General features: G+C 72.9%; 59 protein-coding genes (2 of these 59 only partly in view). 29 read left to right on the top strand and 30 right to left on the bottom strand.

Going from position 1 to position 54,554, the window contains the following annotated elements; all coding sequences use genetic code 11:
- Positions 1-550, bottom strand: partial view of a carbon-nitrogen hydrolase gene (locus AB0F29_RS18030; RefSeq protein ID WP_361873148.1) — the 5' portion only. The gene continues 407 nt to the left of window position 1, outside the view; only the first 550 of its 957 coding nucleotides appear in the window; its start codon is at positions 548-550; its stop codon lies off the left edge, out of view.
- A gap of 175 nt (positions 551-725) precedes the next feature.
- On the opposite strand from AB0F29_RS18030, the gene AB0F29_RS18025 reads away from it, so the two are divergent.
- The 10 genes from AB0F29_RS18025 to AB0F29_RS17980 all read left to right on the top strand — a co-directional run bounded on the left by AB0F29_RS18025 (position 726) and on the right by AB0F29_RS17980 (position 9,785).
- On the top strand, positions 726-1,871 hold the full coding sequence (locus tag AB0F29_RS18025) for a LacI family DNA-binding transcriptional regulator (RefSeq protein WP_361873146.1): 1,146 nt from the start codon (positions 726-728) through the stop codon (positions 1,869-1,871).
- A 300-nt stretch (positions 1,872-2,171) separates the two neighbouring features.
- Positions 2,172-3,431 (top strand): ATP-binding protein, encoded by a 1,260-nt coding sequence (locus AB0F29_RS18020; RefSeq protein WP_361873144.1) that lies wholly within the window; start codon positions 2,172-2,174, stop codon positions 3,429-3,431.
- Positions 3,428-3,832: a roadblock/LC7 domain-containing protein gene (locus tag AB0F29_RS18015; RefSeq protein WP_007452160.1), complete on the top strand. Its 405-nt coding sequence runs from the start codon at positions 3,428-3,430 to the stop codon at positions 3,830-3,832. Before AB0F29_RS18020 ends, AB0F29_RS18015 begins: the two co-directional genes overlap by 4 nt.
- Complete coding sequence (locus AB0F29_RS18010) at positions 3,829-4,203, top strand: DUF742 domain-containing protein (RefSeq protein WP_018960847.1); 375 nt, start codon at positions 3,829-3,831, stop codon at positions 4,201-4,203. Before AB0F29_RS18015 ends, AB0F29_RS18010 begins: the two co-directional genes overlap by 4 nt.
- On the top strand, positions 4,178-4,768 hold the full coding sequence (locus tag AB0F29_RS18005) for an ATP/GTP-binding protein (RefSeq protein WP_361873142.1): 591 nt from the start codon (positions 4,178-4,180) through the stop codon (positions 4,766-4,768). Before AB0F29_RS18010 ends, AB0F29_RS18005 begins: the two co-directional genes overlap by 26 nt.
- A gap of 62 nt (positions 4,769-4,830) precedes the next feature.
- On the top strand, positions 4,831-6,240 hold the full coding sequence (locus AB0F29_RS18000) for a cytochrome P450 (protein ID WP_361873140.1): 1,410 nt from the start codon (positions 4,831-4,833) through the stop codon (positions 6,238-6,240).
- Between the two features lie 270 nt (positions 6,241-6,510).
- The gene (locus AB0F29_RS17995) at positions 6,511-7,638 is read left to right on the top strand and encodes a cytochrome P450 (protein ID WP_361873273.1); all 1,128 of its coding nucleotides are present in this window, start codon (positions 6,511-6,513) and stop codon (positions 7,636-7,638) included.
- Positions 7,635-8,462, top strand: coding sequence for an enoyl-CoA hydratase/isomerase family protein (locus AB0F29_RS17990; RefSeq protein WP_361873138.1), 828 nt, complete (start codon positions 7,635-7,637; stop codon positions 8,460-8,462). Before AB0F29_RS17995 ends, AB0F29_RS17990 begins: the two co-directional genes overlap by 4 nt.
- Positions 8,463-8,486: 24 nt before the next feature.
- Positions 8,487-9,461 (top strand): TerC family protein, encoded by a 975-nt coding sequence (locus AB0F29_RS17985; protein WP_361873136.1) that lies wholly within the window; start codon positions 8,487-8,489, stop codon positions 9,459-9,461.
- 120 nt (positions 9,462-9,581) lie between these two features.
- Entirely contained in the window at positions 9,582-9,785 is a 204-nt protein-coding gene (locus AB0F29_RS17980) for a hypothetical protein (protein WP_361873134.1), read from the top strand.
- Between the two features lie 18 nt (positions 9,786-9,803).
- Here the strand turns inward: AB0F29_RS17980 and AB0F29_RS17975 are convergent, their stop codons facing one another.
- Positions 9,804-10,418: a GNAT family protein gene (locus AB0F29_RS17975; protein ID WP_361873132.1), complete on the bottom strand. Its 615-nt coding sequence runs from the start codon at positions 10,416-10,418 to the stop codon at positions 9,804-9,806.
- Between the two features lie 176 nt (positions 10,419-10,594).
- Between AB0F29_RS17975 and AB0F29_RS17970 the strand changes: the two genes are divergently transcribed.
- The 5 genes from AB0F29_RS17970 (at position 10,595) to AB0F29_RS17950 (ending at position 15,395) form a co-directional block, all read left to right on the top strand.
- Positions 10,595-11,395, top strand: a complete 801-nt coding sequence (locus AB0F29_RS17970) for a VOC family protein (protein WP_361873130.1) — start codon at positions 10,595-10,597, stop codon at positions 11,393-11,395.
- 217 nt (positions 11,396-11,612) lie between these two features.
- Entirely contained in the window at positions 11,613-12,008 is a 396-nt protein-coding gene (locus AB0F29_RS17965; protein WP_361873128.1) for a helix-turn-helix transcriptional regulator, read from the top strand.
- A gap of 38 nt (positions 12,009-12,046) precedes the next feature.
- Positions 12,047-12,871: a molybdate ABC transporter substrate-binding protein gene (modA, locus tag AB0F29_RS17960; protein WP_361873126.1), complete on the top strand. Its 825-nt coding sequence runs from the start codon at positions 12,047-12,049 to the stop codon at positions 12,869-12,871.
- Between the two features lie 100 nt (positions 12,872-12,971).
- Positions 12,972-14,933 (top strand): ABC transporter permease, encoded by a 1,962-nt coding sequence (locus AB0F29_RS17955; RefSeq protein ID WP_361873124.1) that lies wholly within the window; start codon positions 12,972-12,974, stop codon positions 14,931-14,933.
- Positions 14,934-15,029: 96 nt separating this feature from the next.
- Positions 15,030-15,395 carry a PH domain-containing protein gene (locus AB0F29_RS17950; RefSeq protein ID WP_361873122.1) on the top strand — a complete coding sequence of 122 codons (366 nt, stop codon included), beginning with the start codon at positions 15,030-15,032 and terminating at the stop codon, positions 15,393-15,395.
- A 25-nt stretch (positions 15,396-15,420) separates the two neighbouring features.
- On the opposite strand, the gene AB0F29_RS17945 is transcribed toward AB0F29_RS17950, so the two are convergent.
- From AB0F29_RS17945 to AB0F29_RS17935, 3 genes are all read right to left on the bottom strand, one after another.
- The gene (locus AB0F29_RS17945) at positions 15,421-16,191 is read right to left on the bottom strand and encodes a peptidoglycan recognition protein (protein ID WP_361873120.1); all 771 of its coding nucleotides are present in this window, start codon (positions 16,189-16,191) and stop codon (positions 15,421-15,423) included.
- 123 nt (positions 16,192-16,314) lie between these two features.
- Complete coding sequence (locus tag AB0F29_RS17940) at positions 16,315-17,541, bottom strand: cation:proton antiporter (RefSeq protein ID WP_361873118.1); 1,227 nt, start codon at positions 17,539-17,541, stop codon at positions 16,315-16,317.
- Positions 17,542-17,646: 105 nt separating this feature from the next.
- A complete protein-coding gene (locus AB0F29_RS17935) occupies positions 17,647-19,167 on the bottom strand; it encodes an alpha/beta hydrolase (protein WP_361873116.1) in 1,521 nt (506 codons plus the stop codon).
- 282 nt (positions 19,168-19,449) lie between these two features.
- Between AB0F29_RS17935 and AB0F29_RS17930 the strand changes: the two genes are divergently transcribed.
- On the top strand, positions 19,450-20,538 hold the full coding sequence (locus AB0F29_RS17930; protein ID WP_361873114.1) for an acyltransferase family protein: 1,089 nt from the start codon (positions 19,450-19,452) through the stop codon (positions 20,536-20,538).
- Positions 20,539-20,581: 43 nt separating this feature from the next.
- On the opposite strand, the gene AB0F29_RS17925 is transcribed toward AB0F29_RS17930, so the two are convergent.
- From AB0F29_RS17925 to AB0F29_RS17905, 5 genes are all read right to left on the bottom strand, one after another.
- A complete protein-coding gene (locus tag AB0F29_RS17925) occupies positions 20,582-20,782 on the bottom strand; it encodes a hypothetical protein (RefSeq protein WP_361873112.1) in 201 nt (66 codons plus the stop codon).
- 63 nt (positions 20,783-20,845) lie between these two features.
- Complete coding sequence (locus AB0F29_RS17920; RefSeq protein ID WP_219611204.1) at positions 20,846-21,208, bottom strand: SCO5918 family protein; 363 nt, start codon at positions 21,206-21,208, stop codon at positions 20,846-20,848.
- 149 nt (positions 21,209-21,357) lie between these two features.
- A complete protein-coding gene (locus AB0F29_RS17915; protein WP_361873110.1) occupies positions 21,358-22,941 on the bottom strand; it encodes a DEAD/DEAH box helicase in 1,584 nt (527 codons plus the stop codon).
- Between the two features lie 245 nt (positions 22,942-23,186).
- Positions 23,187-23,390, bottom strand: coding sequence for a cold-shock protein (locus AB0F29_RS17910; RefSeq protein ID WP_015609674.1), 204 nt, complete (start codon positions 23,388-23,390; stop codon positions 23,187-23,189).
- A 371-nt stretch (positions 23,391-23,761) separates the two neighbouring features.
- A complete protein-coding gene (locus tag AB0F29_RS17905; protein ID WP_361873108.1) occupies positions 23,762-24,109 on the bottom strand; it encodes a MerR family transcriptional regulator in 348 nt (115 codons plus the stop codon).
- A 393-nt stretch (positions 24,110-24,502) separates the two neighbouring features.
- Here AB0F29_RS17905 and AB0F29_RS17900 point away from each other — a divergent pair, with 393 nt between their 5' ends.
- The 6 genes from AB0F29_RS17900 to AB0F29_RS17875 all read left to right on the top strand — a co-directional run bounded on the left by AB0F29_RS17900 (position 24,503) and on the right by AB0F29_RS17875 (position 29,327).
- A complete protein-coding gene (locus AB0F29_RS17900; protein ID WP_361873106.1) occupies positions 24,503-25,132 on the top strand; it encodes a hypothetical protein in 630 nt (209 codons plus the stop codon).
- A 10-nt stretch (positions 25,133-25,142) separates the two neighbouring features.
- The gene (locus AB0F29_RS17895; protein WP_361873103.1) at positions 25,143-25,730 is read left to right on the top strand and encodes a toxin; all 588 of its coding nucleotides are present in this window, start codon (positions 25,143-25,145) and stop codon (positions 25,728-25,730) included.
- 65 nt (positions 25,731-25,795) lie between these two features.
- Positions 25,796-27,067, top strand: a complete 1,272-nt coding sequence (locus AB0F29_RS17890) for an MAB_1171c family putative transporter (protein ID WP_361873101.1) — start codon at positions 25,796-25,798, stop codon at positions 27,065-27,067.
- Positions 27,064-27,678 carry a hypothetical protein gene (locus AB0F29_RS17885; protein WP_361873099.1) on the top strand — a complete coding sequence of 205 codons (615 nt, stop codon included), beginning with the start codon at positions 27,064-27,066 and terminating at the stop codon, positions 27,676-27,678. Before AB0F29_RS17890 ends, AB0F29_RS17885 begins: the two co-directional genes overlap by 4 nt.
- 418 nt (positions 27,679-28,096) lie before the next feature.
- The gene (locus tag AB0F29_RS17880) at positions 28,097-28,342 is read left to right on the top strand and encodes a hypothetical protein (protein ID WP_018960823.1); all 246 of its coding nucleotides are present in this window, start codon (positions 28,097-28,099) and stop codon (positions 28,340-28,342) included.
- A 127-nt stretch (positions 28,343-28,469) separates the two neighbouring features.
- Positions 28,470-29,327: a GNAT family N-acetyltransferase gene (locus AB0F29_RS17875; RefSeq protein ID WP_361873096.1), complete on the top strand. Its 858-nt coding sequence runs from the start codon at positions 28,470-28,472 to the stop codon at positions 29,325-29,327.
- 268 nt (positions 29,328-29,595) lie between these two features.
- Here AB0F29_RS17875 and AB0F29_RS17870 read toward each other — a convergent pair whose 3' ends face one another.
- Together AB0F29_RS17870 and AB0F29_RS17865 are read right to left on the bottom strand one after the other, a co-directional pair.
- On the bottom strand, positions 29,596-31,335 hold the full coding sequence (locus AB0F29_RS17870) for a SpoIIE family protein phosphatase (protein ID WP_361873093.1): 1,740 nt from the start codon (positions 31,333-31,335) through the stop codon (positions 29,596-29,598).
- A 103-nt stretch (positions 31,336-31,438) separates the two neighbouring features.
- Positions 31,439-32,188 (bottom strand): alpha/beta fold hydrolase, encoded by a 750-nt coding sequence (locus AB0F29_RS17865; RefSeq protein WP_361873090.1) that lies wholly within the window; start codon positions 32,186-32,188, stop codon positions 31,439-31,441.
- A 258-nt stretch (positions 32,189-32,446) separates the two neighbouring features.
- On the opposite strand from AB0F29_RS17865, the gene AB0F29_RS17860 reads away from it, so the two are divergent.
- From AB0F29_RS17860 to AB0F29_RS17845, 4 genes are all read left to right on the top strand, one after another.
- Positions 32,447-32,932 (top strand): peroxiredoxin, encoded by a 486-nt coding sequence (locus AB0F29_RS17860; protein WP_361873087.1) that lies wholly within the window; start codon positions 32,447-32,449, stop codon positions 32,930-32,932.
- Between the two features lie 113 nt (positions 32,933-33,045).
- Positions 33,046-33,555, top strand: a complete 510-nt coding sequence (locus tag AB0F29_RS17855) for a hypothetical protein (protein ID WP_018960813.1) — start codon at positions 33,046-33,048, stop codon at positions 33,553-33,555.
- A 144-nt stretch (positions 33,556-33,699) separates the two neighbouring features.
- Positions 33,700-35,154 carry an SPFH domain-containing protein gene (locus AB0F29_RS17850; RefSeq protein WP_361873082.1) on the top strand — a complete coding sequence of 485 codons (1,455 nt, stop codon included), beginning with the start codon at positions 33,700-33,702 and terminating at the stop codon, positions 35,152-35,154.
- 168 nt (positions 35,155-35,322) lie between these two features.
- Entirely contained in the window at positions 35,323-35,883 is a 561-nt protein-coding gene (locus tag AB0F29_RS17845; protein WP_361873079.1) for a hypothetical protein, read from the top strand.
- A gap of 62 nt (positions 35,884-35,945) precedes the next feature.
- On the opposite strand, the gene AB0F29_RS17840 is transcribed toward AB0F29_RS17845, so the two are convergent.
- Positions 35,946-36,869 (bottom strand): aminoglycoside phosphotransferase family protein, encoded by a 924-nt coding sequence (locus tag AB0F29_RS17840; protein ID WP_361873076.1) that lies wholly within the window; start codon positions 36,867-36,869, stop codon positions 35,946-35,948.
- 113 nt (positions 36,870-36,982) lie between these two features.
- Entirely contained in the window at positions 36,983-37,474 is a 492-nt protein-coding gene (locus AB0F29_RS17835) for an SRPBCC family protein (RefSeq protein ID WP_361873073.1), read from the bottom strand.
- A gap of 60 nt (positions 37,475-37,534) precedes the next feature.
- On the opposite strand from AB0F29_RS17835, the gene AB0F29_RS17830 reads away from it, so the two are divergent.
- Positions 37,535-38,134: a TIGR04222 domain-containing membrane protein gene (locus AB0F29_RS17830; RefSeq protein WP_361873070.1), complete on the top strand. Its 600-nt coding sequence runs from the start codon at positions 37,535-37,537 to the stop codon at positions 38,132-38,134.
- 121 nt (positions 38,135-38,255) lie between these two features.
- Here the strand turns inward: AB0F29_RS17830 and AB0F29_RS17825 are convergent, their stop codons facing one another.
- The 3 genes from AB0F29_RS17825 to cbiE all read right to left on the bottom strand — a co-directional run bounded on the left by AB0F29_RS17825 (position 38,256) and on the right by cbiE (position 40,569).
- Entirely contained in the window at positions 38,256-38,465 is a 210-nt protein-coding gene (locus tag AB0F29_RS17825; protein WP_361873068.1) for an e9imm peptide, read from the bottom strand.
- A gap of 80 nt (positions 38,466-38,545) precedes the next feature.
- The gene (gene cobM, locus AB0F29_RS17820; RefSeq protein WP_361873065.1) at positions 38,546-39,295 is read right to left on the bottom strand and encodes a precorrin-4 C(11)-methyltransferase; all 750 of its coding nucleotides are present in this window, start codon (positions 39,293-39,295) and stop codon (positions 38,546-38,548) included.
- Positions 39,292-40,569, bottom strand: coding sequence for a precorrin-6y C5,15-methyltransferase (decarboxylating) subunit CbiE (cbiE, locus tag AB0F29_RS17815; protein ID WP_361873063.1), 1,278 nt, complete (start codon positions 40,567-40,569; stop codon positions 39,292-39,294). Before cbiE ends, cobM begins: the two co-directional genes overlap by 4 nt.
- A 225-nt stretch (positions 40,570-40,794) precedes the next feature.
- Between cbiE and AB0F29_RS17810 the strand changes: the two genes are divergently transcribed.
- Both AB0F29_RS17810 and AB0F29_RS17805 read left to right on the top strand, forming a co-directional pair.
- Positions 40,795-41,205, top strand: a complete 411-nt coding sequence (locus AB0F29_RS17810; protein ID WP_361873060.1) for a YciI family protein — start codon at positions 40,795-40,797, stop codon at positions 41,203-41,205.
- Between the two features lie 20 nt (positions 41,206-41,225).
- A complete protein-coding gene (locus AB0F29_RS17805; protein WP_361873058.1) occupies positions 41,226-42,479 on the top strand; it encodes a sigma-70 family RNA polymerase sigma factor in 1,254 nt (417 codons plus the stop codon).
- A 113-nt stretch (positions 42,480-42,592) separates the two neighbouring features.
- Here the strand turns inward: AB0F29_RS17805 and AB0F29_RS17800 are convergent, their stop codons facing one another.
- From AB0F29_RS17800 to AB0F29_RS17740, 13 genes are all read right to left on the bottom strand, one after another.
- The gene (locus AB0F29_RS17800) at positions 42,593-43,510 is read right to left on the bottom strand and encodes a hypothetical protein (protein WP_361873055.1); all 918 of its coding nucleotides are present in this window, start codon (positions 43,508-43,510) and stop codon (positions 42,593-42,595) included.
- 524 nt (positions 43,511-44,034) lie between these two features.
- Entirely contained in the window at positions 44,035-44,697 is a 663-nt protein-coding gene (locus tag AB0F29_RS17795) for a phage tail protein (protein ID WP_361873052.1), read from the bottom strand.
- 4 nt (positions 44,698-44,701) lie between these two features.
- The gene (locus AB0F29_RS17790) at positions 44,702-46,684 is read right to left on the bottom strand and encodes a putative baseplate assembly protein (protein WP_361873049.1); all 1,983 of its coding nucleotides are present in this window, start codon (positions 46,682-46,684) and stop codon (positions 44,702-44,704) included.
- A gap of 34 nt (positions 46,685-46,718) precedes the next feature.
- Entirely contained in the window at positions 46,719-47,159 is a 441-nt protein-coding gene (locus AB0F29_RS17785) for a GPW/gp25 family protein (RefSeq protein ID WP_018960801.1), read from the bottom strand.
- Positions 47,160-47,168: 9 nt separating this feature from the next.
- The gene (locus tag AB0F29_RS17780; protein ID WP_361873046.1) at positions 47,169-47,459 is read right to left on the bottom strand and encodes a PAAR domain-containing protein; all 291 of its coding nucleotides are present in this window, start codon (positions 47,457-47,459) and stop codon (positions 47,169-47,171) included.
- Positions 47,460-47,518: 59 nt separating this feature from the next.
- Positions 47,519-49,501 carry a VgrG-related protein gene (locus tag AB0F29_RS17775; protein ID WP_361873043.1) on the bottom strand — a complete coding sequence of 661 codons (1,983 nt, stop codon included), beginning with the start codon at positions 49,499-49,501 and terminating at the stop codon, positions 47,519-47,521.
- On the bottom strand, positions 49,501-50,343 hold the full coding sequence (locus tag AB0F29_RS17770; RefSeq protein WP_361873041.1) for a LysM peptidoglycan-binding domain-containing protein: 843 nt from the start codon (positions 50,341-50,343) through the stop codon (positions 49,501-49,503). Before AB0F29_RS17770 ends, AB0F29_RS17775 begins: the two co-directional genes overlap by 1 nt.
- Before the next feature lie 5 nt (positions 50,344-50,348).
- Complete coding sequence (locus AB0F29_RS17765; RefSeq protein ID WP_018488496.1) at positions 50,349-50,786, bottom strand: phage tail protein; 438 nt, start codon at positions 50,784-50,786, stop codon at positions 50,349-50,351.
- A gap of 67 nt (positions 50,787-50,853) precedes the next feature.
- Positions 50,854-51,282 (bottom strand): hypothetical protein, encoded by a 429-nt coding sequence (locus tag AB0F29_RS17760; RefSeq protein ID WP_361873039.1) that lies wholly within the window; start codon positions 51,280-51,282, stop codon positions 50,854-50,856.
- 1,497 nt (positions 51,283-52,779) lie between these two features.
- Positions 52,780-52,923, bottom strand: a complete 144-nt coding sequence (locus tag AB0F29_RS17755; protein WP_007457431.1) for a DUF6760 family protein — start codon at positions 52,921-52,923, stop codon at positions 52,780-52,782.
- A complete protein-coding gene (locus AB0F29_RS17750; protein ID WP_361873036.1) occupies positions 52,920-53,381 on the bottom strand; it encodes a hypothetical protein in 462 nt (153 codons plus the stop codon). The genes AB0F29_RS17755 and AB0F29_RS17750 overlap by 4 nt, the downstream gene beginning before the upstream one ends.
- The gene (locus AB0F29_RS17745) at positions 53,381-53,824 is read right to left on the bottom strand and encodes a phage tail protein (RefSeq protein WP_018960795.1); all 444 of its coding nucleotides are present in this window, start codon (positions 53,822-53,824) and stop codon (positions 53,381-53,383) included. The genes AB0F29_RS17750 and AB0F29_RS17745 overlap by 1 nt, the downstream gene beginning before the upstream one ends.
- A 62-nt stretch (positions 53,825-53,886) precedes the next feature.
- Positions 53,887-54,554: the 3' portion of a phage tail sheath subtilisin-like domain-containing protein gene (locus tag AB0F29_RS17740; RefSeq protein ID WP_361873033.1), read on the bottom strand. It continues 892 nt past the right edge of the window; 668 of the gene's 1,560 nt are visible here — the last part of the coding sequence; the start codon falls outside the window, past its right edge; it ends in the stop codon at positions 53,887-53,889.

The raw sequence follows: 54,554 nt of genomic DNA, 5'->3' as shown, positions 1-54,554 counted from the left end.
TCGGCAGGCCGAAGCGGGCCTCGTCGACCGTGACCAGCGGGAAGGCGTCGTCGCCCGCCGGCCCGGGGCGGAACCAGTCGTCCTCGTAGTACCCCTCGGTGACCGGGATATGGGTCTTACGGGTGCGCTGGGCGAGGGTTCCGTCGGGGGCGACGAGGATCGCGGTGTTGTAGCCGAGACCGTCGTCCTCACCGGCGGGCGCCGGGGCCTTCTCGTACAGCGAGGCGTGCACGTACACGCCGTGCTCGCGGGCGGCCTCGGCCGCGAAGGTGAAGGTGGGGCCGGTCAGCAGCTCCTCCGGTCCGGTGGGCCCGGGGTGGTCGGCCCGGCGTACGACGGCGAAGTACGGCGACAGCGTCAGCTCCTGGAGGCAGACCACGCGGGCGCCCTCGGCCGCGGCGATCCGGATGCCGTCCAGCAGGGCGGCCCGGTGCTCGGCGGGGTCCCGGTGCCAGCGCTGCTGGACCGCCGCCACGCGCAGGGGCGCGCGCTCGGCGGGGCGGGTCCGGGTCGGGGAAGCGGGCGGGTCGTACGCGGTGATCAGACGCATGGCGGTTCCTGGGGAGGGAGGGACCGGCGGTCCTCGGGGAGAGGGGGCCGACGGGGCGGGCGCGAGGCGGGACGTGGGCGCCGGAACGTTCCGGCACCGATGCGAATCTAACTCTGCCGGAACGTTCCGGCAACCCTCCGTCCCGCCGGTCGGCGAACGTCTAGACTTCACCCCCGTGACCTCCCGGACCGTGACCCTGCTCGATGTCGCCCGCGCCGCCGGGGTCTCCAAGAGCACCGTCTCCGACGCGCTCCAGGGCTCGGGGCGGGTCGCGGAAGCCACCCGGGACCGGGTCCGCGCGGTCGCGGAGCAGCTCGGCTACCGCCCCAACAGCGCCGCCCGGCGGCTGCGCCGCGCCAGCACCGGAGCCGTCGGGCTGCACCTGCCGGCGACCGCGACCCGGCTGGACTACTACATGAACCTCGCCTTCGGGGCGGTCGAGCGCGCCCAGGAGGACGGGCTCGACATGGTGCTGCTCGCCCCCTCGGGCGCGGCGGTCGGGCAGATCGCCTCACGCGTCGACGGCCTGCTGGTGATCGACCCCGAGGCCGGCGACAGCGCGGTGCCGGGGCTGCTCGACGCGGGCGTCCCGGTGGTGACCGGCGAGCGCTACCTCGGCCCGGCCACCGGCCCCAGCGGCGCCGTGGTCTGCGACAACGCCGCCTCGCTGACCGCCCTCCTCGACCATGTCACCGAGCGCGGCGCCCGCCGCCCCGCACTCCTCGCCCCGTCCGGCTCCTCCGCCTGGGCGACCGCCCTGCGCGCGACGGCCGGATCCTGGGGGCGGGCCCACGGGGTGGCCGTGACCCTGCGCACCGTGCCCTTCGCCGCGACCCCGGCCGAGGCCGAGGCGGCCACCCGGGCACTGCTCGCCGCCGACCCCGCCGTGGACGCCGTGATCTGCGCCCCCGACGGCTCCGCCCCCGGCGTCCTGCGCGCGGCGGCGGCCCTCGGCCGGGAGGTCGGGGGGAGCGGCGGAACCCACCCGAGCGGCGCACCCACCGGGACCCACCCGGGCGGCGCACCCGACGGAAACGACCCGGGCGCCCCGCGCGGAGGAGGCCTCCTCGTCGCGTCCTGCGTCGACGGCACCGCGACCCGGGGCGCCGGGCCGCCCGTCACCGCGGTCGACCTGCGCCCCGACGCGTACGGGCGCGCCTGCGCCGAGCTGCTCTGCGACATCCTCGCGGGCCGCGCGGCCCCCGACACCGTCCGCCGCCACGCGTGGTCTCTGGAGATCCGGGCCTCCACGGGGCCACCGGGGTCCCTAGGGTCACCGGGGTCCCTAGAGTCACCGGGGTCACCGGGGTCACCGGGCTGACCAACCTCCCGCGAACGGCGACCGGTTGCCGTCCTCCGCATCTCCGCAATGTGAACGTTGTGAGTCGACCCGCAACTGGCGTGGCGGCCTTGACATTTCACCGCGCGGCCGGTGATAAGATCATCTTACTTCCAGTGGGCTGATGGCGTATGGGGGCATTCCGGGAGGGATGAAATCCTCGGCCCCACCTTCGGAGGGGCACCTCCCGAAGCGGCGCACGGTCGTGGCGAACGAGCCCTGGCTGCGTGCCGCATGACGGGGTGTCAAGCCGTTTCCGCCATGGCACTTGAAGTGAGTCTCATGACATTTCCACAGGGCCCCGTCTTCTGGGCGCTGGTTGTCGTAGCACTGGTCGCCGTGGGTGCCGTTCTGCGGGCTCGCGCGACCAACGTCAAGCTCCGCAGACACCATGCGGAGCTGCGCCAGGAGCGCGACGCGCTCCTGCACCAACGGGACGAACTCCACGTCGTCCACAACGGCCTGCTCCAGCGTCAGTCCACCGAGCTGGCGGAGGTCCGCAAGGACGCCGAGGAGGAGACCAAGGCCGTCCTCAAGGCCGCCGTCCGCACCCTCCAGGGCCTCGCGGACGAACAGCAGGTCGTGATCGAGAAGGCCCAGCGCAAGTACGGCGACGACCCCGGGATCCTCGCCGACCTGATGGCCATGGACCACGCCAACAGCCAGTTCGGCCGGCGCGCCCAGGGCATCGCCGTGCTCTGCGGCGGCTGGCTCGGCCGGCGCGAGACCGTGGCCTCCGTCTTCGACGTGGCCCGCAGCGCCCAGGGACGTATCCGGCACTTCGACCGGGTCCGGGTCAACGGCCAGGTGAACTTCTCCGTGGTCAGCCGGGCCGTCGAACCCGTCGCCGTGGTCCTCGCCGAACTGCTCGCCAACGCCACGAACTACTCCGCCCCCGGCACCCCGGTCGAGATCAACATCCAGGCCGTGCCGACGGGCGTCTGCCTCATCGTCGACGACGCCGGCCTCGGCATGGGCCAGGAGGAGAAGGACCGCGCGGCGGCACTCCTCTCCCCCCAGGCCGCGATCAGCGTCTCCAGCCTGGGCATCCCGCCGCAGTTCGGGTTCGCCGTCTCCGGGATGCTCGCCGCCCGCTACGGCTTCCGGGTCTCGGTGGACTCCGTTTCCCCCTATGGAGGCGTACGCGCGGTGGTCCTCATCCCCGACGAACTGCTCACCACCGAGGCACCGCCCACCGCGGCGCCCGTCGAAGCACCCGAAGCGGCGGCCCTTCCCCACCCGCCGCAGGTGCACCAGGCGCGCCAGGCCGAGCAGTGGCAGACCCCGGCTCCGGCGCCCACCCCGCTCTTCCCGCCCGCCCCGCAGCAGCCCGACACCGCCACCCAGCCGCTGGCCCAGATCACCACCACCGCCGGGGGGCTGCCGAAGCGTCGTCGTAAGAGCCCGGTCTCCGCCGTGCCATCGGCGGAACCCGAGCCCGTGCGCAGCAACGAGGAGACCGCCTCCCGACTCGGCGCGTTCCAGCGCGGCACCCGGTCCGGACGCGACACGACGACGACGGAAGGACCCGAGTTCCAGTGAACCCCGATCTGTCCTGGGTGCTCAACGACCTGCTCCAGGTACCCGGCGCCCGGCACGCGATCCTGGTGTCCGCCGACGGCCTGCTGCTCGCCAACTCCAGCGAGATCGGCCGGGACGACGCGGAGACCGTCGCCGCGGCGATGAGCTCCATGCAGTCCCTCAGCCGGGCCGTCGCCCCCTTCATCGGAACCCGTGAGCCGGGCCGCTGGCGGCAGACGCTCCTGGAGTACGAGGACGGCTGGATCTTCCTGATCGCCGCCGGCACCGGCGCCTACCTGGCCGCCACCGCCGCCGCCGACGTGGACATGGAGGCGATGTCCTTCCGGATGCAGCAGCAGGTCACCGCACTGGGGAAGGCGATGACCACGCCGCCCCGCCAGAACGCGAGCAGCGAGATATGACGGCGCCGGGCGAGGAGCAGCAGGTCAGCAGCGGGTTCGTCCGGTCCTACGTCATCACCGGCGGACGGGGACTGCCCGACGCGGACGACCTCTCGCTGGTCACCCTGGTCACCCTCGCACCCGACCGCCAGCCGCCGCCGAACCCGAGCCCCGAGGTCAAGGCGATCTGGGAGCTGTGTTCCGGCGGCTATCTGTCGGTGGCCGAGGTCGCCGGCCACCTCGGCCTGCCGGTCGGGGTGGCCCGTCTCCTGCTCCAGGATTTAAACCAGCAGGGACATCTGCTGCGCCGGAAGGCGCCGCCGCCTGCCCAGCTCGTTGACAGGAAGATCCTCGAAGAGGTGTTGCATGGACTCCAAGTCCGGTTCGGCTGAGAGCATCTATGTGCCGGACGCGGTGCAGCGCGCGGCGAAGATCCTCGTCGTCGGGCACTTCGCCGTGGGCAAGACGACGCTGATCGGCACACTGTCCGAGATCACGCCGCTGCGCACCGAGGAGCGGATGACCCAGGCCTCGGCCCAGGTCGACGATCTGCGCGGCGCCCCCGACAAGAAGACGACGACGGTCGCCCTGGACTTCGGGCGACTGACGCTCAGCGACGAACTGGTGCTGTACCTGTTCGGCACGCCGGGGCAGCAGCGGTTCGTGGAGCTGTGGGAGGACATGGCGCGCGGCTCGCTGGGGGCGCTGCTCCTGGTCGACCCGGCGCGGCTGGCCGACACGTTCCCCGTCATCGACCTGGTCGAGACGTACGGGCTGGAGTACGCGGTCGCCGTCAACAGCTTCGACCCGTACTCGCAGCACGCCGAGAACGAACTGCGCGAGGCGCTCGACCTGCTGCCGGACACCCCGGTCGTCTTCTGTGACGCCCGGGACCAGAACTCCTCCGCACAGGCCCTGATCACCCTGGTCCGCCACCTTCTCGCGCACGCGGCCTGACCCCCCAGACGTATCCCGAGCCGGGGCCGACCGGGCCCCGCGATCACACCGAGGAAGCCGACATGGACCCGCAGCCGGGAGCCACCCCGTACAGCGCGCCCGCCGGGTGCCCCATGCACCAGCAGCAGACGTCGCTGTACGGACCGGAGTTCGCCGCCGATCCGCACCGCTTCTACGACGCGGCCCGGGCACACGGCCCCGCCGCGCCCATCGAGCTGGCCCCCGGGGTGGAGGCCACGCTGATCGTGCAGCACGAGGCGGCGCTGCGGGTGCTCCAGAACCCGGCGCTGTTCGCCCGGGACTCGCGGCGCTGGGCCGCGCTGCGCGAGGGCGCCGTACCCATGGACAGCCCCGTCCTGCCGATGATGGTGTACCGGCCCAACTGCCTGTTCACCGACGGCGCGGAGCACCTGCGGCTGCGCAAGGCGGTCACCGAGTCGCTGTCACGGCTCAACAGCTCCAGGCTGAGCAGGGACGTCGAGCGGATCGCCGACTATCTGATCGACCAGTTCATCGAGCGCGGCACCGCCGATCTGCTCAACGAGTACGCCAAGCTCCTGCCGCTGCTGCTGTTCAACCAGCTCTTCGGCTGCCCCGGCGACATCGGCGACCGGCTGACCCGCTCGATGTCCGCCATCTTCGACGGCGAGGACGTGCTCCGCGCCAACGCCGAGCTGACCGAGTGCCTGATGGAGCTGGTCGCCATCAAGCGCCGCCAGCCCGGCGAGGACATCACCTCCTGGCTGATCCAGCACCCGGCGGGGCTGCGGGACGAGGAGCTGAAGGACCAGCTGGTGATGCTGATGGGCGCCGGCGTGGAGCCGGAGCGCAATCTGATCGGCAACGCGCTGCTGCTGATGCTCGCGGGCGACCAGCCGGGCGCGCCCGAGCGGCGCGGCTCGGGGCTGCTCGTCGAGGACGCGCTGGACGACGTCCTGTGGAACAACCCGCCGATCGCCAACTACGCGACGCACTACCCGGTGCGGGACATCGAGCTGGACGGGGTCGTGCTCAAGGCGGAGACCCCCGTACTGATCAGCTTCGCCGCCGCGAACAGCGACCCTGGGCTCACCGACGCCCGCCAGACCCTGAGCAAGGGCGCCCACCTGGCCTGGGGCGCGGGCCCGCACGTGTGCCCGGCCAAGTCCCCCGCGACGCTGATCGCGCTGACCGCGATCGAGAAGATCCTCAACACCGTCCCGGACCTCGCGCTGGCCGTGCCCGCCTCGGGTGTGGCGTGGCGGCCCGGTCCGTTCCACCGGGCCCTGGTCGCGCTGCCCGTACGGTTCACCCCGACGGCCGCGCGGCGCGCGGGGACCGGGGCGCAGCCCCCGGCCCCGACCTCCGCCCAGCTGCCCGACCCGTTCCGGAACACCCCCTCCGCGCCCTCCGTGACGCCCCGTCACGCCGGGGAGCCGGCCAAGAAGCAGAAGGGCTGGTGGAGTTCGTTCCTCGATGTGTTCCGCGTATGACCCAGGGGCCGACAATTCGCATATGACAACGGGCATTTAGTGACGATTGCATGTGACGGGGGCAACAAAGAACGATGCTTGGCGCCGATATCCGGAGGGGTAGGTTCAGTGCGGTAACCACGGGCCTAGGTCGAGGAACTCTGCGTGAGCATCACTGGCGGTACAACCAGGACGCCCGACGGACGGCGCGCGGTCATCGGTCTGCTCCGCAGACTCAATTCCCCGGAAGGACAGGCCGAGCCCTACGGAATACTCGCGGAGCTCCGGGCGATGGGTGACGTCGTCCGCGCTCCGTGGAACGGGTATTTCGTCACCGGCTTCGACGCCTGTAGCCAAGTGCTCCGGGGCCGCAACTGGCTCGCCCCGGATCTCGCCTGGCAGCAGCGGCAGGACGACTCCAAGCAGTGGGACGCGATAGCGACCCGGGAGATGACCACCACGCTCGCCCGGCTCAACGCCCCCGAGCACACCTGCCAGCGCCGCTCCCTGGGCAATCTCTTCGACCGCTCCACCATCGAACGCCTCACCCCCGACGTCGAGCGCGACGCCGACCGGCTGCTGGACGAGCTGGCGGAGAAGCTCCGCTGGGGCGAGGCGGACTTCGTCTCCACCGTCAGCGAGCAGCTGCCGGTCATGACCGTCGGCTCCTGGCTGGGCATCCCGCCCGAGGACTACCCGGACATCCTGGAGATCACGCACAACCAGGTGTTCGCCCAGGAACTGCTCCCCACCAAGTCGCAGCTCGCCGTCTCCGAGGAGGCGACCATGCGGCTGCGGGCCTACTTCACCGGCCTGGTCGCCCGGCGCCGGGCGGAACCCCGCCACGACGTGCTGACCGGCTGGATCCACACCTGGGACGCGATGGAGCCGGACCGGGAGCGGGCGGACGAGATCCTCTACCGGCTCACGATGTTCGTCACCATCGCCTCGCTGGAGACCACCGCGACCCTGCTGACCTCGATGACCTCCCTGCTGACCGACCCCGGCCGGTGGGCGTGGCTGCGGAAGTACCCGGAGCACATCGACGCGGCCGTCGACGAGGTCCTGCGCCACGACCCGCCCATCCACATCAACACCCGGATCGCCGCCGAGGACACCGTCCTGGCCGGGGTCCCGATCAAGAAGGACAGCATGATCCACGTCCTGTACGGCGCGGCCAACCACGATCCGCGGCGCAACCCGGACCCGGGCGCCTTCGACATCCTGCGCGGCGGCAGCCACCTCACGTTCGGCGGCGGGGTGCACTACTGCCTGGGCGCGGCGCTGGCCAAGCTGGAGGCGCGGACGCTGCTGGCGCGGATGCTGGATCGTTTCCCCACCCTGCACACCGTCTCGCGGCCGGTGTACGCCCCCCGGATGGTCTTCAGACGGATCACCTCCCTGGGCGTGGCCCTGTGAAGCTCTCGCTCCCCGAATTCCTCACCCCGGCCGGCCGCTCCGAGGACCGCCCGCCGACGGTACGCGCCCGGCGCGAGGGGCCCGTCCTGTACGTGGAGCTGCACGCGCCGGACACCGGCAACGCGGTGACCGAGGCGATGCTCGACGAGCTGCTGGACATCGTCGCCGCCCCGGACCCCGAGGTGCGGGTGCTGGTGCTCAGCGGCGCGGGGGACGACTTCTGCCTGGGCGGGGACCGCACCGAGTTCGCCGAGTGGCTGGCGGAGGACCCCACCGGCCGGGGCATCCGGGTCGCCGGGGAGAAGGCCCGCCGGGTCTGCGAGGCGATCTCCGGCGGCCGGGCGGTGACCATCGCCCGGGTGCAGGGCAAGGCGGTCGGCGCGGGGTTCGCGCTGGCCCTCGCCTGCGATCTGCGGGTCGGCGCGGACACCGCCGCCTTCCGGCTGCCGGAGCTGGCGCTCGGGCTGCCGACCGCCTGGGGCGGGCTGCTGCCCCGGCTGATCCACGAGGTGGGCGCGGCCCGGGTCCGCGAGCTGATCCTCACCGGCCGGGCCTTCGACGCCGCCGAGGCGCACCAGCTGTCGGTGCTCCAGCGGGTGGTGCCCGAGGCGGAGCTGGACGCCGCGGTCGCCGCCTGGGCGAAGCCGGTGGTCCGCCGCCCGGAGGCCGCACTGCGGGTCACCAAGGCGCTGCTGAACTCCTACGCCGCCGCCACCCGGCTGGCCGACCCCTCGTTCCTCGACGCGGAGCTGATGGCCTCGGTCGCGGCGGCCACCCGGCGCTCTCCGGCGGGCGGCGACGGGGCGGGCGGGGCACACTCGTAAAAACCCGAGTGGGAGGTCTCCGGCGTGGACGTACCGGTGTGGCTCTGGATCGTGTTCGCCGTGACCGTCGTCGTCTCGCTGGCGGTCGACCTCCTGGCGCACCGCAAGGCGCATGTCATCGGCTTCAAGGAGGCCGGGCTGTGGAGCGCGCTGTGGGTGAGCCTCGCGCTGATCTTCGGTGCGGTCGTCTTCGTGACGCTCGGGAGCACCGCCGGAACGGAGTACACGACCGCCTGGCTGCTGGAGAAGAGCCTCTCGGTCGACAACCTCTTCGTCTTCGCGCTGATCTTCGCGTATTTCAAGGTGCCCCGGGAGTATCAGCACCGGGTGCTCTTCTTCGGCGTCATCGGCGCACTGGTGTTCCGCGCGGTTTTCCTGACCCTCGGCGTCGCGGTGGTCAACCGCTTCACCTTCGTCCTGTTCCTCTTCGCCGCGATTCTTTTCTACAGCAGCTATAAAATCCTCAGCGGCCAGGAGGAGAATTTCGACCCCGGTAAAAGCTTCGCGGTGCGGCTGCTACGGAAAGTGATGCCGGTCCAGGACCACTATTCCGGGACGCACTTCGTCGTCCGCGAGGAGGGGCGGCGGGTCGCCACTCCGCTGCTCGCGGTGGTCGCCGCGATCGAGGCGGCCGACCTGATCTTCGCGGTCGACAGCGTGCCCGCGGTGCTCGCGGTCAGCGACGACCTCTTCATCGTCTACACCAGCAACGCCTTCGCGATCCTGGGGCTGCGGGCCCTGTACTTCCTGCTGGCGGGGCTGCTGGACCGGTTCCACTACCTGAGCCACGGGCTGGCGGTCATCCTCGCCTTCATCGCGGTCAAGCTCATTCTCCAGGCCTCCCACAAGATGATCAGCACCTCGATCCCGGAGATTCCGTCACCGGTGAGCCTCGCGGTGATCATCGTCATTCTGGCCGTTTCGGTGACCCTGAGCATGCGCCGTCCGGCGAAGAGCCCGGGCCCCACGGACGCGTCCGACGCCGATACGGAAGGGTAGGGTCACGGAAAGCGACGCCATTCACCTACGGCGCTTTTCACCGGCAACGCAGGGCGTCATGCATCGGCAACGCAAAGGGAAAGACTTTCCAAAATCTCCCGCCGCGCCTATCGTGAGTAAATGGCGAACAAAGAGCGTGACACCCGACAGCGGGCCGCTTTCATGTGCCCGACCTGCAAGCAGCCCGTCCCTTCCGAAATCCACCGCCACAAGTCCCTCGGGATCTTCGTCCCCGTCTGGCGCGCGGGTCCCTGCGAGAACCCCGACTGCGCCGAGTACGCCGCGCCGAAGCGGCCGGCCCGGCACCGGACCGGCTCCTCCTGACCGGCAGCCCCGGCCCTCTCAGCCCGCGGCCCGGCGCTCTCGGCCCGCGGCCAGACGCTCGGTGAGACGCGCCTTCGCCGCGGGCCACTCGTCGGCCAGCAGCGAGAAGTAGACACTGTCCCGCCAGCTCCCGTCCGGCCGCCGCCGGTGCCTCCGGAGCACCCCTTCGCGCCGCGCCCCGAGCCGGGCGATGGCCGCCTGCGAGCGCTCGTTGCGGTGGTCGGTCTTCAGCTGGACGCGCCCCATGCCCAGCTCCTCGAAGGCGTGCGTCAGCAGCAGGAGCTTCGTCTCGGTGTTCACCGCCGAGCGCCAGTGGGCCCGGCCGTACCAGGTCCAGCCGATCTCCAGGCGCTCGTCCGCCACCGCCACGTCCAGATACGTGGTCCAGCCGACGGCCCGCCCGCTCGGACGGTGGACGACGGCGAACGGCACGTACTTCGCGTTCCCCAGCACCCTCTCCATGCGCTCGCGCAGCTCCTCGCGGGTCCGTGGCGCCGGGCCGCCCTGCCAGCGCCACACCTCTTCGTCCCCGCCGCCCGCCGCGAAGAGGTCGTCGAGGTGGCCGAAGGTCAGCGGGACCAGTTCGACGTGCTGCCCGGTCAGCGTCACGGGCCGAGGAGGAAGTGCGGACATGGACCGATCCTAACCCCTGGCCGCTTTCGCACTAGCGCATTTCATGTATGCACTAGTACATAAAGTCGCTGCGGCCCGACGCGCGGGCCGGCCCCCGGCTGACTAGCGTTGCCGGTGCGGGCGGGGGCCCGTACGGGTGGGGCCGACGACAAGGACTCCAGGGAAGGACCGGCACCATGGCTGTACAACCCGAGGGCACTCCATGCTGGGTGGACGCCATGTTCGCCGACATCGAGGGCGCCAAGAGCTTCTACGGTGACGTACTCGGCTGGACGTTCGGCGAGAGTGCGTCGGAGTTCGGCGACTACACGCAGGCGTACGCGGACGGAAAGGCCGCGGCGGCCGTCGCCCCGCCGATGCCGGGCGCGGAGGGCCACTCGGCGTGGTGCCTGTACCTCGCGTCGCCGGACGCGGCGGCCACCGCGGAGAAGGTCCGCGCGAACGGCGGCGAGGTACTGATGGAGCCGATGCGGGTCGACGACTTCGGCACGATGGCCCTGGCCCGCGACCCCGGTGGAGCCGTCTTCGGCATCTGGCAGGCCGGCGGCCACGAGGGGTTCGAGACGGAGATGGGCGCGCCCGGCGGGTACTGCTGGGGCGAGGTCCACACCCGGGACCCGAAGAAGGCGGACGCGTTCTACCCCTCGGTCTTCCCCTACACCGTGCGCAAGTTCGACGACGAGTCGATGGACTTCTCCCTGTTCGACGTCCGGGGGGAGACGGTCCTGGGCCGCATGGCGATGGGCGACGACTTCCCGCCGGAGGTACCCGCGTACCTGAACGTCTACTTCGCCGTGCCCGACTGCGACGCGGCCGTGGCGAAGGCGACCGAGCGGGGCGGGGCGCTGCGGTACGGGCCGACGGACAGCCCGTTCGGCCGGTTCGCGACGCTCAGCGACCCGCAGGGCGCCTGGTTCACCGTGGTCGACGTGACCACCACCGAGGGCGAGATGCCCGCGACGAGCCCGGTGACCTGACCCGGGGCCGTCACACCGCACGGGCCGCGACCGGCGAACCGGCGCGGCCCGTACGCGCGCCCGGCGGGTCTCGGCGCGCACCCGGGCTCGCCCGTACACGCTCCCCACACCCCACCCGTACGTTCCTCCGTACGTTCCTCCGACACGCCTCGCACCTGCGATGGATCATCGTCCAGAGAATGGTGAATGCAAGCCCATATGGCCTAGCGTGTCGCACATGCAGTCCTACACAATCGGCCAGGCAGCACGACTTCTCGGGGTCAGCCCCGACACCGCACGCCGCTGGGCGGACGCCGGCCGGGTCGCGACCCATCGCGACGAGGCCGGCCGCCGTCTGATCGACGGCCGCGCGCTGGCCGCCTTCTCGATCGAGGTCGGCCAGGGCACGGGCGGCGAGGACGAGGCCGTGTACACCTCGGCCCGCAACGCGTTCCCGGGCATCGTCACCGCCGTGAAGCTCGGCGACGTCGCGGCCCAGGTCGAGATCCAGGCCGGTCCGCACCGGCTCGTCTCGCTCCTGACCCGGGAGGCGGTGGAGGAGCTGGGTCTTGAGGTCGGCATGCGGGCGACCGCCCGGGTGAAGTCGACCAGTGTGCACATCGACCGCGTCTGAGACCGGCCGACGACGAGAATCCAAGGAGCCCGACCCTCATGTCCCCGCTGATCGACCACCGCCGTGTGGTCAACCCCCGGCGCGCGGCCGCCGCCGTCCTGACCACCGCCCTCCTGATCCCGCTCGCCGCCTGCGGCGACGACGCCGGCCCGGCCAAGGGCGAGGGCAGCGGCTCGGCAGCCGCGACGGGCGCCCCGAAGGCCGACCTGACCGTGCTGGCCGCCTCCTCCCTGACGGACGTCTTCAAGGCGGCGGGGGCCGTGTACGAGAAGGAGAACCCGGGAACGAAGGTGACGTTCTCCTTCGCCGGCTCCCAGGAACTGGCCGCCCAGGTCAAGCAGGGCGCCCCCGCCGACGCGCTGGTCACCGCCGACACGAAGACGATGGACGGCCTCTCCGGCGACACCGGGAAACCGACCGTCATCGCCAGGAACCGCCTGGTCATCGCCGTCGGCGAGGGCAACCCGGAGAAGGTCGAAAGCCTGGAGGACCTCGCCGACCCCAGGCTGAAGGTCGTCCTGGCCGCCCCCGAAGTGCCGGTGGGCCGCTACAGCGCGCAGATCCTCGACGCGCAGAGGATCGAGGTGAAGCCGGTCTCCCAGGAGCCCAACGTGCGCGCGGTCCTGTCCAAGGTCTCGCTCGGCGAGGCCGACGCCGGGCTCGTCTACAGGACCGACGCCGCGACCGCCACCGACAAGGTCGACGCGATCGACATCCCGGACGCGCGGAACGCCATCGCCTCCTACCCGGCCGCCACGCTGAAGACGTCGCGGCACGGCGAGGCCGCCGCCGCGTTCGTCGCCTGGCTCTCCACGCCCGCCGCGCAGAAGATCCTCCGGGGCGCGGGCTTCCAGCAGCCGTAACCGCCCCACGCCCCGGCAGGTCCCGTACCGCCCGGCAGACCGTCCCGTCCGACGGGCCTGCCGGGCACCGCACCGTCTCCGAGCCCCACGAGGTCGCCCGATGAAACGTCCCGGCCGCCGCCGTACCGCAGGGGCCCGCGCACCCCTGCTGCTGACGGTGCCCGCCCTGCTGGCCGTGGCGTTCCTGATGCTGCCGCTCGCCGGGATCCTGGTCCGCACCTCCTGGGGCGAGCTCGGCGCCCACCTCACCGCCGAGGCCACCACCGAGGCGCTGCGGCTCTCGCTGGTGGTCTCCCTGTGGGCGCTCGGGCTCTCCCTGCTGCTCGGGGTGCCGCTGGCCTGGTTGCTGGCCCGGGTGCCGTTCCCCGGCAAGGCGTTCGTCCGCTCGCTGGTGCTGCTGCCGATGGTCCTGCCCCCCACGGTCGGCGGCGTCGCCCTCCTGCTGGCGTTCGGGCGGCGCGGGCTGCTCGGCCCCTGGCTGGAGGACACCTTCGGCGTCACGCTCCCGTTCCACACCTCGGGTGCCGTGCTGGCGGCGACGTTCGTCGCGATGCCGTTCCTGGTCATCTCGCTGGAGGGCGCGCTCGGCGGGCTGCGCCCCCGGTACGAGGAGACCGCGGCCTCCCTGGGGGCCTCACCGGTCCGGGTGTTCCTCACCGTGACGCTGCCGATGGTCGCCCCCGGGCTGATCGCCGGAGCCGCCCTGACCTGGGCGCGGGCGCTCGGCGAGTTCGGCGCGACCATCACCTTCGCCGGGAACCTCCCCGGCACCACGCAGACCCTGCCGCTCCAGGTCTACCTGCTGCTCCAGGACTCCCCGGAAGCCGCCACGTCGGTCTCCCTGCTGCTGCTGGCCATCGCGATGATCGTGCTCATCGCGCTGCGCGGCCGGTGGACCGGGACCCCGGGCGACCACCGGAACCCCGCGAGCCGGGCGGCGGCGGCCCGCCCGGAGGAACCGGCGGCCACGGCCCCGGGCCCGCTCCCCGGGCCCGCCGCCGACCCGCTGCCGAAGACCGAGCCGGAGCCCTGGCCGCTGCACGCCGACGTCACCGGCTTCACGCACCTCACGCTGGACGCCCCGGGTGGCACCACCATCGCGGTGGTCGGCCCCAACGGCGCGGGCAAGACGACGCTCCTGCGGGCCCTCCTCGGCCTCACGCCCCGCGCGCACGCCACCCTGCGCCTCGGCGACAGCGACGTCACCGCACTCCCCCCGCACCGCCGGGACGTCGCCTGGGTCCCCCAGGACGGGGCGCTCTTCCCGCACCTGAGCGCCCTGGCCAACACGGCGTACGGGCTCCGCGCCCACGGCGTCCCCCGCGCCGCGGCCCGGCGCGAGGCCCAGGGCTGGCTGGACCGCCTCGGGGTGGGCCACCTCGCCCACCGGAAGCCCGCCCAGCTCTCCGGCGGCCAGGCCCAGCGGGTCGCCCTGGCCCGCGCGCTGGCGGCCCGCCCCCGCCTCCTGCTGCTGGACGAACCGCTCGCCGCCCTCGACCAGACCACCCGGGCCCGGGTCCGGCACACCCTGCGCGGCCATCTCGCGGACTTCGGCGGGGTCTGCCTGATCGTCACCCACGACCCGGTCGAGGCGGTCTCGCTGGCCGACCGGGTCCTGGTGCTGGAGGACGGCCGGGTCCTCCAGGACGAGCCGCCCACCGAGGTCACCCGGCACCCTCGCTCGCCCTGGGTGGCCCGGATGCTGGGCCGCAACGCCTGGCCCGGCACCGCCACCGCCGACGGCCTGGCCCTGGAGGGCGGCGGACACCTCGTGGTCGCCGAACCCCTCCCGGCGGGCACGGACGCCCTCGCGGTCATCGCGCCGGAAGCCGTCTCCGTACACCGGGAGAGGCCCACCGGCTCCCCCCGCAACGTCTGGCCCGGCACCGTCCGTGAGATCACCTCGGGCGGCAGCCGACTGCGGCTGCTGATCACCTCGGCCGAGGCCCCGGACCTGGTCGCGGAGATCACCCCGGGGGCCGCCGCCGAGCTGGGCATCGCCGACGGGAGCACCGTCTGGACCAGCGTGAAGGCCACCGAGGCGACGGTCGTCCCGCTGTAGAAGCCCGCTGGAGAAGGAGACCGGCAGACCCCGTACGGGAACCAGAACCGCGCCGTACACGTACTCCAGTACGACACCACACAGAGACGGGAACCCATGGCACTGTTCGGCAACGCCCACACGATCGACCCGGCCACCGCCCAGCAGGACTACGCACGGCTGCTGGGGCACGGCGAGCAGATCCACGCCGCGTACCTCCTGATCCGCGACAGCATCCTGTTCACGGACCGGCGGCTGATCCTCGTCGACAAGCAAGGCATCACCGGCAAGAAGGTGGAGTACCGCTCCGTCCCGTACCGCAGCATCACGCAGTTCTCCGTGGAGACGGCCGGGACGTTCGACCTCGACGCCGAGCTGAGCATCTGGGTCACGGGCAACCCGGTGCCGCTCCAGAAGACGTTCACCAAGGGCGTCGACATCTACGAGGTCCAGGCGATACTCGCGCAGTTCGTCTCCCGGTAGCCTCGCACCCCACACCCCGCGGGGCTCAGACATACGGGCGCAGCCGGGCCGAAGCCGAGTGTCCGGGGGCGGCGGCGCGCAGCTTCGCGGCGCGCTCCCGCAGTTCGGGCAGCAGCCCGTAGAGCGCGTCGCCGGGGCAGCGGGTCTCGAAGCTGTCGCGGTGCCCGGAGATGACGTGCAGCCGGGCCACCTGGCCCTCGTCGAAGCGGCTCTCGTCGTTCGTCGAGACCAGGTCGACCCTGCCCAGCGGATCCGCACCGGGCCGCAGTTTCCAGGCGGCCAGCTTCACCAGCGCGTCCATCATCGGCTTCGGGACCTCGGCCCCCGCGCCGAAGTCGCCGATCGCCGCGATGCCGACCGTGTCGGTGTTGAACCCCTTGGTGTGGGCGCCGAGCACCGAGCGGCCGACCCCGCCGGCGCGGCCCTCGTAGATGGTGCCGCAGCGGTCGACGAGGAAGTTGTAGCCGATGTCGTCCCAGCCGTCCTGCCGGACGTGGTCGCCCTGGACGCCCCGGATCAGGCCGGGGGCGTCCGCGCAGTCGTAGTCGTTGGGGCTGCCGGTGTGGTGGACGAACACCGCCCGCGCCGCACCCGTGTAGTGCGGCCCCTCCCGGACCAGCTCCTCGTCCGCGTGCCATTCCCGGCGGCTGACGACGGCCGGCTGCGGCAGTCCGCGCGGCGGGCGGGGCCCGGAGGCCAGCTCGGGCCCCGGCGCGCGGAACGCCGGGCCGTCCCCGAACACCAGGAGGGCCAGGGGCAGGACCAGAGCGCCCAGGACGATTCGGCGGGACCACATGCACTCCACCCTGCGGTCCGGCCTCCGGCTTCGCAGAGGAGCGGGCCGTTCGGGTGACAGGTCACCGGTGGGGGCGCTTCATCCGGAACGAGGCCTCACCAGGCCTCACAGGCCTCACAGGCCTCACCATGCCTCACCGGTCTCCGCCGTCCGGCCCGGCACGGCCCTGCCCCCGTCGCCCTTCTCCCGGCGCAGCAGCCGGAACGCCAGCAGCGGGAACACCAGCACCGACACCATCGCGGCGGCGACCAGGGCGGCGGCCTCGCCCGCCCCGATCACCTTCTCGTCCAGGCCGATCGCGGTGATCGCGACCACCAGCGGCAGACAGGTGGACGCGAACAGCCCGAGCGCGGACCGCGAGGGGCGCCCCGCCAGGTCGCGCGGGGCCAGCAGATACGCCGGAACCCCGCGCACCAGCAGGAACAGCAGCAGGAAGACCGGCAGGAGCAGCAGCGGGCGCCCGCCGTCCAGGAGCGCCGCGAGGTCGAAGTCGATGCCCGTGACGATGTAGAAGAACGGCACGAGGAAGCCGAAACCGATCGCCTCGATCCGCTCCAGGATCTCCCCGCTGCGCCCGGGCACCGCCCCCTGGAGGACGAGCCGGGTCAGCATCCCGGCGGCGAACGCGCCGAGCAGGGTGTCCAGGCCGAAGACGTGGGCGAGACCCAGCATCCCGGCGAGCAGCAGCATCACGAAGCGGACCGCGAACTGGCCGCTGGAGTGCAGGGTCACGGCGATGAGCCGGGCGAACCACGGCGGCCGGGGCCGCATCGCCCAGAACACCGCCCCCGCCGTGACGACCGCGAAGACGGCCAGCACCGCGCCCGCCGCACCCGGGCTCCGGCCGCTGAACAGCAGGGCCATCGCGATGATCGGACCGAACTCCCCGACCGACCCGAACGCCATCACCACCGACCCGAACCGTCCCTCGAGCCGCCCCGAGTCCCGCAGGATCGGCAGCACCGCGCCCAGCGCCGTACTGGTCAGCGCGGTGCCGATGACCAGGCTCTTCGCCAGGTCCGCCCCGCTGAGCAGCAGTGCGACGCCGAGGCCCGCGGCGAACGAGAGCACCCACGCCCCGCCGGCCCGGCGCAGGGTGGAGCCGCGGACCTCGGCGAACCGGATCTCGTAACCCGCGAGGAAGATCAGCATCGAGAGTCCGAGGTCGGCCAGGGTGTCGATGACCTGATCGTGGTGGGCCCAGCCGAGCACGTCCGGCCCGGCCAGGACACCGAGCACGATCTCGAAGATGACGACGGGGACCGGCAGCCACCTCCCGGTCGCGTAACCGAGCAGCGGGGCGAGAACCGCCAGGGCCATGATCAGGACGAGGGTCCCGGGGTGCTCCATCGCTCGTGTATAGCAAGGAACACCCCGGAATCAGCCGCTATGACACTCTTCGTCCCCGCTCTGCTCCCCCGCGACCCGGGGCGGGCGCCTCCCCAGGACACCGGTTCAGTTCGGGCAGTGGACGTCCCGGGCCGGCCGCTTCCCGGTCACCAGGAAGTCGCTGACCGCCCGGTCGCCGCAGGCGTTGCCGTTGCCCAGGTACATCCCGTGCCCGCCCTGTCCGACGGTGACCATCCTGGCCCGCTCGCCGAGCGCCGCCCGCATCTTCAGGGCCCCGGCCAAGGGCGTGGCCGGGTCGCGCAGGCTCTGGATCATCAGGACGTTCGAGGGGCCCTCGTCGGTGATCCGGGTGGGCCGCGGCTCCTCGTCGTGCTTCCAGTAGGCGCACGGAGTGACGTTCCTGGGCATCCCGGCCGTCAGCGGATGGCGCACCCGGTCGGCGGCGACCCGGCGGGCGTACCCGGAGTCCGGCCCCGGCCAGCGCACGTCGTTGCAGATCACCGCCATCGTCAGCGCCGCGTCCTCGTCCGGCATCGCGCCCGCGAGCTCCGGCGGCAGCACGGGACGGGCCTCCGGGGCCTGCGCCGACCGGATCAGCCGGGCCAGCGGGGCGAACGCCGCATCGCTGTACAGGGCGTTCTGGAGGGCCTGCCGCAGCCGGTTCCCGGTCAGCGGGACGCCGGGGGTCTCCGACTCCTTCGGGTCACGGTCCAGCTTTCGGGCCAGGGCGACGAACAGCGGCTCCACGTCCTCGGCGCGCCCGGCCAGCCGGAGCCCCTCGGCCTCCCGGGCCGGGTCCGCCGCCCACGCCGCGAAGTCGGGGAAACGCACGGCAACGGCCGGAGCCATGTTGGACAGCCAGCCGTACGCCACCCGCGCCGGGTCCGGGTCGCCGATGCTGTCCAGAACCAGCCGGTCGACACGGAGCGGGTGCTCCTGCGCGTACACGGCGCCGACGTAACTGCCGTACGAGGAGCCCCAGACGGACACCTTCCGCTCGCCCAGGGCGGCGCGCAGCCGGTCGATGTCGCGGACCTCGTTCCGCGTGGTGAAGGACCGCAGTTCCGGGCCGCCGTTGCGGGCGCAGGCCGCCGCGGAGCGGCGGGCGCGTTCTTCGTTCTCCGCGATCGAGCCGTCCGCAGCGGGCCAGGAGCGCAGCGTCACCAGGTGCCGGTCCGCCTCCGGGATCCCGCAGCCCACCCGGGTGGACCGGCCGACCCCGCGCGGGTCCAGGCTGATCAGGTCGTACGCCCCCTCGGTCGCCGCCCGCAGCGCCTCGCCCTTCTGCGCGAGGCGCTGGACCCCCGAGGAGCCGGGGCCGCCGGGGATCACCATCAGCGCCCCGCGCCGGGCCTCGGGCCGGTCGGTGCGCAGCCGGGTGACCGCCACGTCGACGGTGCGCCCGCCGGGGGCGCGGTAGTCCAGGGGAACGCGGAGTGTCGCACACTGCTGCCCGTCGGGGACGGTCGTCCCCGGAATCGGGCCGCAGGCCCCCCAGCTGAGCGGGGGCGTGGCGGGGCCCACCGGGCGACTGTGCGCCACGGGCGCTCCGACGGCGGTCAGCGTGCCGGCCGCGGCGGCGGCGGAGACGGTGAGGAGTAAGGCCTTTCGGGTCCAAGTGGTCATGAGACAAGCTTTGTTGAGCCGGGACGCCATGCCCATACGGGAGCCCGGTGGACCGAGGTGGGGACACCCCCAGTACCACCCCAGGACCACCCCCCGGACAGCCCCCCGAGCAGCCCCCGGACAGCCCCCGGACAGCCCCCGAGCAGCCCCCGAGCAGCCCCTGAACCGAACCCTGCCGCACCTGGTCACCGTGGGCAGCGCGCGGCCGTCCGAGCGGGGCGATCGAAAGTGACGCACACCACAGGGGCCGGAGGGAACGCCTCCGCGTTCTAGGGTGTCAGGATGTCTTCCCCCCTCACCTCCGAGCAGCCGCGCCCCACCGCCGCTGCCGGCGCCCCGGCGACCGGAACGCCACCGCCCGACGGCGGCCGCGACCACTTCTTCGACAACGCGAAGTACCTGGCAATCGTCCTGGTGGCGGTCGGGCACGCGTGGGAGCCCCTGCCCCCCGGCCGCCTCGTGGAAGCGGCGTACACCTTCGTCTACACGTTCCACATGCCGGTGTTCATCCTGATAGCGGGCTATTTCTCACGGAACTTCGAACTGCGGCCGAACCGGGTGTGGAAACTGGTCACCGGCCTGCTGGTGCCCTACGTCCTGCTCGAAATCCTCTACACGATCTTCCACCGGGCCACCCGCGACCCGGAGTTCGCCCTCTCGCTGCTGGAGCCCTACTGGCTGCTGTGGTTCCTGCCCGCCCTGTTCCTCTGGCGGCTGTCCACCCCGCTCTGGCAGACCGTGCGCTTCCCCGTGCTGGTCTCCCTCGCCATCGCCGCCCTGGCGACGGTGTCACCGGCCGCCGACGGGAGCCTCCAGATCCAGCGCATCCTGCAGTTCCTGCCGTTCTACGTACTCGGCCTGCGGCTGCGCCCGGAGCACTTCACGGCTCTCCGCTCCACCTGGGTGCGGGTCGCCTCGGTGCCGGTGTTCGTGGCCGGGATGCTGCTGGCGTACTGGCTGGTACCCCGGACGTCGACCTCGTGGTTCTTCCGGAAGAACAGCACCGAGGAGCTCAGCGTCTCCGAGTGGACGGGCCCGACCACCACGCTCCTGCTGTTCGTAGCCGCGATCGTGCTGGGCGCGTGCTTCCTCGCCTGGGTGCCCAAGGGCCGCGGCTGGATGACCACGCTCGGCACCTGCACGCTGTACGGGTACCTGCTCCACGGCTTCGTCGTCCGGGGCCTGCGGTACGGCGGCTTCTACGACGACCCGTTCTTCGACACCACGATGGGCACGGTCGCCGTCACCCTGGGCGCGGTCGTCATCATGACCCTGCTCTGCACGCCCCCGGTCCGGTGGCTGCTGCGTCCGCTGCTGGAGCCGCGCATGGAGTGGGCCCGGCAGAAACCACCGGCCGCCCGCACGTCATGAGACGCCGAACGGCCGGGAGCGGGGGGGAGGTTCCGGGGGAGGTTCAGTCCACGATGACGTTGTCGCCGAGGACCGCGACGTGCTCCAGCACGTCCTCCAGCGGATCGTCGATCTGGCCCGTCGAGATCAGGGCCACCTGCGGGCCGTTGTGAGCGTTGGTGTGTGTCTCGTCGGCGTACGCGGCGGAGACGGGCAGCATGAACGCCACCACGGTCACACCCAACACCGTCAGCTTCCTCATCATGGCGGCGATCATCGCACGCCCCGCGACACCCGAAGTCGGCGTCGCGGGGCGGGAGAACAGGTCTCAGACCCCGTCGGCCCGGGGTGCGGACACCGCTTCGGGAGCCTCGCTCCGCGCCTCGGCCGGAGTCCCCAGGAGCGCGGAGGCCGTCTCCAGCGGGGTACGGGCGGGGGCCGGGGCCGGCACGGCCGACTCGGCGGTGCGGCAGGTGAAGCCGAGCTTGGACAGCGCCCGGACCACCTCGGCGGAGCTGAAGTCCCGGCGGTCCTGGCGGGTGATGACCTCACCCACCTGCTTGACGGGGTAGACCCGGCGGCTGATGACCACCGCGTCGCCGGTGACGGGTTCGGGCTTGATGCCCTTCATCGAGTCCTCCACCTCGTTCTTGAACAGATCGAAGGGGAAGCGGGCGATGACACAGCGCATGGTTCCTCAACAGGGGTCGAGTGCACGGGGGACGTGTCGAGTGCACGGAGGGGACGTAAGGGAGCCCGGGCGGGGGGCCCGGTGCACGCGCCGGCGGGGGGAGCGCCGGGCGTGCGGGGCGGCCGGCGGCGAGCCGCCGGCCGCACGGATCACGCGGCGCGGTTGTTCCGGCGCTGCGTGGCGGCCGCACGGGCCTCGGGCGTCGGCACGCCGGGACGACGGCCCCGGGCCGGAGCGCCGCTGCCGCCGCGCTTGGTGCCGCGGCCCATGAACGCGCCGCCGCGGCTGCTGCCGCGCTCCTTGGCCGGGGCGGAGATGACGACCGGGACGCCCGAGGGCGCCTGCGCACCGGTGATCCGGCTCAGCTCGGCCTCGCCGGAGCGGACCTGGGCGATCTGCGGGGTGATCCCGGCGTCCGCCATCAACCGGGTCATCTCGCGGCGCTGGTTCGGCAGCACCAGCGTGACGACGCTGCCGGACTCCCCGGCACGGGCGGTACGGCCGCCGCGGTGCAGGTAGTCCTTGTGGTCGCTCGGCGGGTCCACGTTGACGACCAGGTCGAGGTTGTCGACGTGGATGCCGCGCGCCGCGACGTTGGTGGCGACCAGCACCGTGACGTGCCCCGTCTTGAAGCGCTCCAGGGTGCGGGTGCGCTGCGGCTGGGACTTGCCCCCGTGCAGTGCGGCAGCCCGGACCCCGCTGTGCAGCAGGTGGTCGGTGAGCTTGTCCACCGCGTGCTTGGTGTCCAGGAACATGATCACGCGGCCGTCGCGGGCCGCGATCTCGGTCGTGGTGGCGTACTTGTCCGTGCCCTGGACGTACAGGACGTGGTGCTCCATCGTCGTGACGGCGCCCGCCGCCGGGTCGACGGAGTGCACGACCGGGTCCTTCAGGTACGTCCGCACCAGCAGGTCGACGTTGCGGTCCAGGGTGGCCGAGAAGAGCATCCGCTGCCCGTCCGGGTTCACCTGGTCGAGCAACTCGGTGACCTGCGGCATGAAGCCCATGTCGGCCATCTGGTCGGCCTCGTCGAGGACGGTGATGGTCACCCGGTCCAGCCGGCAGTCGCCGCGCTCGATCAGGTCCTTGAGGCGGCCCGGCGTCGCGACGACGACCTCGGAGCCACCGCGCAGCGCGCTGGCCTGGCGGCCGATGGACATACCGCCGACCACGGTGGCGATGCGCAGCTTCAGCGACCGGGCGTACGGGGTGAGCGCGTCGGTGACCTGCTGGGCCAGCTCCCGGGTGGGGACGAGGACCAGGGCGAGCGGGCGCTTGGCGTCGGCGCGGCGGCCGGCGGTGCGGGCCAGCAGCGCGAGGCCGAAGGCGAGCGTCTTGCCCGAGCCGGTGCGGCCGCGGCCCAGGACGTCCCGGCCGGCCAGCGAGTTCGGCAGGGTGGCCGCCTGGATCGGGAAGGGCACGGTCATACCCTCGGCGACCAGCGCCGCCTTCAGCGGTGCGGGCATCTCCAGCTCGCCGAAGGTCTCGGCGGCGGGGAGGGCCGGGGTGACGGTCACCGGCAGGGCGAACTCGCCCTTGAGGCCGGAGGCGGAGCGGCGGCCGTAGCCACCGGACCGGCCGGAGCCGCCGGAACCGCCGGAGCGCTTGGGTCCGCCGCCGAAGCCCGCGGCACGGCGCTCGCCGCCGCCACCACCGGAGTAGCGGGGGGCACCGCCGCCGGAGCGGGTGCGGGAGAATCGGTCGTTCGAGCGGGGCGTGCGTTCGCGGTTCATCTAGAACCTTTCCTCGATGGGGCACGTATCGAGGGATTCTTTTTCGGGAAGCGACCGTGAACGGCACCCAGAATCGCAAGAACGAGCCGATGAAATGACAAAAGAAAACGAAGCCCGGCCGCCGGGAAACAGTGCACCGGACGCGGCTTCGTCGGGGGGCGCGCAGAGCGGGCCCCGGAAACGACAACGAGCCGGGGCCCGCACCCCAAGGTGCGGGCCCCAGCTGCGCAGTACTACCTGAGTGATCAGGCGGGGGTGATGTTCTCGGCCTGCGGGCCCTTCTGGCCCTGCGTGACGTCGAAGTTCACCTTCTGGCCCTCCTGCAGCTCACGGAAGCCGGAGGCGGCGATGTTGCTGTAGTGAGCGAAGACGTCGGCGCCGCCGCCGTCCTGCTCGATGAAGCCGAAGCCCTTTTCCGCGTTGAACCACTTCACGGTGCCAGTAGCCATGTCATATCTCCTTTAGGGGCAGAGCCCGCGGGCCCACACTGTGCGGACCCCACGTCGCCGCGATGATTACCCCGTCCGGAAGAACACCGGAAATACAAAAGTGTGCTCGCCGACATCCGACCGGCAAGAACACTTGAAGTTTTTGGGAACCACAACTGCAACTGAGATCAACACTAGCACGGTGGGGCCGGGAGAGGTGGGTGCCTAATATCACCGGCCGTGTCGGAACAGACCGGGAAGAGAAAAGCCTCATCGCGCATTGCGCGAAATTCTGTGCTGACGAATGCAGATATCTCCCCGGGGTCGCGCGAGAACCCGCGCGGGCCGCGGCGCGGCGCCCGTCAGCTCCCGTCCACGCCCGTCAACGCCCGTCAGTGGTCGGCCGGGCCACCGGAGCGGGCGGACCGGCCGCGCAGCTGCTCGTTGAGGCGCAGCGCCTCCTCCAGCTGGTCCTCCAGGATGACGATGCGGCAGGCGGCCTCGATGGGCGTGCCGGCGTCGACCAGGTCGCGGGCGCGGGCGGCGATGCGCAACTGGTAGCGGGAGTAACGGCGGTGACCGCCCTCGGACCGCAGCGGGGTGATCAGCCGGGCTTCGCCGATCGCCCGGAGGAACCCCGGCGTCGCGCCGATCATCTCCGCGGCTCGCCCCATCGTGTAGGCGGGGTAATCGTCGTCGTCGAGCCGGTCGGTGGCGTGCGAGGGGGTCTCCGGGGGCATCTGCACCTCTTCCGTCACGCGCGACCGGAGGAGCCGGGCGGCGCCCGCCTGCGGGGTGCGCCTCTGCTGCGTACACCTGTTTCACGTGACTGCACAAGAAACCCTAATCGCCGGGCAAGGTCATGTCTATCGCGGCCGTAACAGATTTGGGCCATCGGGAAGGACGCGGCGGACACACCCCCCTGGATCACTGATCGACCGGTCAGTTGTCGCCGGGAGGACCGTGGGGCCATAATGCACGCGTAGCCCTTCACGCATCCCCCGTCGTGAAGGGCTACACCCCTGTCCGGAGCACGCTCCGGGCACCGCGGGGCACAGGATCACTCACGGGCAAGGGACTCCCCTCGTGGTCCCCTGCCCGTGTTTTTTCGAGTTAACAGTGACGTAGAGTGTTTGCGCAAGCTCAGTTCCGACTCCGAGGTGATCGTGGAGGGCCGGATGGCCATGGACGACGGCGACGAACGCGGTCCGGAACCCGTCGAACCCTCCGGTCCGGAACCCGTCGAACCCCCCGGTCCGGACGAGCTTCCCCGCCTCGGCTCGCTGCGGGAAAAAGTCGAGTACATGGTCGAGAAGACCTTCCCCGGCCAGAAGATCTCGGGCCGGGTCTTCGCCGAGCTGGTCCGCGACCGCGGCGGCTCGCTGTCGCACAGCTACTTCTCCAACATCCTGGCCGGCAAGGTCACCCAGCCCTCCGAGGACATCCTCAAAGCCCTCGGCCTGGGGTTCGGCGTGGACTGGCGCTTCTTCAAGGAGGAGTCCGAGGTCGTCGACGACGTCGTCGCCGGACTCCAGTTCCTGGCCAAGCGGCGCACCGGGGAGATCAGCGGCCTGGCGGGCCGGGGCCTGGACGACGACGGGCTCCCGCCGGAACTGCTGCGGTTCGCCCTGTCCCTGCTGGAGGACGCGGCCCGGGAGAAGGACGGGCCGGAGAAAGACGGGCCGGAGAGGGACGGGCCGGAGAGGGAAAGCGGCGGCAACGATTCCGCCGCGAACCACCGCCCGGCGGGTCCGGCAGCGTAGCGTCTTGGTCATGTCCCTGCGGAAACTGCGGAAAGAGTGCGAGGCCGGGCTCGCCGACCTGCCCATCCCGGTTCCCTTCACGCTGGACCAGCTCGTCGCCAACATGGAGGAGGCGAGCGGGCGCACGATCCGGCTGCACGAGATGCCGGACCGCCTCGCCCGTGTCAACGCCGCCTGCGGACTGCGCCTGAAGGCGGGCGGCACCAGCCTCGTCCTCTACCGCCGCCGGCCGACCGCCTACCAGACCCAGCACGTGATCCTGCACGAGCTGTGCCACGAGTGGTTCGACCACGGGACGACGCTCGACGCGGAACAGCTCCGCACCCTCCTCCCGGTCTTCGACACCTCGCTGATCGCCCGGATGATCTCCCCGGCCGCCGCCGCGTCCTTCGCCTCCGGCGGCGGCACCGTCCAGGCCCGCGCGCAGTACGCGACCCATGACGAACGCATGGCCGAATTCGGTGCCTCCCTGATCCCCCGGATGGCGCGCGATCTCACCACCGATGACATGGTGGGGCGGCTGGACAACTCCCTGTCCCGCCCGGTGGCCCACCGACGGCGCGGCCTCTTCCCCGGAAGACGGTCCGGCGACGCCTGACACGTGCCACCGGCCCACCCGCGGGCCCCCCGCCCCGCGCTCCCGACCCGAGGACGAACACCGCCGTGACCCCCCTCGATCTCGCCGGCTACCTGATAGCCGGCCTGATGACGGCCGTTGCCCTGTGGCGTATGCCCGCTGCCCTCTGGGGCGACGAGGAGGACCGCAGACGCCGGGCACTGTGGGGCTGCTACGCAGGATTCGCCATCGCCCTGTGGACGAAGACCGAGGCGGTGCGCATCGGCCTCAACAACAGCGCCGTCACCGACCTCGCCGTCCTCATCAAGCACTACACCGCCACCGTGGCAATTCTGGCCATCCTCAGCTACATCGTGGCCATCTACGGCAGCTACCCCGAAGCGGGCGCGGTCCCCCGCCACGTACGGTTCGCGCGGCTCGTCCAGAAGCTGGCGGCCAAGGCCTCCGTCGCCACGCTGATCCTGCTGACCGTCCTCTTCTTCACCGTCGTCGACCGCTCCGAGCCCTCGGACCGCTTCGTCTCCGACCACGCCGGGGAGTGGGGCGCCACGCTCTACATGAGCGTCTTCTACCTCTACCTCGGGGCCGCGTCCGCCGTGTGCGCCTTCCAGTGGGCGCTGGCCACCCTCGACACCCGGCGCCGCCATCTGCGCATCGGGCTCGGGATGATGACGTTCGCGATGTTCATCGGCGTCGGCTACACCGTCAGCCGCACCCTCTTCCTGTGGATCAGTGTGGTGGACGAGCCGAGCGAGGCGTTCGCCCTGCGGTTCGACCAGGTCACCGAGGCCGCGCAGCTGGTGCTGTTCGCCTTCTTCGCCCTCGGCGCGTCCGTCCCCGCCCTCGCGGCCGGCGCCCGCCGGGCCCGGCTCTGGCGGGCCCAGGTCCGGCTGCACGCCCTCTGGTACGAGCTGATGGCCGCGTTCCCGGACCAGCCGTTCGACCCGCCCGCCCCGCTGGCCCGCGAGCTGACCCGGTTCAACGTCCCGGCCGACCTGCGGGTGGACCGCTGGGCCGCCGACATCGCGGACGCCTCCGAGAAACTGCGCCACTATGTGCCCGACGGGCTGCTCGCCGCCGCCGAAGGGGCAGCCGCCCGCGACACGGACGACCTGCGCCGGGCCGAGCCCCTCACGGACGCCTACTGGATCCGGGCCGCCCTGCTCGCGAAGGACTCCGGCGCGCCCGCCGGGGCAGCCGCGACGGTCGCCGCCCAGCACGCGGCGGACCAGGACGGCGAGGTGGCCCGGCTGGTCCGGGTCGCCGCCGCGTACCGGACGGTCGACGAGGAGCGCGCCCGCGCCGTCCTCGCGGCCGCGACGGCCGAAACCACCCGCACGACGGAGACGAGCGCATGACCGGCACCACGACCGGCGAGGGGATCCCCACCGCCTCCGCCCGCACGGCCTCCGTGGCGCGCACCGTCACCGACGCCCTCCAGCCCCGCAACGTCCTGCTGGCGGGCATGCTCGGTATCGGCCTGGCGGCGGCGGGCGACTGGACAGGACTTCTCTGGGGCTTCCTCGGGGCACTCTGCGCCGGACTGATACCGGCGGGGTACATCGAGTGGGAGCGCGGGCGCGGCACCTGGGGCGACCGCCATGTGGTGGACCGCACCAAGCGGGCGCCGATCTTCTTCGTGATCCTGGGCTCGATCGGCGCCGGCTCGGTGGTGATGGTGCTGGGCAACGCGCCCACCGGCATCCTCGTCGCGATGCTCGCGCTCTGGGTGATGACGATCGGGCTGCTGGCCGTCAACACCGTGTGGAAGATCTCGGTCGACTCGGCGGTGGCCTCGGCGGCCGTCTCCCTCCTCGCCGTCGTGCACTCCCCCTGGTGGATCGCCGCGTACGCGGTGACGACGGCGGTCTGCTGGTCCCGGGTCGCCCTCGGCTATCACACCGGCGCCCAGACCGTGGCGGGCGCGGGCCTGGGCGCGGCGACGACCGTGGCGTACGTGTTCGTCTGAGTCCGAAAGTCCGAAGGCGCCCGGGCCGGCGTCACCCGGTCAGCGCGCGGCGCACTGCCCGGCTCGCGGTCCGCGCACCTCGCCCGCGCGCCCCGTGTCGTCCACGCCCGGCCGGCCGGTTGGCGGAGCACACCAGCGGGCCGGTGACCGTGTCGGCGGCGAACAGCACGCCGCCGGTGTTGCCGGTGAGCACGACGGGGCCGACGACCGTGTTCGCGGTGCAGGGACGATCGCAAGGCGCGACGCCCCCCGCGCGGACGTGGGGTGAACGAGGAACGGCGCCGGGGTGCCATGGCGGGACGGCCCCGGCGCGGCGCCCGCGCGGGCCGTCCCGTTTGCGGGGGCGGCGGACACCCGGTTACGTGTACGGGGAGGGCTGCCCGCGAACGGGGCGGCCCGCAGGCTGGAGGTACCTCCGATGGCGAAGAACCGGTCCGCGCCCGCCAAGGGCCTGCGCGGCAGCAAGGCCGGGCTCGTGCTGAGCCTGGGCAGCAGCGCGCTCGCGGTCATCAGGGCGTCCAAGCAGGTCCGCCGGGCCAAGGGCTCGCACGACAAGCTGAACACCGCCGACGCGGTGGCCGGGCTGCTGCCGCTGATCACCTCGGCCGCCCTAGTACTGCGTCAACTGCGCGGCCGGCGCCGGGAGAACCCGGAAGCGGCCTGAGCACCGGACCGGCGTTCCGGGCCGAGCACCGACCCGAGCACCGACCCGACGCCAACTCATCCCGAAAGGCCGGAAACCGCCCTGTTCCGGGCCACCGAACAGCCACCCGCCGAGGTACGACTGTGCCGTGCTGAAACCTTTCGAGATCACCTCGGCCCGCGCCGAGGACATCGTGACGCTGGGCGAGTGGGCCCACGAGGAGAGCTGGAACCCGGGCCTGAACGACGGCGGGGTGTTCTTCGCGACCGACCCCGGCGGCTTCCTCTTCGGCCGGCTGGACGGCGAACCGGTCACCTCCGTCTCCGTCATCCGCTACGGCAGCGACCACGGCTTCCTGGGCTTCTACCTGACCCGCCCCCAGGTGCGCGGACAGGGTTACGGGCTGCGGACCTGGCAGACCGGCACGGCCCGGCTCGCCGGGCGCACCGTCGGGCTGGACGGGGTGCCCGCGCAACAGGACAACTACCGCCGCTCCGGCTTCCGTACCTGCTGGAGCAACACACGGTACGAGGGCACGCCCCCGCCTCCCAGGGACGTCGCGCCACCGCCGGGCACCGAACTGGTCGACGCCAGGAGCGTGCCGTTCGACCTGCTCGCCGCCTACGACCGCCGGTACTTCCCGACCGCGCGCGACACCTTCCTGGCCTCCTGGATCACCGCCCCGGGCCGCACGGCCCTCGCAGCGGTCCGGGACGGCGAGCTCCAGGGCCTCGCGGTGCTGCGGGCATGCCGCGCCGCGTCCCGGATCGGCCCCCTGTACGCCGCGTCCCCCGCGGTGGCGGCGGCCCTGGTCGGCGCGCTCGCGGCCACCGCCCCGGGCACCCCGGTCGCGATCGACGTGCCTGACGTCAATCCGGCGGCGGTGCGGCTGGCGGGGGAGCTGGGCCTGACCCCGTCGTTCGACACGGCGCGGATGTACAGCGGCCCGGAACCGGTCATCGACCGGACCGGCCTGTACGGCATCACGAGCCTCGAACTGGGCTGACCCGGTACACGCCGCGGCCTCGGGCAGCGGTCCGGGCCGGGCCGGTCCCGGTCAGGGAGCCGGGCCGGTCCCGGGCAGGGAGCCGGGCCGGTCCCGGTCAGGGAGCCGGTCCAGTCCCGGGCAAGGAGCAGGACCGGAGCCCGGGCAGGAAGCCGATTCACCCTCCGGGAGCAAACGGGTCCGGCCCCGAGCAGCAGCCCGGCCCGCCGCTCGGCCGCTCGTTACTCCGCGCTCGGCCGCTCGTCAGTCCGTAGGGGTCGGCCGCTCGTCACTCCGTAGGGGTCGGCCGCACCACCGGCGGGCCCTCGCGGATCCGGGAGGCCAGCACGGCGATGTCGTCCTCCGCGTCCTCGCCGAACCGGTCCAGCACCTGGTCCAGCAGGTCCTCCAGATGCCCGCCGCGCGGGAGGGTCAGCGAGGCCAGCCGCCCCACGGACACGTCAATGTCCTCGCCCCGGCGCTCCACCAGGCCGTCGGTGTACATGAACAGCACGGTCCCGGGGCCACAGGGCACGAACGTGGTCCGGTACCCGCCGAACCCGGTGCCGAGCGGCGGCCCCACCGGCACCGGCACGACCCGGGCCCCGGCGGGATCCGGGTCGATGAAGACCGGGGGCAGATGGCCCGCGCTGGCCACCTCGCACACTCCGCCGAACCGGTCGACGACGGCGAGCAGACAGGTCGCCGCCCGGTCCAGACCCGACCGCTCGACCATGCCGTCGAGCTGCTCCAGGATCTGGTGGGGGTGCAGGTCGTCCCCGGCCAGCAGTCGCAGCAGGGAGCGGTACTGGCTCATGGCGACGGCCGCCTCCACCCCGTGGCCCATCACGTCGCCCATCGCCTTGAGGTGCCGGCCGTCCTTGAGCGGCACGACGTCGAACCAGTCCCCGCCGACCAGGACGCCCTCGTCGGCGGGGAGGTAGCGGGTGGCGATCTCGACGTGCGGGTGGGGCCCCCAGGGCTCGGAGAGCAGAGAGCGCTGGAGTTCGCGGGCGATGCTGTGCTCGTGGTCGTAGCGGCGGGCGTGGTCGAGGTCGACGCCCGCCCGGACGGCGAGTTCGCGGGCGACGGCCACGTCCTGGTCGCTGAAGGCCGGCGAGCCGTCGGCCCGGACGAGGGTGAGCGCGCCGAGCGGCCGGCCGCGGGCGGTGAGCGGGACGACGAGCGCCTCGCGCAGCCCGAGCGCCCGGGAGGCGCTGATCCGGTCCGCGGTGACGACGCCGCGCCCGCTGCTGTGGTCCTCCCAGTCGTCGAGGACCGGCTCGTTCTCCGCCAGGCAGCGGGTCACCGCGGAGTCCGCCGGGAAGTCGACGTACTCCCCTGGGTGGCCGAACCGCTGCACCTGCTCGTCGAGTTCGCCGTCGCCCCGCACCGCGGCCCGCCGGAGCCGTACGACGCCGGGCTCCGGGCGGCGTACGGAGTGGCCCACCTCGGACGGGAACACGTCGACCGCCGCGGCGTCGGCGAAGTCGGGCACCACGAACGCGGTCAGCTCCCGGCAGGTGGTGTCCATGTCGAGCGTCGTGCCGATCCGGACGGCGGCGGTGCTGAGGAGGGCGACGTGACCGCGGGCCTTCTCCAGCTCCTCGCGCTGGCGGGTGAGGTCGGTGATCTCGACGACGATCGCCATCAGACCGCACGCCTCCCCGTCCACGTCCAGCCGGCTGTACGTGGCGCGCCAGAACCGCTGGTCCGCCCCGTCCGCCGCGTCCGCCGCCCAGGTCTGCCCGTGAAGCGTCTCCTCGCGGGGCTTTCCGTCGGCCAGGACCGCGCGCAGGGCGGAGGCCTGACCGCGCAGTCCGGGCAGCACCTGGGAGAACACCCGCCCGAGGTGGGAGCCGGCGGGGAGGCCGTTGAGCCGTTCGAGGGCCGGGTTGACGTAGGTGTAGCGGAGATCGTGGTCGAGGACCGCGACGGCGGCCGGGTTCCCGTCGAACAGGGCCGCGACGGTCCCCGGGTCAAAGGACGACGGCATCCCGTCGTCGCACGTGTCGGCCTGCAAGAGCATGCCTCCCGCCGTCGTCGGCTCCCGGGCCCCTGCTCCCGGCTCCCGGCTCCCGGTCCTCCATCGTCGGTCGCCCGCTGCCGTAGCGCATCCGCAGCGCGGCCGGTCAGCGCGGGGCGCCCGCCCGGTCCGGATGCGGGCCGAAGCCGGGGCCGGGGCCGAGATCGGCGTCCAGGTCGAGGGTGCCCTCGGTGGCCTCGGCGGTGGGCGGCAGGGCGAGGGCGTCGGCCACCGGGCCCGGCAGACTGCCGGAACCGAGCAGTCCGGTGACCAGCGCGGTGGTGAGCCGGTGCCAGGCGGCGGCCCGGCGGATCATGGCGTGGTCGCCGCCCCGGACGGTGACCATGCAGCTACGGGCTCCGGCGCGACGGGCCCGCGCGGTGAGGGACTGGCTGGCCTGGGGGCTGGTCATCCGGTCCCGGTTGCTGTGGACGAGGACGACGTCACGGCCGGCGAGCTGGGTGACCGGGTCCCCCGGCGGACACCAGGGGGCGAGCCCGACGACGCCCCGCACCAGGGGATGCCCGGCGGCGCGGAGGGCGGCGCGCGCCCCCATGGAATGCCCCAGGAGCACCACCGGCAGCTCATCGCCCGCCTCCTCCCGCAGCGCGTCGAGGGCGGCCACGGCGTCGTGGAAGGGGTCCGCGCGGGTGCCGTTCCAGCCCCGGTGGACGTACCGCACCCGCGTCACGAGGATGTCGTCGCCGGCCGCGCGGGCGGCCCGGGCGATGGCACGGGCGAAGGGGCGCATGCGGGTACCGGGCAGATTCAGCAGCCCCGACGGCGGGGGGCCCGTGCCGCTCTCGCGCCCCCCGTGCAGAACGAGAACCGCTGCCGACGGCGGTCGTTGGGCCACGCGTACCTCCAGGTGCGGGTGCGGGGCGTGCTGCCCCCTCGTCCCGTATTCGGCGCCGAGGCCGCTCCGGATGGGCGTACGGATCGACGGATCGACGATCGCCGTCGACGGGCCGACGGGCCGACGGGCCGACGGGCATACGGGCCGACGGGCCTCCGGCTCGACCGGGGTCCCGGTGCCCTCCACTGTACGGTCACGATCGCGGAACCATCCGTGCCCCCGACGCCATCCCCGTATACGACAGCGAAGGAGCCTCCCATGGCATCAGGCCCTCAACTCGGCAGCGCCGCACCGGACTTCACCCTCCCGGGCGGAGTCCTTTCGGGCGACGCCTTCGAGCGTGCCGACTACCGGCTGTCGGCCGCCCGCGGCCGGTCCGTGGTGCTGGCGTTCTACCCCGGGGACAACACCAGCGTCTGCACGAAGCAGTTGTGCTCGTACTCCTCGGGCATGGAGGCCTTCGAGGGCCTCGACGCCGACGTCTGGGGAATCAGTCCACAGGGCGTGGACAGCCATGAGTCGTTCGCCCGCTCCTTCGGGCTGCGTATGCCGCTGCTGGCCGACGAGGGCCGGGAGACCGCCAGGGCGTACGGGGTTTCCGCGCCGGGCATCGGGGTGCGGCGGGCGGTCTTCCTCATCGGCCCGGACGGGGTCCTGCGCTGGAAACACGTGGCCCTGCTCGGTGCGACGTTCCAGTCGCTCACCACGCTCACGGACCGCCTGTCCGGCATCAAAGACGCGTAAAGATTGCCGGAGTCCGGCAGTGACCGAAGGAGGTGCTGTATGGGATCATCCAGCCAGATCGACGGAAAACGTTCGGGGGAAGTCGGCAGCGGGAGCAACAGGGGAGTGATCGCGTGACCATCTTTCTCGGTCTCGGCATTGCGGGGATCGTGCTGCTCGCGCTCTCCCTGATCTTCGGCGGGATCCTCGAAGGGCTCTTCGACGGTGTGCTCGACGGCCTCTTCGACGGGCTGCTGTCGCTTCCGGTCATCGCCGGCTTCATCTCGATGCTCGGCTTCGGCGGAGCGATCGTGCTCGGCTCGACAAGCGCCGGAACGCTCGTGGCCACGGTCATCGGCGTCGCCGCCGGCCTGGTGGCGGCCTGGCTCACCTGGAAACTCAGCAAGGCCCTGATGCGCGACCAGACGGACGCCACCCCGCGCGGCTCCGACCTGATCGGCACCTCGGGGTCCGTCGTGACGGCCATCCCGGCCGAGGGTTACGGCGAGGTGCTGCTGCGACTGGGCGGTCAGCCCGTGAAGTACTCGGCCAAGTCGGCCGCGCCCGTCGCGCGCGGGACCGAGATCTGGGTGGAAGAGGCACTGTCGACCACGTCGGTCGCGGTCCGCCCGGTGGAGCGCTGACCACGTATCCGCCCTGACCCCCACTGACGACATCCTCGCCGACGATCCGCCGTCACGCGGCACTCCGTGCCGATCAACTCCACAGCACCGCCCAGCTCCACAACAATCTGCCGCCCCCCACGGGAGGCAGGGGGGACACATCACATGAGTCCAGTAGTCATCGCCGTCATCGGCATCGTCGTACTCCTCGTTCTGCTCGGCCTCGTCGTCATCACGCGCTACAAGGTGGCCGGGCCCAGCGAGGCGTTCATCATCACCGGCCGCCGCGGCAAGAAGTCGACGGATCCGGTCACCGGGCAGACCAGCATCGACAACAGCGGCCAGAAGGTCGTCGTGGGCGGCGGAGTCTTCGTCGTACCGTTCGTCCAGCAGAAGTTCACCCTCGACCTGTCCAGCCGGCACATCCCGATCGCCGTGCGCGGCGCGGTGACGCTGCGCGGCGTCAAGTCGAACCTCGAAGGCGTCGCGATCGTCAAGGTCGGCGGCAGCGAGGACGCGATCCGCGCCGCGGCCCAGCGCTTCCTCCAGCAGCAGGACGGCATCGTCGGCTTCACCCAGGAAGTGCTCTCCGGCGCGCTCCGCGCGATCGTCGGCCGCATGTCGGTCGAGGACATCATCCGGGACCGGGCCGCGTTCGCCGGGCAGGTCGCGGAGGAGGCCGAGGCCAGCCTCTCCGGCCAGGGCCTGATCCTGGACGCCTTCCAGATCCAGGACATCACCACCGAGGGCTCCTACCTGGAGGACCTCGGCCGCCCGGAGGCCGCCCGCGCCAAGCAGGAGGCGGACATCGCCGAGGCCATCGCGAAGCGGGCCTCGGAGCAGGCCCGGCTGAAGGCGGCCGAGGAGATCGCCATCGCCGAGCGGACGTACTACCTGAAGCAGGCCGAGATCAAGGCCGAGACCGAAGCCGCGGCCGCCAAGGCCAACGCCGCCGGCCCGCTCGCCGAGGCGGCCCGCCAGCAGGAAGTGCTCCAGGAGCAGGAGAAGGTCGCCGAGCGCCAGGCCGCGCTGACCGACCGCGAGCTGGACACCAAGGTCCGCAAGCCCGCCGACGCCGCCCGATACCAGGCCGAGCAGGAGGCGGAAGCCCGCCGCATCGCCCAGGTCAAGGAGGCCGAGGCCGACGCGGAGCGCTCACGCCTGACCGGTCAGGGCGAGAAGCTGCACCGTTCGGCGCTGGCCGACGCGGTCCGCATCGAGGGTGAGGCGGACGCCGCGGCGATCGCCGCCAAGGGTGCGGCCGAGGCGGAGGCCATGCGGAAGAAGGCCGACGCGTTCGCGCAGTACGGCGACGCGGCCGTCCTCCAGATGCTGGTCGAGGTCCTCCCGAGCGTGGTGGCGAAGGCCTCCGAGCCGCTGAGCGCCATCGACAAGATGACGGTCATCTCCACGGACGGCGCGAGCCAGCTCGCCCGCACGGTCACCGACAACGTCGCACAGGGCATGGAACTGCTCACCTCGACGACGGGCGTGGACATGACGTCTCTCCTCCAGAACCTGAAGAGCCGCGTGGGCACGGTGCCCGCCCCCGCGACCTCGGACGCTCAGCAGGCGGACTCCTCGACGTCGAAGAACGGCGAGATCGAGATCAAGGGCTGACGCGCGAGGCGTCTGTCAGGGGCTTGGCCCCTTACCCGTGCCCGTGCGACGTGCCTGTGCCCGGCGGCGACCTTTCGCCGCCGGGCACAGGCACGTCCGCGTCGGAGAATGAGGTGGGGGCTGACTGAGCTCCCCCGGCAGGACAGCTGGAGCACCAGGGGGCCGACGATGAACCGACCGCTGCTCTTCCTCGACGTGGACGGCCCGCTCAACCCCTATGCCGCGCAGCCCGAGCGACGCCCCGACGGCTACGTCACGCTCAGGGTGCCGCTGGGCAACGGGCCGCGGGGAGACGACGCCGGCCTCTCGGGCCGACGACGGACCCTGCGGGTCTGGCTCAACCCGGGGCACGGTCCGACTCTGCTGCGACTCGGCTACGAACTGTGCTGGGCCACCACGTGGATGGCCGAGGCGAACCGGTGGATCGCCCCGACACTCGGCCTGCCCGAACTCCCCTTCGTTGACTTCGGCGACGCCCTGTTCCGAGAATGCCCCGACGGAGTCCACTGGAAGACGGGCCCCCTGGTGGACCACGCCGCCGGCCGCCCCTTCGCCTGGGTCGACGACGAACAGGGCGACCCGGACCACGCGTACGTGGCCACGCACCACGAGGGCCCGGCGCTCCTCCACCACGTCAACCCGAGGATCGGCCTGCGCGAGACCGACTTCCACACCCTCACCGACTTCGCACGCGCCCTGAACAGCGCCGATTGCCCCGACCCTGGCTGAGTACCCGCGCCGACCCTCGGACCGGGCGGTTCGGGTGGGTGTCGCGCTCGGCGGTGGAGCGTTCAGTGGCGGGGCAGCGCCTCGGCCACGGTGGTCTGGGAGGAGGCGATGGTGGTCCGCCCGTCCTCGATGTCCCACAGCGTGTTCTGCAACAGCCGGGCCAGGGTCCAGCCGACCGCGCGTCGGCGGTCCAGCCCGAGCGCTTCGGTCAGCAGGTCGAAGCGGCGCCGCACCGCCCGGGGAGCGTCCCCGGTGGCGTGGAGTATCTCCCAGCCGGTGTCCAGTGCCGGCCACAGGTCGAACCCCGGGTCGCCGACGAGGGGTTCGGGGTCGATGGCCAGCCACGGCTCGCGTTCGGCGGCGAGCACGTTGTCGTAGTGCAGGTCCCAGTGCAGCATCCGGTTGCCGGGCTCGCCGGCCAGTTCGGTGACGGCCGACGCCCAGCCGCGCAACCGCCGCCGGTCCTCGGGATCCGGCAGGGCGCCGACGGCCGTCGGCACGGACGCCAGCATGTCGCGCGCGACGTCACCGAGGCCGCGCAGACCCTCGGGCGCCGGGACGGAGTGCAACCGGGCCATGAGCCCGGCCAAGGTGTTCATGGCCACGTCGTCGTCCTCGACGGAAGCCAGGGTACGTAGGCCGTCCAGGCGTTCCAACAGCATGGCGCTGCTCTCCGGGTCGTGGTCGAGCAGCCGCACGATGCCGTCGCCGTTCCACGCCCGCAGCCCGATCAGCGCGGCGGTCGTCTCCTCGCGGGGCATCTGGAGTTTGAGCGCGGCGCGGGTGCCGTCCGTGCGGCGCACCGGCACCACCAATGAGGCCTCGCCGGATCCGGTGCCGCCGTCGCGCTCCAGCTCCCACCGGTCGAGCAGCTCCGCCACCAGCGTGGGCAGCCGGGCGATCCAGGCGCGTTCCTGCTCGCTCCCGTTCCCCGTGTAGGACGCCACCAGCGTCTCGGGGACTTCGATACCGTGCGTCGAACTCATCACGAAATCATAGGGGTTCGCGCTTCGGGGGTTCGTGGAAAGCTCCGTCGCGGGGCGTGGCGAACCGGACGCTGACGCGCTGGCGGGCGAGGGGCGGAGGCGGGCGCGGCGCATCACCCCTCCGTTTCACGGACGTCCTTTCCCTCTTCGGCGAACGCTTTGAAATCCTGCATATGCTGACGCGACTGCTTGCGGAAAGAACCGGGCATCAGGAGCCCCACCAGTCGCATCAGCAACCCGTCGAACCGGTACTCGTTCTCGCTCACCCAGAGGGTGGTCTCCGGTCCGGCCTCGGTCAGCCGGTCGCGCGTGACACTCCACATGCCCTCGCCGCTGATCTCGCGGTCGAAGTGAACGACGCTTCCCTTCGGGATTCCGTGCAGGTCAGCCGGTTCCCGGCGGGTAATTGTCTCGGTAGCCTCGAAGGTCCGCTGCCCCATCCGCATCACCACCCGTGACTCGGTACCGACCTGCCCGTGCACGCCGCTCAGCGGCTCGTGCAGCACGAGGCCGCGGAGCCACTTCGGCATGTTCGCCGGTTCGGCGAGCAGTTGGACGGTCCTCTCCCGGGGCAGGGAGATCTCGATCGAGACGGTATACCGCATGGCGTAGCCCTCCGGGATTCTGTGTGAACGGGCGAGATCGACCGGTCTGGGGGAAACGGTATGACGCGGTCATGGGGGCGGCCCGGGGCAGAGGACGCCGGCGGAGCGTTGGACCGGTACGCGTACGCCTTCCTCGCGGGCGGTCGGCGGCGCGTGGTCGAGAGCGCCGTCGTGGCGCTCACCGAGCAGGGGGCGCTGTCCCTACGGGCGGCTCGGCTCCGTCCCACGGGCGAAGTCCGGTCGACGCACGCGGTCGAGCACGCGGTCGAGCACGCGGTCCTCGCCGCCTGCCCCCGCAGCAAGCGCGTCGGGGAAGTGATCGATACCGTCGGGCGCTCCCAGCCGGTCGATGACATCGCCCGACGCCTGGTGTTCCTCGGCCTGCTGAGCGGGAGGCGGCAGCGAACCACCCGCGCGGGGCGGCGGCTCCTGGCTGCCGTCGCGTCGGAAGGAACTCTGCCCCCGTACGTACTCGACGGCCCGGCGGCTGTCGCCGCTGGGTCCCTCCGGCGCGGGCTGCTCAGTGCCCACCCGATTCCCGACGGCCTCGGCCGCACCCTCCGCCGGATGGGAAAGGCCCTCGACGACGACCACGGCTCCTCCACGGAGTCCGCCCCCGGAGGAGGCATCGGGTGCGGTGGCTCGTCGGGCGGCGACTGAGCGATGGGACACCCCGGCCCGGCTCCCCTCCGAACCGGGCGACCAGGCCGACCAGGCGGCCAGTCATCACAGCAACAGGTCCCGCCGGAAGAAGCCATGCGCCGCTGACCGGGTCAGAGCGTCAGAGCGCTGTCGGCCGGTAGGCCAGTGCTCGGTCGACGATCTGTTCCGGGCTGGGGTCCGGCTCCGGGTCCGGGCTCCAGTAGATGTAGTCGGCGATGTGCGGGCATGCGAGCCCGCGTTCCAGGGCGTCGAGGATCTCGTCCGCCTCCGCCTCGTCGGCACCGTTCAGCAGATGCCGCACGAGGGACAGCGCCTCGTCACGGCTCATCCTCCGGTTCGTCCCCGCGTTCATGCCGTCCGCGTCGGACAGGTGCCGCCCCGCCTCGGCGCCCGCGCTCCGCACCCCCCTCAGAAGTCCCCCCGGTCCCGCCCCACCGCGTACAGGTGGCTGTCCCGGAACTGCTCCGCGCCCAGGGTCCGGCCCACCATGATGACCGCCGTCCGGATCACTCCCGCCGCCTTCACCTGCTCGGCGATCGAGTCCAGCGGGCCCCGCAGGATGATCTCGTCCGGGCGGGACGCCATCGCCACCACCGCCGACGGGCAGTCCGCCCCGTAGTGCGGGAGCAGTTCGTCCACCACCCGGTCCACGTAGCGCGCCGCCAGGTGCAACACGATCAGGGCGCCGCTGCGGCCCAGCGTGGCCAGGTCCTCGCCCGCCGGCATCGCCGTGGCGCGCTGCGCGACGCGGGTCAGGATCACCGTCTGGCCGAGCGTCGGGACCGTCAGCTCGCGCTTCAGGGCCGCGGCCGCCGCGGCGAACGCGGGGACGCCGGGGACGACTTCGTACGGGACGCCCGCCTCGTCCAGGCGTTTCATCTGTTCGTTCACCGCGCTGAACACCGACGGGTCGCCCGAGTGCAGCCTCGCCACGTCGTGGCCGTCCGCGTGGGCCCGGACCAGCTCGGCGGTGATCTGCTCGATGTCCAGGTTCGCCGTGTCGACCAGGCGGGCGTCCTTCGGGCACTCGGCCAGCAGCTCGACCGGGACCAGGCTGCCCGCGTACAGGCAGACCGGGCTGGCGGCGAGGATCCGGGCGCCGCGCACCGTGATCAGGTCGGCCGCGCCCGGGCCCGCGCCGATGAAGTGCACCGTCATGATCGATCTCCCTTGTGCGAACGTGCCCCGGAACCCGAGGGCTTGACAACCGACCACTGCGTTACGGGCATGGCCTGGCGCCAGCCGGTGAAGCCGCCGACCGGGACGGCGTGGGCCACCGCGAGGCGCACCAGCTCGCCGCCGTGCGCCTTGTGCCGCTCGGCCAGCAGTGCCTCCGACTCCAGCGTCACCGTGTTCGCGACCAGCCGGCCCCCCGGCCGCAACGCCTCCCAGCACGCGTCGAGCAGGCCCGGCGCGGTCAGACCGCCGCCGATGAACACCGCGTCCGGTGCTTCCCGTCCGGCCAGGGCCGCCGGGGCCGGGCCCGTGACGACCTTCAGCGCGGGGACTCCCAGGCGTTCCGCGTTACGGGTGATCCGCTGCGCCCGTACCGGGTCCCGCTCCACGCTCACCGCCCGGCAGGACGGATGGGCCCGCAGCCACTCGATCGCGATCGAGCCGGAGCCGCCGCCCACGTCCCAGAGCAGTTCTCCTGGCGCGGGCGCCAGCGCTCCCAGCGTGGCAGCCCGGATGTGGCGCTTGGTGAGCTGGCCGTCGTGTTCGTACGCCTCGTCCGGCAGCCCGGGCACCGTGCCCAGCCGCAGCGCTTCCGCCGACGCCCGGCAGTCGATCGCGATGACGTTCAGCCGGTCTCCCGGGGGGTGCTCCCACGTCTCCGCGAGGCCGTCCACGCAGCCCTCGTCCTCGGCGCCCAGTTGTTCCAGCACCCGCAGCCCGCTGGGGCCGAAGCCGTGGGACGTGAGCAGCGCGGCGACCGTCGCGGGGGTACTCGCGTCCGCGCTCAGGACCAGCAGGCGCCGGCCCCCGTACAGCGACCCCGCGAGGCGCGCCGCCGGACGGCCCACCAGCGTCACGACCTCCGTGTCCTCCAGCGGCCAGCCGAGACGCGCGCAGGCGTACGAGACGGAGGACGGATGCGGCAGCACACGCAGCCCCTCCGGGCCCAGCTCCTCCGCCAGCGCGCGCCCGATCCCGTAGAACATCGGGTCCCCGCTCGCCAGCACCGCGATCCGGCGCTCCCGGTGCTCGGCCAGCAGCCGGGGAACGGCCGGTCGCAGCGGGGACGGCCAGGCCACCCGGGCACCGGCGCACTCCGGCGGGAGCAGGTCCAGCTGGCGCGCCCCACCGATCAGCACCTCCGCGTCCCGCAGCGCCTCCCGTGCCGTACCGGACAGGCCGGGCCAGCCGTCCGCGCCGATCCCCACGACGGAGACGGGGTGCGGGGGAGCGGCGGGGGCGGGGGCGGCAGACACGGTCGGGACCTCGTTCGGCGCGGCAGAAAGAATCAGGAGGAAGGGGTAGTAGGAGGCGCGGGGCGACGCTGCCGAACTTTACTGAACCTCGCCCTCCGCCCCCTCCAGCGGGTGAATCCCAAAAAACTTCGCGCGTGGTGTCGAGAACCCCGCACCGGCCCCGACGTCCCCTGTGCAAGAGGAAGAAACACCACCGAGCGAACGAGCGACCAGGAGGCGACGGTCATGAAGTATCTGGTGATGGTCCAGGGCAGCCAGGCGGACTACGACGCGCAGACCGGCAAGGGCACCGCGGACAGCCCGGCCTGGGACAAGAAGGCCATGCAGGAGATGTTCGCCTACATGGGCAGCATCAACGACGACCTCGCCGAGTCGGGCGAGCTGGTCACCGGCTACGGGCTGCGGGAGCCCGCTTCGGGCCGGGCCGTCAGCGTCGACGCCGAAGGCCGTCCGGTGGTCTCGGACGGGCCGTACAGCGAGACGAAGGAGCTGCTCGCCGGGTTCTGGGTGCTCGACTGCGAGAGCCTGGAGAGGGTGACCGAGATCGCGGCCCGCGTGGCACGCTGTCCGCAGCCGGCCGGGGCGCCCGACTACCCGGTGCTCATCCGGCCCGTCGACGGCGGGATCGACGACTGACGCACCACCCGAGGACGCGGATGGAACGTACGGCCGACGTCATCATCGAGGACCTGCTGCGCCGCCACGCGCCGCAGGTCCTCGGCGCGCTCGTGCGCCGGTACGGGCACTTCGACCCGGCCGAGGACTCCGTCCAGGAGGCCTTGATCGCGGCCGCCGAGCAGTGGCCGCGGGACGGGGTCCCCGACAACCCGCGCGGCTGGCTGATCCGGGTCGCCTCCCGCCGCCTCACCGACCGGCTCCGCAGCGACGAGGCCCGTCGCCGGCGGGAGGAGACGGCGGCGGCCCTCACCCCGGCGGACGCGTTCGTCGCGCCGCCGCCCGGGGAAGGCCCCTCCGGCACCAGCCGGGCCCCCTCCGAGGACGACACGCTCACCCTGCTCTTCCTCTGCTGCCACCCCGCGCTCACCCCCGCCGCCCAGATCGCGCTCACCCTCCGCGCGGTCGGCGGTCTCACCACGGCGGAGATCGCCCGCGCCCATCTGGTGCCGGAGGCGACGATGGCGCAGCGGATCAGCCGGGCCAAGCGGACGCTGCGGGGTACGCGGTTCCGGCGGCCGGACGCCCAGGACCTCGACCAGCGGCTCGGCGCCGCGCTCCAGGTGCTCTACCTGATCTTCAACGAGGGCTACACCGCCACCGCGGGCCCCGACCTCACCCGCACGGACCTGGCGCGCGAGGCGATCCGGCTGACCCGCGCCGTCCGCCGGCCGCTGCCCCACGAGGGGCGCGTGACCGGGCTGCTGGCGCTGATGGTCCTCACGGAGGCGCGCACCCCGGCGCGCACCGGGCCGGACGGTGAGCTGGTCCCCCTCGACGAACAGGACCGGACACTCTGGGACCGTACGGCCATCGCGGAAGGCACCGCCCTGGCCGAGGAGGCGCTCGCCCAGGGCCCGGCCGGGGACTACCAGCTCCAGGCCGCCGTCGCCGCCCTCCACGACGAGGCGGAGCGCGCGGAGGACACCGACTGGCCGCAGATCCTCGCCCTCTACGACGTCCTCGTGCGGCGCACCCCCGACCCCGCCGCCGCGTTGGGCCGGGCGGTCGCCGTGGCGATGGTGGACGGGCCCCGGGCGGGGCTGTCGGCGGTCGACGCCCTGACGGGAGCGGTGGAGCCGCGTTTCCGCCTCGACGCCGTACGCGGGCATCTCCTGGAACGGGCCGGGGAGCCGGCCGCCGCCCGTGCCGCCTACCGCGCGGCGGCCGACGGCACGCTCAGCGAACCCGAGGCCCGCTATCTGCGCATGCGCGCCGACCGGCTGGACCCGTAGGAGCCCGAGCCCTTCCGGTCACGCCCGTTCCCTCCCGTCGGCCTTCCAGCCACGCCCGTTCGCCCCCGTCGGCCTTCCGCGCCCGTTCACTCCCGTCGGCCTTCCGCGCCCGTTCACTCCCGTCGGCCGAAGAACTCGATCTCCGCCACCGCCGTACGCCGGTCCTTCCCCGAGCCGTACGCCGACTCGACCGTGAGCCGTGCCTTGACCGTGTCCGAACCCCGTACGTCGAAGGTCTGCTGGCCCGCCTGGTCGCGCAGCCGGATCGTCCGGTCGGTCTTCTCCCCGTCCTTCGACGTCAGTTCGACCGTGAGCCGCGCCGGGCGGCCCTGCGTCAGGAACTCGTTCTGGCGCGCCGACGTCCCGGAGAACACCACGATCTTCATCATCCGCACCGGCTGCGCGAACTCGCACTCCAGGTGCTCCCCGACGCCTTCGCCGGCCTTCTCGGGCGCCCAGTAACGGTTGTTGAACCCGTCGAACGCCGCCGCCGCCGGGTGCCCGCCCGCCTCGCTGGAGCCCCGGCAGACAGCGGGCGGCACGGACTCCGGGGTTCCGGTCTCCTCCTTGGCGAAGCCGAACAGGCCCGGGAGATGCGGCAGCGCGAACCACACCCCCACCGCCAGCAGGATCAGCACGATGGGCAGCCCGACCCTCGGCCGCCGCCACCCGCGCCGCGGACGCGCCCCCGCCACGCGCGCCTGCCGGGGCCGGCGGCGCAGGATCCGCCGCCACCAGGGCAGCCGGCCCTCGGGGGCGGGCCCGGGGTCCAGGAGCAGAGCGCAGCGGATGCACAGCGTGCGGCCCGGGGCGTTCTCCGTACGGCAGTTGGGGCAGACGACCGGCGCGCCGGCAGGTCCCGGGCGGGGCGGCTCGGTGGCGGGCCCCGGCCCGCCGTCCGGCCACGCGTCGGGACCGGGAGCCGGACCGGGCGGCCCCTCGCCCGGACGCCGCGGGGCCGCTGCCCGCGGTGGCGTCGGCCGCCCGGGGGGCGTCGTGGGCGCCAGGGGCGGCTGGGCCGTCGCGGGCATGGGCGCGGGGGACGCCACGGGGGCGGGCGCGGGCGGCGTCACGAAGGGAGACGCGGCCGGCCCGGTGGGCGGGGGAGCAGGCGGCACCGCCCCCGGCGCGGGCGGCGTCACGAAAGGAGACGCGGGCGAGCCGGAACCAGCAGGCCCGGCGGGGGCGGGTGGTCCGGCGGGGGCGGGTGGTCCGGCGGGGGCGGGTGGTCCGGCGGAAGCGGATGGCCTCCCCCGTGCGGGCAGCCCGGGAGCGGGCGGCCCCGTCGGCCCGGCAGGCCCGGGGGTGACCGGCGGCCCGGCGGAAGCGGGTGGCCTCCCCGCCACGGGTGACCCGGGCGCGGGAGCGGGCGGCCCGGGCGGCCCCGCCGGCCCGGCGGAAGCAGCAGGCGGACCAGCAGTCGCGTTCAGCCCCTGGGGCGCGGGCGACACGTTCGGCGCGGGCGAGGTCTCCCCCTCCTCCCACCCCAGAAACGCCTCGCACGCCACACAGAACTCCCGCCCCGGCGGGTTCCGGTGTCCGCACTCGTCGCAGATCACAGCAGCTCCAGGGTGAATCCGACGTGCGCCGGGACCTCCGCGCCGATCAACTCCTCCAACCGGCCCCGGTCCGGCTGCCGCACGCCGGCTCCGGACCCGGCCCCGGACGCGAACCCGGACCCGGGCGCGGACGCGAACCCGGACCCGGCCTGGTCACCGCCTCCGTCACCTCCACCTCCGTCCCCGTCGCCTCCGTCCCCGTCGCCTCCGCCTCCGGACGCCCGGATGCGGATGGTCACCCAGGGGCGGTCCTGGCCCGGCAGCGGGGTGCCGGGCCCGGTCGACCAGGCGGTGCCGCCGCTCTCGACGATCTCCGGCTCCGTACCGGTCTCCAGCCGGAGCGCCTCCGCCAGGCCGCCCACCGTGCCGCGCCGGGCGTGCCGGGCGACCGCGCCCCGCACCGCCGCCCGGCGCAGCTCCGGCGGGCTGCCCTCGTGGGGGTCGACGGCCACCCACTGGGCCAGCCAGTCGAGGAAGTCGTCGGGGGCGCTGCGCGGGTCCAGGTGCGCGGGCAGGTTGTCGATCGAGAGGAGGACGGGAGCGAGGACGTCGTCCAGGGCGGCCAGGAAGCGCTGGAGGAAGTCCTGTTCCAGGTAGACGGCGGGGAGCCGGTCGATCAAGGGGTGCGGGGTCGGCAGCCCCGGGATTCCGTCGCGCATCGGATCAGGCCCCCCTCACCCGGAGCTGGTGCTCGTAACTGAAGACCAGCGCGTGCGGGTCCAGCGCGATCTTCGCCGTGGCGTCGGTGCGTTCGCCGGTGACCGGGTCGGCCCGGTACAGCCGGACGTCCTCCACCAGGTCGACCCCCGGCACCCGCTGGAGCACGGCGAACGCCTCCCCGGACTGGACGGGCCTGCCGAACGGCCAGCCGCCCCCGGCCGGCCCGCCGGTGAGCGGGTTGAAGTACCCGTACAGCGCGGCCAGTGCGCTTATCCGGACCTTCTCCGCGACCGCCCCGCGCTCCGCCTGGACCAGGGCGACGACGGTGACACCCTGGTAGAACGGCGGCTCGACGACCAGCCGGGCCCCGATCGGCCGCCGGGCGTCCAGGTGTCCAGCGATCAGGGCGAGCGTGTTCGCGGGCGGGATCAGCTCGTCGAACTCGATCCGGCCCTGCTCGTCGCCGCTCCCGGCGGGGACGACGAGCAGCCGCACCCCGCCCGCGTCGGAAGCCTCCGCGCCGTCCTGCGCACCGGCCCGGATGCAGTGGACCCGGGCCGCGTCCGGGGCGATCTCCCGGGCGAGGAGTTCGTAGTCGTGCGGGACGACCGCCCGGTGCAGGGTGCGCAGGGTCATGGGCCCGCGCACCCGGGCGCTGTCGACGCTCTCGCCGTCCACGCCCCCGAGCGCCGGCCGGCGGTTCTCGACCCGGGCGACGTACGGGATCGCGCTGCGCAGGACGCGGAGCGTGGAGCGGGCGACGTTGCCGCGCAGCCCCCCGCCCCTGCGGTAGGAGCGGACCCGGACGGTGGCGCCCTTGACCGGGACCCGGCCGTAATGGCGTACGGAGCCGTCCCGTTCGCGTACGGCGGGGCCGAACTCGACGCGCCCCGCGTTCGGGTCGAGCGTGACGTGCCGGTCCTCGGGGCCGGAGTGCGCGAAGTCGTCGACCCGGCCCCAGCGGGTGACGTCCGAGCCGGCGACGGCGTCGGGCGCCGCCGGGTCGGTCACCTCGACCACGAACTCCCCCGGCACCACCGGCGGCCTGGCCAGCCGGAACACCTGCCCGGGGACGCCCTCCGCCTGGCCCAGCACCTCGTCGGTGACGGTCTCGGCATGCTCGGCCGCCACCGTCGCACCGATGGTGAACGCGGTGATGGAGCGCACGACGGGCGGGGCCATGTACGTCGGCTGGCCCGGCTCCGCCTCGATCAGCCGGCAGCGCAGCCAGCCCCCGGTGCGGCGGACGACGGCCGCCGGGACATGGGTGCGCGGGAGGTGGAGGATCAGCTCGCCGGACCGGTTGAAGCCGCCGGTGTCGTCCTTCTCCACCTCGCAGACCGCCCAACTGGCCCCGTCCCACGCCTCCCAGAGGATCGGCGGCCGTGCCGGGTCGACCCCGACGCCGTCCACCGTGCAGTCCAGCCGGAGCGCCAGGACGCCGGCGGGCACGGCGGCCGACAGGCCGACGTACAGGCAGTCGCCGGGGGCGGGCCTCGCACCGAAGACGGGCACGTCCCGGCCGAGCGTCAGCTCCTCGGTCCGGTCCACGGCCTCCCCGGGCGAGGGCCAGGTGGCCAGGTGGGCGAAGGCGCACGGCACGATGGAGAGCGGTTCGGAGGTGGTGAAGACGACCGCTTCCTCCGTCTCCGTACGGACGGTGGCGACCTCCGTGCCCGCGCGCACCAGCACCGGTTCGGGGCGGGGGGCGGAGAGCCGGAACGTCACCTCGGTGTGGGCGGCCGTCGGCGGGTGGAGCTGTACCCCGATCAGGTCGAGGAAGGTCAGATAGCTCTTCTCCGGCACCCGGTTCACCCGGTAGACGAGCTGGTCGACCATGGTCGCGAACGCCTCGATCAGCGTCACCCCGGGGTCGGAGACGTTGTGGTCGGTCCACTCCGGGCAGCGCTGCTGCACCAGGCGCTTCGCCTCGTCGACCAGGCCCTGGAAGGTGCGGTCGTCCAGATGCGGGCTGGGCAGGGTCACGCCCTCGCCTCCTCTTCGTGCGTACGGGAACGGGTCACGCGCCCGCCTCCGGCTCGTCGGCCGACGCCTCGGTGGACTCGGCGTGCTGCGGGATCACGTAGAACGGGAAAACGAGGTTGCGCGGGTCGTTCGAGCCGCGCACGGTGTAGCCGATGTCGATGTAGAGGACGCCGTTGTCCGCCTCGTCGAACCGGACGACGACCTCGGTCACCTCGATCCGGGGCTCCCAGCGCTCCAGCGCGAGCCGCACCTCGTACGCGAGCTGCCCGGCGGTTCCCGCGTCCGCCGGGGCGAACACGTAGTCGTTGACCGCGCAGCCGAACTCCGGCCGCATGGGCCGCTCCCCCGGCGAGGTCGCCAGGATCAGCCGGATCGACTCCTCCAGCTCGTGCTCACCGCGCACCAGGGCGATGGACCCGGTGGCGTCCGTGCGCGGCGGGAACGCCCAGCCAGCGCCGATGAACTGCTGTCCCATGGGTCCGGATCACCCGCCGATCAGTACGGTCGGGCACCCGGAGAGCACCGGGGAGCCGCAGCCCGCCAGGTCACCGACGCGGGCGGCCGGCTGCCCGCCGATGAACACCGTCGCGCTGCCGGGCGGCGCGAGGACGGTCGGCGGATGAGCGGCGGGCGAGGAGCACAGGTGGGCGGTCCCGACGGTGGCGGCGGGCTTCCCGCCGATGAGCACGGACAGGATCCCGGGCGGCCCGACCGTGCCGGGGTGACCCGTGGGGTCGCCGACCCGGGCTGCCGGAGCGGCTGTTGCGTCGGACATGCTGCGTGCTCCTCCCGTACGCGGTGGATGACGTGGTAGGCGTGGTAGCTGTCATGCCGTCAGTTGAGCTTGACCATCGGCGCGTTGATGTTCACCGCACCTCCGCTCCTGATCTCCGTTCGGCGGCTGCCGTCGACCGACACCTCGCCGCCCCGCACCTCCACCGGGCCCTGCGCCGCGATGCCGACCTTCCCGGTGCCGCCGTCCACGGAGACGCCCTTCCGCGCGGTCAACGTGACGCTCTCGCCGCTCAGTTCGAGCGCCCCGCGCCCCGCTTCCAGGGCGACGCCGTCGGTCGCCCGGATGGAGATCTGCTCCTTGGCCTCGATGGTCACGCTGCCGTCGCTGCCGATGACGATGGCGGTGCCCTTGCGGTCGAGGTCGATCGTGAGCTTGCCGTCCCCGGTACGGAGGCGGACGCCCTGCGGGCCGTTCGCCGCGTCCAGCAGCTCCAGCTGGTTTCCGCTCTTCGAGGCGAAGGCCCGGCGGTTCACCGCACCGGTGGTGGGATCGACGAGTTCGTCCCCGCCTCCCGCACCACCAGAAGCACTGGACGCACCGGAAGCACCAGGGGTGCCGGAGCCGCTGGACGCACCAGGCACACCGGAAGCACCGGCAGCACCGGCAGCACCGGCAGACGTGCTGCCACCGCCCCCGCCGCCCCCCGGCCGGTCCTGCCCGTTGTACAGCCCCGCCAGGACGTACGGCCGGTCCAGATGCCCGTGCTCGAAGCCGACCAGCACCTCGTCGCCCACCTCCGGGATGAACGCCTCGCCGCCCCCCGTACCGCCGGACTGCGCCGTGCGCGCCCAGTCGCTCGCGTACTCGTCGGAGAGCCACGGGAACCGCACCTTGACCCGCCCGGACCCCTCCGGATCCTGCGTGTCCGTCACCGTCCCGCTGACCAGCCCCGCGCACCGCGAGCCGCCCGCCGCGGCCGGGGAGCCGCCCGTCAGCCCGAAGAGCGACCGCTCCTGCTGCCCCGACACGGTGATCCAGGTCTCGTACCCGCGTACGGCGTCGAAGACATGGCGCGAGGTCGTCACCGTGTACCGGCCCTCGAACGGCGCACCCACCGCGTTCAGCGCCACCGCGCTGCCCGCCCGCACCTCCGGGTTGCCCCGGATCACCGCCTCCAGCTCCGCGAACGACCCGGCGATCCGTTCCGCCAGCGCCTTCGCCGCCTGGTCGACCTGGGCCTGCGCCCCGTACGCCGCGTCGGTCACCACGAACCGGGCCTCGCCGAACGGGGCCGACACCTCCGCCGCCGTCACCCCCAGCTCCAGCGTCGGGGACGAGCCCGCCGGGGCCCGGCCCACCAGCGGCTGCTTCGCCCGGACGTCCCAGCCGCGCACCTCCACCTCGGAGACCTGCTCGGCGGCCGACACCCCGGCCCGGCAGCGCAGCAGGTTGCTGCCCAGCTCCAGGACGAGCGGGTCGCGGTCGGCGCGCGCCGAGGCGTCGGGCGCTCCGCCCGCCTCCGCCGGCTTCGTGATGTGCAGCTGCCCGTCCCGTACGTACGCCTGCGCGCCCGCCTCCTCCGCGAGGCCGCGCACGAACTCCCAGTCGGTGATGTTGGGTTGGGCGATGTGTTCCAGTACGGGCCCGGCGATGTCGACCGGTCCCGGCTTCAGCCCGGCGCGCTGGGCGACCTGGCCGCAGATGTCGGCGAGGGTCATGTTCTGGTAGCTGGCCACCCGGCGGCCCCGGAACAGCCGGTGCGACTCGTCGAGCCCCCGGACGACGGTGAACGTGCCGGATTCGTCGAGCTCCACCTCCAGCGCGGTGACGACCCCCTCCAGCAGCGGTTCAGGCTCGGTGCCGCCGCCGGCGCGGGCCAGCAGCCGGGCCTCGGTGCCGATCTTCAGCCCGGCCTGCTCCAGCAGCACCCGGTCGGGGTCACGGAACCGCAGCAGGAACAGGTCGGGGAGCGTACGGCTGTCGTCGACATAGCCCTCGACCAGCGTGTTCACGAACTTCGCGGGCAGCGGCGCGCCGCCGAACTCCACCGTCAGCGCCGTGGAAACCCCCTGCTGCGCCATCAGCCCCGCCCCCTGCCCCGGCCGGCCTTGGCGGCGTCCCGGCCCGAGGAGTCCCTGCCCCTGCTCCTGTCCCTGAGCCGGGCCAGCTCGTCCAGGGCGGGCAGCAGGAGCTGGGTGCCGGGGGCGAGCCGCATCGGGTCGTCGATGCCGTTCGCCTCGGCGATCACCCGCCAGGCCCCGGGGTCCCCGTACTCCCGGTGGGCGAGCGAGGGCAGCGAGTCGCCCGAGCCGACGCGGTGGACGCGCCGGGCGGCCAGCGCGCCCGAGGTCGGGTTCTGGCCGGGCGTCTCGCCGCTGATCTCCTCCATGGTGACCTGGCAGACCGCCCGGATCGGCACACCGGAGGTCGTGAACAGCGTGTATTTCGCCGCGACTTGGCTTACGTAACCGGGGAATCCCGTCAATCCGCCCCAGTGGAAGACGACCCACGGCGGGGACGACCGCTGCTGCTGCCGGGTCTCGTCCGTCGGCACGCAGCACGCGAAGAGCTGCTCCACCGAGGTGACGACCCGGGTGTCCTGGGTGTCGCTGGCGTCGAAGAACATCTCGACGGTGAGCTTGCTGGGCTGCGAGCCCTGGTACTCCGGCGGGCCCGAACTCTTCGCCCCCTTCGCCGGACTCCGCTTCCAGGAGGCCGCCTTGGTCAGGCTCAGCTCCTTGGGGTTGAACTGGAAGTCGATCCGCCCGCACGGCCCGCCGGGCGTCAGCCCGCCCCCGGTCGGCGGGGTGCGCAGCTCCAGGTAGGCGTGCTCCAGCTTGGGCCGCGCCGAGCCGCCCTTCGCCGCCGAGGCCACCCCCGACGTACCGGCCGCGCTGAACGCGATGGGACCCGCACCGCTCATCGTCCTCAGCCCTCCATCACGTAGCCGTGGTGGGCGATCTCGATGGTCTCCATCGCGACCTTGGGCGACTCGGGCGTGAACGAGGGCCCGGTCCACCGCACGGGCACGACCTCCAGCAGCCCCCATTGGGCGACCTTCTGGCCGTCCCCGGTCCGCGCCTCGATGTGCGCGGTCTTCCGGCTGAACCCGGTGGTCATCGTGGCGAACCAGCGCGCCACCTTCTCCGTCTCCCGGGTCAGCGGGCGCGACAGCTTCACGTTGGAGTACTTCAGGCGGGTCGGCAACTGCCACAGATGTCCGTTGTTACCGCCCTCCTCCCGGGTTTCGAGGACGACTTCGCAGCCGAGGCCCTCGCACGTGTTGAACGACCCGAGCTCGATGTCGTCGATCGTCACGACGAAACAGACGCTGACGGCGGGGTCGCTGTCCTGGGCGGTGGCCATGACACGTACCTCTCAGTTCGGTCGAGCAGCCGATCGTTCGGGCTTGTTCCGGGCTTCGACCCGGTCCTCAGTGGCGGGTGTTTATGAGGTAGCCGGCGCGTTCGCGCTCCAGCCGGAGGTCGTTCTTCAGGAGCCGGCTCAGCGGGGCGTACAGGGCCCGGACCAGCTCGTCCGTGACGGCGGGAGCCCCCGTGCCGTCTTTCGGCGCACCCCCGGCTCCGTCGCCTGCCTGCGTCACCGGCCCGGGCCCGGGTGCCCCGCCATCGTCCGGTTCCGTTACGGGGTCGGGCTCGGGCGGCGGTTCCTCGACGACGTCGGCGACCTCGGCGACCTCGGAGTCCCGCTGGACGACCGGCCGCGAGGTGCCGGAGACCGGCGCGCCCCCGAACACGACACTGCCGTCGGCCATCCGCTGCGCCACCCCGGCCGCCACCGCCACGGCCCCGGCCGAGGGCAACCGGCGCACACTGCCGGAACCCGGCAGGGAACGCGCCACCGAGCTGGGCACCGGAGGCCCGCCGACTGCCCGCCGCTGAAGGGACGCGGAGATCGCGGAGGTCACGGAGGTCGGGCCGGCGGGGGCCGACGACAACGGAGGCGCGGGCCCCAGGGAAACACCGGGACCGGCCACCGGCCCCCCGCCCTCCGCCCCGGTCCACCGGACCGGTACGCCCTCGGGGGGCGGGGCGGAACCGCCCGGCTCCGGCGCGGGCCGCCCGGCGGGCCCGGAACCCGGCTCGGCGGCACGCTGTACGTCGACGTTCCGTGGAACCAGGGGCCGGTCGCCCAGGAGGGGAACGACGGGCCCGGTGTCGGAGGGGGCGGACGGGGAGGGCAGGGCAGGCAGGGCGGGGGACGGCCCGGAGAGGGCAGGCGGCCCGTCCGACCGCTGCACGAAACTCCCGTCACTTCCGGCACCCCCGGCACCACCGGTACTCCCGGCGTCACCCGCATCGCTCGCCCCACCCGCATCGCTCGCCCCACCGGCGGAAGCAGGCGCTCCCCCTGCCAGGTCATCGGGACGACCCCGGAGCACCTCCCCCACCAGCGGATCGTCACCGAGCAAGGGGGCAGTGGAGTGGCCCGATCCCCCCGACCGAACATCATCGGACAGACCGGGCACAGCCGGATCAGCAGGCGGGACCTGGCTCCCGGGGGCTTCCGGGCCGGAGGCGGCCCGCCGCTGGGCGGTCGGCGGCAGACCGGGCAACGGCGCACCGAGCCCGGGGGCCCGCCGGGCCCGCTCCCCCGCCGGAGGCATCGCAGCCCGTTGAACACCGACGCCGACGCCGCCGGCGGCCGGGGCGGGCGGCGGCTCGGGCAACGGGACCGGAGGCGTGGGCTCCGCCACGACGGGCCGCTCCCCCACCAGACGGCGTACGGGCAGCTCCTCCGCGCCCCCCGGATGGGTCACCGCCCCTGCGGAGGACGTCATGGCCGAGTGCTCACCGCCGTACAGACGCTGTACGGGTACAGCCACGGGTACGGGCGCGGGCGCGGACACCATCCCCGGCACGGCCTCGGGCCCGCCCACTCGCCCGAAGTGGGTCACCGCCCCCCGCATCGGCATGTCCACGGACCGCTGAGCAGCGACGGACGACGGCGACGAGGGCGGCGGCGAGGGCGGCGACGACGGGGCGGACTCCGCTACACCGACCCCGCGCACAAGTCCGGCCGGAGCATCAGGGCTCACCAGGTGCCCGAGCGGGGTTCCGAGCGCGGTGTCCTGACGGGTGGTGAGCGACGCCTCGAACTCCGTCGGACCCACGGTCAGTTGCTGCCCGGACACCACCCGCTGGATCGGCTCCAGCCGGTTCAGGTCGACCCGTTCGCCACGATCGGCCACAGGCACAGGCACGGTCGCAGGGACGAGGGCGGGCGCATCGCCGGAGCGGTCAGCACCGCCGCGTCCGCCCCGCAGCCAGGACATCAATCCCATGAGCTCCTCGTCCTCCCCTGCGCGGTGTATCCCGCCCGGCCGTCGGGCAGGGCCTCAGTGCCCGTTGAGGCGGGCGACCTGGGCGACGAACTTCAGGCGTTCCGGATGTTCCAGGTCCAGCAGGTCGTCCAGCGGCCAGTGGAAGTGGTAGGCGAGGTACGCGACCTCCTCGTAGAGCAGGTCGGCCGCGTACGTCACGATTCCCCCAGGCGGCCACCGGCGAGATTCACCGCGAACTCCTCGTCGCAGGACGGGCAGGTGACGGCGGCGCGGGTGTGGCCCTCGGCGTTGATCCGGCGGTAGAAGTCCTGGAGGAAGGCCAGGTCGGAGGCGAACAGATCCTCGATGACACCGGGGTGGATGTCCTCGACCGTGCCGATGCGCGTCACGACCCGCGAGATGAGGACCACCGACAGATAGGCGGAGTTCTCCCTGACCCGGTCGTCCCGCAGGGGGACCAGCTCGTCGCGTGCGGTGGCGAGACGCATCACGCCCGTACGATGGACGGCCCCCGACTCGTCGACGTAACCGCGCGGCAGCTCGAAGCCGAACTCCGTGCGCAGCGACTCCTGTTGGCGCGCCCCCGGGCCGCCCCGCGCACCGGCCGCCCCTGCGTCGATCTGCTCCGGGCTCTGGAACTGGACCGAGCGGCGCATCAGTCGAGTTCCATGGCCTCGTAGGTGATCGCCAGCTTCTCGGTCAGCACCGAGGTGTCACCGGCCTTCAGGGTGCCGATCTCCAGGGACTTCGGCCAGGCGTTGATGAGCTTGTAGCGCTTGATCGGCAGGCCTTCGTAGTCGTAGACGATGACGGCGCCGTTGCGGCGGGCGTTCGTCATGCGGCCGAACCGCGAGTCCTTGATCCACCGTTCGAAGCTGTTGTCCTCGGTGAGACCGCGCGTCACGGTGACCTCGCCCGCCTTGGGGCGGCCGGGCAGCTTCTTGATGGCGTACTTGCCGTCGAAGGTGTTCTGCTTCAGCTCGATGACGTCCTGTTCCATCTTCAGACCGCTGACCTCGGTGATCTGCTTGATGATGACGCTGTCGAATTCGAGACCGAAGGAATGCCCGACGGAACTGTCGAGATCGGGAAGTGGCACAGCAGACTCCTTACGCCGGACTCAGGAACGGGCTGTCAGCGATCAACGGGGGCGGCGGCCGGTCATTCGTCGACACCACCGCTGCCGCCGGTCAGCTGGGAGAGCCGGAACACCACGAACTCGGCCGGTTTGACGGGGGCGACCCCGATCTCGCAGATGACCTGCCCCGCGTCGATGCTCTCCGGCGGGTTCGTCTCGCGGTCGCACTTCACGTAGAACGCCTCCTCGGGGGTCAGCCCGAACAGCGAACCCTTGCGCCACTCGTTGACGAGGAACGCCGAGACCGTGCGCCGGACACGGGCCCACAGGGCGTCGTCGTTCGGCTCGAAGACGACCCACTGCGTACCGGCGAGGATCGACTCCTCCAGGTAGTTGAAGAGCCGCCGGACGTTCAGATACCGCCAGGCGGGGTCGGAGGCCAGCGTCCGTGCGCCCCACACCCGGATGCCCCGGCCGGGGAAGGCGCGGATGCAGTTCAGCCCGATCGGGTTGAGGAGGTCGTGCTCGCCCTTGGTGAGCTGGGTCGCCAGCGCGACGGCTCCCCGGACGACCTCGTTCGCGGGGGCCTTGTGCACGCCCCGCGTATCGTCGTTGCGCGCCCAGACCCCGGCGATGTGCCCGCTGGGCGGTACGAGGGTGGCGCGGCCGGACGCGGGGTCGGCGACGCTGATCCAGGGGTAGTAGAGCGTGGCGTACTTGGAGTCGAAGTTGGCCTGCCCGGTGCGCCAGC

This window comes from Streptomyces sp. NPDC026589 (genome assembly GCF_040638385.1).
GTDB lineage: Bacteria > Actinomycetota > Actinomycetes > Streptomycetales > Streptomycetaceae > Streptomyces.
Note: the sequence above shows the minus strand (reverse complement) of the source record. Positions and strands in the feature narration are given on the sequence as shown.

Excerpts from the sequence above, each read along its gene's own strand:
- AB0F29_RS17935 (WP_361873116.1), bottom strand. The coding sequence starts at position 19,167 with ATGACCACTTGGACCCGAAAGGCCTTACTCCTCACCGTCTCCGCCGCC.
- AB0F29_RS17975 (WP_361873132.1), bottom strand. The coding sequence starts at position 10,418 with ATGTCCGCACTTCCTCCTCGGCCCGTGACGCTGACCGGGCAGCACGTC.
- AB0F29_RS17885 (WP_361873099.1), top strand. The coding sequence starts at position 27,064 with ATGACCGGCACCACGACCGGCGAGGGGATCCCCACCGCCTCCGCCCGC.
- AB0F29_RS17880 (WP_018960823.1), top strand. The coding sequence starts at position 28,097 with ATGGCGAAGAACCGGTCCGCGCCCGCCAAGGGCCTGCGCGGCAGCAAG.
- AB0F29_RS17860 (WP_361873087.1), top strand. The coding sequence starts at position 32,447 with ATGGCATCAGGCCCTCAACTCGGCAGCGCCGCACCGGACTTCACCCTC.
- AB0F29_RS17925 (WP_361873112.1), bottom strand. The coding sequence starts at position 20,782 with ATGATGAGGAAGCTGACGGTGTTGGGTGTGACCGTGGTGGCGTTCATG.
- AB0F29_RS17850 (WP_361873082.1), top strand. The coding sequence starts at position 33,700 with ATGAGTCCAGTAGTCATCGCCGTCATCGGCATCGTCGTACTCCTCGTT.
- AB0F29_RS17940 (WP_361873118.1), bottom strand. The coding sequence starts at position 17,541 with ATGGAGCACCCCGGGACCCTCGTCCTGATCATGGCCCTGGCGGTTCTC.
- AB0F29_RS17955 (WP_361873124.1), top strand. The coding sequence starts at position 12,972 with ATGAAACGTCCCGGCCGCCGCCGTACCGCAGGGGCCCGCGCACCCCTG.
- AB0F29_RS18010 (WP_018960847.1), top strand. The coding sequence starts at position 3,829 with ATGACGGCGCCGGGCGAGGAGCAGCAGGTCAGCAGCGGGTTCGTCCGG.
- AB0F29_RS17825 (WP_361873068.1), bottom strand. The coding sequence starts at position 38,465 with ATGAGCCGTGACGAGGCGCTGTCCCTCGTGCGGCATCTGCTGAACGGT.
- AB0F29_RS17995 (WP_361873273.1), top strand. The coding sequence starts at position 6,511 with ATGGGTGACGTCGTCCGCGCTCCGTGGAACGGGTATTTCGTCACCGGC.
- AB0F29_RS17750 (WP_361873036.1), bottom strand. The coding sequence starts at position 53,381 with ATGCGCCGCTCGGTCCAGTTCCAGAGCCCGGAGCAGATCGACGCAGGG.
- AB0F29_RS17905 (WP_361873108.1), bottom strand. The coding sequence starts at position 24,109 with ATGCCCCCGGAGACCCCCTCGCACGCCACCGACCGGCTCGACGACGAC.
- AB0F29_RS17800 (WP_361873055.1), bottom strand. The coding sequence starts at position 43,510 with ATGCCCGCGACGGCCCAGCCGCCCCTGGCGCCCACGACGCCCCCCGGG.
- AB0F29_RS17810 (WP_361873060.1), top strand. The coding sequence starts at position 40,795 with ATGAAGTATCTGGTGATGGTCCAGGGCAGCCAGGCGGACTACGACGCG.
- AB0F29_RS17895 (WP_361873103.1), top strand. The coding sequence starts at position 25,143 with ATGTCCCTGCGGAAACTGCGGAAAGAGTGCGAGGCCGGGCTCGCCGAC.
- AB0F29_RS18005 (WP_361873142.1), top strand. The coding sequence starts at position 4,178 with ATGGACTCCAAGTCCGGTTCGGCTGAGAGCATCTATGTGCCGGACGCG.
- AB0F29_RS18020 (WP_361873144.1), top strand. The coding sequence starts at position 2,172 with ATGACATTTCCACAGGGCCCCGTCTTCTGGGCGCTGGTTGTCGTAGCA.
- AB0F29_RS17930 (WP_361873114.1), top strand. The coding sequence starts at position 19,450 with ATGTCTTCCCCCCTCACCTCCGAGCAGCCGCGCCCCACCGCCGCTGCC.
- AB0F29_RS17805 (WP_361873058.1), top strand. The coding sequence starts at position 41,226 with ATGGAACGTACGGCCGACGTCATCATCGAGGACCTGCTGCGCCGCCAC.
- AB0F29_RS17920 (WP_219611204.1), bottom strand. The coding sequence starts at position 21,208 with ATGCGCTGTGTCATCGCCCGCTTCCCCTTCGATCTGTTCAAGAACGAG.
- AB0F29_RS17845 (WP_361873079.1), top strand. The coding sequence starts at position 35,323 with ATGAACCGACCGCTGCTCTTCCTCGACGTGGACGGCCCGCTCAACCCC.
- AB0F29_RS17785 (WP_018960801.1), bottom strand. The coding sequence starts at position 47,159 with ATGGGACAGCAGTTCATCGGCGCTGGCTGGGCGTTCCCGCCGCGCACG.
- AB0F29_RS18000 (WP_361873140.1), top strand. The coding sequence starts at position 4,831 with ATGGACCCGCAGCCGGGAGCCACCCCGTACAGCGCGCCCGCCGGGTGC.
- AB0F29_RS17835 (WP_361873073.1), bottom strand. The coding sequence starts at position 37,474 with ATGCGGTATACCGTCTCGATCGAGATCTCCCTGCCCCGGGAGAGGACC.
- AB0F29_RS17945 (WP_361873120.1), bottom strand. The coding sequence starts at position 16,191 with ATGTGGTCCCGCCGAATCGTCCTGGGCGCTCTGGTCCTGCCCCTGGCC.
- AB0F29_RS17775 (WP_361873043.1), bottom strand. The coding sequence starts at position 49,501 with ATGGCGCAGCAGGGGGTTTCCACGGCGCTGACGGTGGAGTTCGGCGGC.
- cobM (WP_361873065.1), bottom strand. The coding sequence starts at position 39,295 with ATGACGGTGCACTTCATCGGCGCGGGCCCGGGCGCGGCCGACCTGATC.
- AB0F29_RS17780 (WP_361873046.1), bottom strand. The coding sequence starts at position 47,459 with ATGTCCGACGCAACAGCCGCTCCGGCAGCCCGGGTCGGCGACCCCACG.
- modA (WP_361873126.1), top strand. The coding sequence starts at position 12,047 with ATGTCCCCGCTGATCGACCACCGCCGTGTGGTCAACCCCCGGCGCGCG.
- AB0F29_RS17765 (WP_018488496.1), bottom strand. The coding sequence starts at position 50,786 with ATGGCCACCGCCCAGGACAGCGACCCCGCCGTCAGCGTCTGTTTCGTC.
- AB0F29_RS17970 (WP_361873130.1), top strand. The coding sequence starts at position 10,595 with ATGGCTGTACAACCCGAGGGCACTCCATGCTGGGTGGACGCCATGTTC.
- AB0F29_RS17910 (WP_015609674.1), bottom strand. The coding sequence starts at position 23,390 with ATGGCTACTGGCACCGTGAAGTGGTTCAACGCGGAAAAGGGCTTCGGC.
- AB0F29_RS17915 (WP_361873110.1), bottom strand. The coding sequence starts at position 22,941 with ATGAACCGCGAACGCACGCCCCGCTCGAACGACCGATTCTCCCGCACC.
- AB0F29_RS17795 (WP_361873052.1), bottom strand. The coding sequence starts at position 44,697 with ATGCGCGACGGAATCCCGGGGCTGCCGACCCCGCACCCCTTGATCGAC.
- AB0F29_RS17965 (WP_361873128.1), top strand. The coding sequence starts at position 11,613 with ATGCAGTCCTACACAATCGGCCAGGCAGCACGACTTCTCGGGGTCAGC.
- AB0F29_RS17770 (WP_361873041.1), bottom strand. The coding sequence starts at position 50,343 with ATGAGCGGTGCGGGTCCCATCGCGTTCAGCGCGGCCGGTACGTCGGGG.
- AB0F29_RS17950 (WP_361873122.1), top strand. The coding sequence starts at position 15,030 with ATGGCACTGTTCGGCAACGCCCACACGATCGACCCGGCCACCGCCCAG.
- AB0F29_RS17980 (WP_361873134.1), top strand. The coding sequence starts at position 9,582 with ATGGCGAACAAAGAGCGTGACACCCGACAGCGGGCCGCTTTCATGTGC.
- AB0F29_RS17840 (WP_361873076.1), bottom strand. The coding sequence starts at position 36,869 with ATGAGTTCGACGCACGGTATCGAAGTCCCCGAGACGCTGGTGGCGTCC.
- AB0F29_RS17830 (WP_361873070.1), top strand. The coding sequence starts at position 37,535 with ATGACGCGGTCATGGGGGCGGCCCGGGGCAGAGGACGCCGGCGGAGCG.
- AB0F29_RS17870 (WP_361873093.1), bottom strand. The coding sequence starts at position 31,335 with ATGCTCTTGCAGGCCGACACGTGCGACGACGGGATGCCGTCGTCCTTT.